Origin of the sequence: Hymenobacter psychrotolerans DSM 18569 (genome assembly GCF_900142395.1) — a bacterium.
GTDB lineage: Bacteria > Bacteroidota > Bacteroidia > Cytophagales > Hymenobacteraceae > Hymenobacter > Hymenobacter psychrotolerans.
In genome coordinates this window covers 1-57,671 of the sequence record NZ_FRAS01000017.1, presented here as the reverse complement: position 1 = coordinate 57,671, position 57,671 = coordinate 1, and the positions used below count along the sequence as shown (strand labels likewise).

Here is a 57,671-nt window from a genome sequence, read left to right as displayed (position 1 = left end):
CATCTATGAAGGCGAAGTAGGCATCTTCACCAAAGGACAATTGCTTACTTCATTCAGTAAGGGCGAGTTTTTTGGCGAACTGGCCCTACTCGATGCCGAGCCCCGCTCCGCTTCTGCGGTGGCGCTGCGCCCGGTGCAGGCCTTCCGCATCGACCAGGATGACTTCTACGATGTGACCGAGGAATGCACCGAAGTAGTACGCACCATCATGCGTGAGCTATGCCACCGGCTGCGGCATCAGAACGAGAAAATGGTCCAGAGCCAGCCCGACAACGAGTCTGTTGTGCATTCCGGGTAGCTATGCCGCCGCCGATACTATGCCGGCCGCAGCGGACGTTTCTCCAGAATCAGGTTGGTCCGGAAGGTGTTGAGGCTTTCTTCCAGCCCCACGGGGTAGGTGTGCGGGTTCAGGAAACGGCGGATGCTGGGGTCAAGGCCGAGGACTTCGCGGTGGGCGCGGGCCCGGCTTTCCTGCAGGGTAGGCAGCTGATGCACCAGCTCGCCGCGACGGAAGATGGGTTCCAGCAGTTCCCGGTAGGGGGCGTCGGGGCGCACCGGGCGGCGACGGGTGGCATCTACCGGGTCCACAATGGTGAGTTGCTCTGGCAGGGGCCCGGCGGTGTTGTAGAGCATGTCGGCGCGGGGCTGGCCTTTCTCGCTTTCGTAGCGGCGCACCTGCAGAATACCGGGGATGCTGGTTTTGGCGAGCTGCTCGGAGAGCTTGATGGTGAAGTCCCAGCCTGAGTTATCGGGTTTGCGCAGGGCGGCCATCTTGTACACGCCACCCAGGGCCGGCTGGTCGTAGGCCGTTACGAGTTGGGTGCCGATGCCCCAGGTGTCTATTTTGGCACCCTGCAGCTTGAGGCTGGTGATAAGGTTTTCCTCCAGGTCATTGCTGGCCACAATGCGCACGTTCTCGAAGCCGGCCTCGTTGAGCAGGGCCCGGGCTTCGCGGCTGAGGTAAGCTAGGTCACCGGAATCAAGGCGGATACCGCCCAGTTCGTGGCCGTTGGCGCGCATCTCGCGGGCTACCTTGATGGCGTGGCGCACGCCTTCCAGCGTGTCGTAGGTATCCACCAAGAACACCGAGTCGTCGGGGAAGGCTTTGGCATAGGCCGTGAAGGCTTTCACTTCATCATCAAAGGCCATTACCCAGCTGTGGGCGTGGGTGCCCTTCACCGGAATGTTGAAGCGCTGCCCGGCCAGTACGTTGGAGGTAGCATCAACCCCGCCCAAATACGCGGCCCGGCTGGCGCTCAGGCCCCCATCAAAGCCCTGGGCGCGGCGCAGCCCGAATTCCAGCACGGTATCGGAGCCGGCTGCTTCCCGGATGCGGGAGGCTTTGGTGGCAATCAGGGTCTGGAAGTTCACGAGCGTGAGCAGGGCAGTTTCCACCAGCTGCGCCTGCAACAGTGGCCCCTGCACCCGAATCAGGGGCTCGTTGGCGAAAACCACGGTGCCCTCGGCAATGGCATCCACATCACAGGTAAACTTCAGGTCGCGCAGGTAGTCCAGGAACTCCTGCGGGAACATGGCCGCCCCTTTGGCGCTTTTCAGGCTGCCGAGGTAGGCGAGGTCGTCTTCTGAGAAGCGCAGGTTCTCCAGGAAATCAACGGCGTAGGCCAGTCCGGCCGCTACGGCATAGCCCCCGCTAAAAGGCGGGCGGCGGAAATACAGGTGAAATACGGCCTCGCGGTCCTGCATACCCTGCTGCCAGTAGCCGTAGGCCATGGTAACCTGGTAGAGGTCGGTGAGGAGGCTGAGCGAAGGCGCGTACAGGCCGGAAAGCGGAGCAGAGTTCATGCAAAGCAACGGTTGAGACGCCGAAGCTTACGCAGAATATTTAATTCCGTCTCGTCCGGGCCTTCGTCGGTTGCTACGGGCAGCGGCTTTGTAGTAGCAAATCAGCAGTTTCCCGGCGCATTACAGGCATAGCGAGCTGGCGCCCCTACGGCGTGTATTTGCCGCTTGGCCATATTGCATCAGGCGTCCTGTGGCAGATGGCTAGGCTGCTATAGCGGTGTACGTGCGGTGCCTGCGGGTAGGCTGCGAGCGGCAATAGGAGGCTGCCTCCAGCAAGGTGGCCACTACCGGTGGCCGCTGATGCCCCGGCAAAGCCTGTACGGTGCCCTGCAACCCGTCGGCAAGGTGGCAAAGCACCAGATTTACCTGTTTGCTTTGCAGTAGTTCGTAGTAGTTGCCCAGAAGCTGCAGCACCTCAGCCGGCAGTTCCGGCAGCTGGCTACAGTCGACCCACACGCTGGCTTTGCCGCTGGAGCAGGCCCTTTGCAGTGCCCGCTGCAGCACTTTTTCGCCGGCTGCGTGGGCAGCATCAGCCAAAATCAGCAGGTAGCTGTCTGGCAGAATCTCACGGTATACGTCCATCATAAAAACTGCCTTAATGCGCTCAATCCCTCACTTACACAACTTCCCCGCAGAGTACACCGGGAAACCCCGGCCGTGGCAGGTGCATGCGCCAGCAACAAGTAAACAAACGACTTAGCACCCGGTGGCGCTGTTTGGCTACGGTACTATTCGATAGTGTAAAAGTATAACAGGGGTAAAAAATAAAAAAGTGTTAAATACTGATTTGTACAGCGTTATAAGTACGTAGTTGTGGGGGCTGCTTCCCGTAGCCCGAACTACACCAGCCCGTTGGAGACGGCGAACCTGATGAGGGCGGCGGTGTTTTTGGCCTGGGTTTTCTCGATGATGTTCTGGCGGTGGGTTTCGATGGTGCGCTTGCTGGTGAAGAGGCGGTCGGCTATTTCGGCGCTGGTCAGGCCCTCGGCAATCAGGCGCAGCACCTCCAGCTCCCGCTTCGATAAGGTGAGGGCCGGCCGTAGCGGGTCAGCCAGAGCGTCGGAGGGCTGGTGCAGCTTGCGCAACAGCTCCAGCGCAATTGTGGTGCTCAGATACGGCTGGCCCCGGGCCACCGTCGTTATGGCGTAGATGAGCTCGGCGCGGGTGGTGTTTTTCAGCGCGTAGCCCAATGCCCCGCTCCGCAGCGTCTGGGCCACATATTGCTCGTTATCGAGCATGGAAAGCACCAGAATGTTGAGGTCGGGGTACTGCTGGCGCAGCAGCGGAATGGTATCAAAGCCACTGAGGCCGGGCATGTTCAGGTCCAGCACTACCACGTCGGCCGGGGTAGTGGGCAGCAGGTTCAGAAGGGCTTGCCCGTCGCCAGCCTCGCCTACTATCGTCAGGCTGGGTTCGGTTTGAACTAAGGAACGGATACCGTCCCGGATAATCGGATGGTCGTCGGTGAGTAGTACGCGAATCATAACAGGCAATAGCAGGCCCTGAAAACCATGGGCCAGTCTGGTCCGGGGCTACACTATAATCAGGCAACACTCCGGAAGGCGAGGTCCCGAAAAACCTCTTCCCCGAAAGTATTACATAAGCTCTCCGCAGGCCAATACAGCCCGCAAAAGCCGTACTTACCCGGAGCTATTCGGGCGCGGAGCCGGCTGTATGTCCGTATAAATACGTGGGAAGCACGGGCCGGGGTATACAGAAAACGGGGTAGTGGCCGAAATAGCTGGCTTGAAATCTGCCTGTCCTGTGGTGTAAATCCGGCCTTGCGCGGCGCAACGCCGTACCGGACGAACGTACGGGAACCCGTCGCCGTTTGGTGACTACCCGGCACCTGCTTCCTGACTTGTTCCACGCCTCTTGCTACGTCTTGCTATGATACGAGTATTTTTAACCGACGACCACACGATTCTGCGGGATGGCATCCGGGCGCTGCTGAGCCTGCAACCCGACCTGGAGGTAGTAGGCGAGGCTTCCAACGGCGAAGAACTGCTCAGCCAGCTGGCCACCACTCCCGTCGATGTGGTGCTCATCGACATCAACATGCCCGTGATGGATGGCTTCACCACCATGGGCCATCTGCGGGAGTCGTATCCGGACGTGCGGGTGCTGGTGCTTTCCATGCTCGACCACGAGAGCTACGTAAACCGGATGCTGGAAGCTGGCGCCGATGGCTATGTGCTCAAAAACGCCGACATAGCGGAGATTTCGCACGCTATCCGGACGGTGGCCGGTGGGCGGCCTTTTCTGTGCACGGAAATAGGCCTCGACATGCTGCAGAAGCTGGTGCGCAACGCGCCGCCTTCCGATGGCACGCGCCCGCGGTCAGGGGATCTGTCGAAGCGGGAGCTGGAGGTGCTGCGCCTGATTGCCGAGGGCCTGACCAGCGCCGAAATAGCTGACCGCCTCTTCACCAGCAAGCGCACCATCGAAACCCACCGCCAGAACATCATCGAGAAAACCCAGGCCAAAAACACCGCCGCCCTCATCAGGTTCGCCGTCTCCAACGGCTTACTGGAGAAGCAGTAGCGCTTTAGGCCGGCTCTTCGCCAATCAGCACTTCGGTAGGCAGGCTGCCCGGCCCATATTCCAGCTGCGCGGCCAGTTGGGCCACCGCCGACAGAAACGACTGCAGGGCCGTAGGGAAGCCCGCCTGGGGCTGCTCAGGCTGCTGGTAGTCGAGAAATACGGCCGGGTTTTCTGGTACTCGGCTAACCCAGCGCCGGGCCTGCGCCTCGGAAACAGCCCGAGGAGCGCCGCGCCAGATCATCTGATAATCGGGTTGCTGGCTTAGCTCGTTGTGCTTGAAATACAGGGGGATGCCTTCGGGTAGGGCATACAGGCACAACCGGCGCCCGCGCGGCGCTGGTGACAGAAAAAGGCATTCCATTACTGATAACCAAAGGCAAGAGGTGTGTAAGCGGGGGTACTCAGAGCGTGGCCCATATACGCCGATAGCCAGCGCAATGGATTGTTGAGCTAACAGGATCACTACAAAATTGTTAATTATACCGGCAAAACCAGCTGGTTATTCCTGTTAAAATGAAAAACCCTCTCTGCGTAATGCAAAGAGGGTTTTAGTGTAGCCGCGACGGGAATCGAACCCATATCAAGCGTTTAGGAAACGCCTATTCTATCCGTTGAACTACGCAGCCGGCGGGCCGGCACAAAGGTAGTCCGAAACAAAAGACGACCCAAACCAGCCTACATCTTGTAGAGCAGCGCAATACCAAACGACAGAGCCGTCAGAATCAGGCCGACCATGAAGATGGTGTAGCTGATGCGCAGCAGCCGGTATTTGCGGGTCAGCACGTCGCCGAGGTAGTAGATGTCCGTCACCATGTTGGTGTAGAGGGCGTCTTTCTGGGCCATCAGCTGGTTCATGCCATGCTGGAAGTCGTCGAGGCTGAGCTTGTTGAAATTGCCGAAAAACAGGAGGTTGACGCGGCGGTTGGTGGCAATCTGGGGGCTGCGCTTCAGCCATTTGAAGCTCGTGACATCGGGCTGGGCACACAGAATAGCCGACACCACAGACCCCAGCGCCGTGGCCAGCAGCAGCCCAATCGGGATGGTGAGCACCGGATTGTTGACGATAGTGGGGCTGAGCACGCCGGACTTGGTACCGGCCTTGGCCCCGAGGTACGTGATGATAACCGACAGCAGAATGGCGTTGAGGCTGATCATCATGTTGGCCTTTTTATCGGCCATGTCCGAGAGCTTCATGTGGTTGCTGTACATGGTGCGAAACATCGTTTCGATGCCGCGCTTGGGCTCCGCGAATGTGCCGGTTTCTTCCTCTTCCTTCTTTTTCTTCTTCTTCTCGGTTTTTTTCAGCCGGTCGCGCTGCTCCTTGATGTTGGCTTTAAACTGCTCTTCGTAGCGGCTCGTGGCCACGTCGGTATGGAACTTGGCGCCGTGCAGAAAGTCCAGCTGCGACTCGGCCCACTCCACGTTAGAGTAGGTTTTGCCCAGCGTCGTTTCCCATTCGGCCCGCAGCAGCTCGGCATTGGCAAAAAAGTCCTCGCGGCCCATACCGCTCATGTCGGCATCGGCGAGCAGCTGCTGCAGCGGCGTTTCGCAGGGCTCGTTGCGGTGCGTGCCCCGAATGGTGTCCTTCACCAGCGCAATGCGCGCGGCCGGGTAGCCCTGCTGGCTTAGCCACTGCTCGGCCAGCTCCATGCTCCGGTACTCGTGGCCGTCGTAGGTTTCTATGTAGCCGGCATCATGAAACCAGGCCGCCAGCAGCAGCGCCTCCTGGTCGGCGGCATCGAGGCCGGCATCTTCGCCCAGCTTGCGGGCTTCCTTCACCACAGCCTTTGTATGGGCCAGGGAATGATAAACTATCTGCTTGGGAAGCTTTTCCTCAAGTAGCTGCGTGATATAGGCTTTGGCCTGCTTCAGAATCTCTGATTTTTCGGCCTGGGGGGGCTGGAGCGTTTCCGTGGGTTCCATGGAAGAAGAAAGGGTGGGGTAGTGGCGGCAGAGGCCTCCCGCCCGCCTTTCAACGCGAATCGGCGGGCGGGGTTTTTCCGGCCCGGCTCAACCGTGGCCGGTTAGTTTGCGTAGGGCAGGCACCCGGCTTCTATCTGTGCCGGGTAAGGTTAGCCGTTTGGGTAAGTTACTCGTATTTCCACGAACTGCCTGCGCGTGCTGGCTGCGACCTGACGGGGCTAGTGCCCGCTCTTTCCCTCTACTGCCTCTCTATGAAGCGCTTTTTATTGTCTTGTGGCTTGCTGCTGACAGCCTGCATGGCTCCGGCATGGGCCCAGAAGCCGACCCAGACCCCCCACACTTCCCGCCCCAACTACAACCACGGCAGCGAAAACTGGGAATCCAGAACGCCGCCCGACAGCACCCGCCTGCGTTATACCGTCTTTCTGATCGGGGACGTGGGCAAGCCCATTGAAACGGCCAAAGGAGGGGAGCCTTCCCTGAACTACCTGCGCAAGCAGATTCTCTCGGCCGGCGCCAAAAGCACCACCATCTACCTCGGCGACAATATCTACGAGTACGGCATGCCCGAAGAAGGCGCCTACGACCGTAAAGAGTCGGAGCGCCGGATTGTGGACCAGCTGAACGTGCTGCGCAACTACGCCGGCGAGAAATACATGATTCCGGGCAACCACGACTGGAAGCAGGGCAGAAAAGGCGCCGTAGACCAGGTAAACCGGCAGCAGCGCTTCGTGGAGAACTTCATGAGCAACGACTCGGCGGCCTTCTCCTACACCGGCGACTTCTTTATCCCGCGCGACGCCTGCCCCGGCCCGTTTGAGGTGCGCCTGCAGGACAATGTGGTGATGATTGCCATCAACTCGCAGTGGTTTCTGCAGGGCGAAGGCGAGCGGCCCTACGGCTCGAACAGCGGCTGCGGCGTAGCCAATGAAACCGACTTTTTCACGCAGCTCGAAGACATCATCAGCCAGAACAAGGACAAGAACATCATGGTGGTGGCCCACCATCCTATCCTGTCCGACGGCATTCACGGCGGCTTTTTCACGCTCGCCGACCACATCTTCCCGCTGTCCATCGTCTATAAGTATGCTTTTCTGCCGCTGCCGGTCATCGGCTCGGTGTACCCGTTTGCGCGCAAATACGGCGGCATCTCCCAGGACATTCCGCACCCGCTTTACCAGGCCTATAAGAAGGGGCTGGAAGACATTTTCGCCAAGCACCCCAACATTGTATATGCTGCCGGCCACGAGCACAACCTGCAGTATTTCAAGGCCGATACCTACCACCAGATTGTGAGCGGCTCGGGCTGCAAAACCCAGCACGTGCGCACCGGCCGCGACGCCGACGCCCATTTCTCGGATAAGGAGAAAGGCTTTGCCCGCGTGAATTACTACGACGATGGCCAGGCGTGGGTGGAGTTCTGGATTCCGAACGGCGCCGGCGAAACCGGCCGCCTCGTCTACCGCACGCCGCTCTATGCCCAAACGCCCGTAGCTACCGACAGCGTGGCCGTGCCGCTGGCCGGCCTGCGCCCCAATTTCCGCGACAGCACCGTGACGGTGGCCGTGAATACCCGCTACGACGACCGCAGCCGCTTCCATAAGTTCCTGTTTGGGGAGCACTACCGCCGCGAGTGGGCCACCCCCGTGACGTTCCCGGTACTGGACCTGGCAACTGAGAAAGGCGGCCTCACGCCCTACAAGATTGGGGGCGGCAAGCAGACGGCCTCGCTGAAAGTACGCAACGAAGAGGGCCGCAACTTCACCATCCGCAGCCTCAACAAAGACCCTTCGGCGGTGCTGCCGGAAGCCCTGCGCACCGGCGCCGCCGCCGATATCCTGCAGGACCAGATTTCGGCGCAGCACCCGTTCGGGGCTCTCCCGATTCCGCCCCTGGCCTCGGCAGCCGGCATTCTGCACACCAACCCCGAGCTGCGCTACATTCCGCAGGATCCGCTGCTGGGGCAGTACCTGGAGCGGTTCGGCAACACGCCCGGCGCTATCGAGGAAGACGCTAAGGACGACCAGAGCAACGTGGCCTCGCTCGGCAACGCCAAAAACCTGGTGGGCACCGACAAAGTGTTTGAGCGCATCACCGACGACAACGACAACCGCGTCAACGAGAAAGCCTTTGCCCGCTCGCGCCTCTTCGATATGTGGATCGGCGACTGGGACCGGCACGAAGACCAGTGGCGCTGGGCTGAGAAAAAGGACAAGGACGGCGACCGGAAGTTCACGGCCGTGCCCGAAGACCGGGACGTGGCTTTCTTCAAAGGCGACGGCCTGTTTCCGTACCTGGCTTCGCGCAAGTGGGCCATCCGTAACTTCCAGAACTTCGGCAAAGATTACGCAGACTGGAAAGGCCTCAACCTGACCGCCCTCAGCAACGACCGGGTGTACCTGGCCTCCGTGACCAGGGAGCAGTGGGTGCAGCAGGCCGAGGAAATGAAGGCCTCCCTGACCGATGCCGTAATCGAGCAGGCATTCCGGGAGCGGTGGCCCCAGCAGATCTACGATTTGCACGCGCAGGAAATCATCGGGAAGCTGAAAAGCCGCCGCGACCTGCTGCCCGAAGTGGCCGCCGACTACTACACCATGCTCAGCAAGGTGACGGAAGTGAAGGGCTCCAAGAAGCGCGAGAAGTTTGTGGTGGAGCGCCTGCCCGACAACAAAACCCGCGTTTCAGTCCAGAAAATCAACAAGGAGGGGGAGCTGACCAAAATGCTCTTCGACCGCACCTTCGACAACAAGGTGACCAAGGAGCTGCGCCTCTACGGCTTCGATGGCAACGACATCTATGACCTGAAGGGCGACGTGAAAAGCGGCCCGCGCATTCGGGTAATTGCCGGCACCGGCCGCGACTCCATCGTGGACCGCTCGAACGTGGCCGGTTTCCGCAACTACACGCACATCTACGACGCCGACACCGGCAACGTGATAGTGCCCGGCCGCGACACCCGCCTGCGTACCGAGCCCGGCATCGACGTGAGCCGCTACGATGTGCACAACCGCTCCGACCGCAAAGACTACACGCTCAACTACTTCGGCCCGACCCTCTATTTTGGCTATAACGTGGATGACCGGCTGTTTCTCGGGGGGGGCGCCACGTACCGCACCTACGGCTTCCGCAAGGAGCCTTACGCCTCAGAGCAAAGCCTGGCCGCCAACTATTCGCCTTCGCAGCGCGCCTACAATATCCGCTACCTGGGCCATTTCGTGGACGTAATCGGCAAGTACGACCTGCGCGTGAATGCCCAGTACTACGGCCCGCAGCTGCTCTACAACTACTTCGGCGAGGGCAACGACACGCGCAACATCCTGGCCGACGACGCCAGCACCCGCGCCCGCGACATCAACCAAACGTACCGGGTGCGCTTTTCGCGGCTCTACGTGAGCCCCGTGCTGGAGCGCGACGTGTTCAGCTTCCTGAATGTGGGCTTTGGTCCGCAGTACGACCAGTTTCAGGTGGAGCGCAACCCTATCGGCCGCGAAATTGCGGCGGGCCTCGACGAAAACAACAACGGCGTAAGCGGCGCCGCGCTGGGCATCCGCTCCTCCGACTTCCAGCTGAACCGCTACCTCGGGGGCCGCGCCTACCTGAACATCGACGCGGCTTCTTCGCCGAAAAACCCGCGGATTGGCCTGCGCTGGTACAACTCGGTGGAGTATAACTACCAGCTCAATGCCGAGAAGCTCAAGTACGGCCGCCTGGCCACCGAATTCCGGTTCTACCTGACGCCCAACTTCCCCTTCCAGCTCACCTGGGCCGGCCGCATCGGAGCCAACCGCAACATCGGCGACTACCGGTTCTACCAGGCCAACACGCTGGGCGGCACCACCAACCTGCGCGGCTACCGCCGCACGCGCTTTGCCGGCCGCTCGTCGGTGTTTGCCAACGCGGAGGTGCGCGTGCAGCTGTTCGAGTTCAACGCCTATCTGGTGCCCGGCAAGTTCGGTATCCTGGGCCTGGCCGATGCAGCCCGCGTGTACTCGCCCTACGACTCCCAGACCGGCATCAAAGCCTTCCACACGGGCGTTGGCGGCGGTGTCTGGGCCGATATTCTCAAGCAGGCCGTCATCAATGCCACATACTCGGTGGGGGAGGAAAACCTGGTTTTTGTGGGCTTCGACTTTCTGTTCTAGAGCGCCCACCACCCCACACTACTACAAGCCCGGCCGTACTGCTCGGCCGGGCTTTTTCGAAAGCACCTTCTGCTACAGTCCGGGCAAGAAATTGCGCCCGCAAACTCAGCCTTTTTACCTAAGCCTTCGTTAAGACCCAACATCCCCGCACTGTTGCCGTCTGACTGTTTTGTCTATGCTCACTACTACCAGGCTGCCCGCTCGTATGCTGCGCGCTCTTCCCTTGTTTGCGTTGTTAGGCGCTGCTGCTCCGGCGGCGGCGCAAGTGTTTCCGCCCCCCGTGCCCGCCACCGGCGATACTACCGCTACTGGCGCCATAGACCGGCAGGAGTTTGCCACGCCCTCGGTGGTAGGCATGGGCCCCAGCAAAGGGCTGGTGTTTCACTATGAGCGGATGCCCAAGTTCCGGGTTGCGTCCGATGCTAAGGTGGTGGGCCTGCAGGACTACTCCGCCGACGCCGAGAAAAACGCCCGGTTGGTCATCAAGGGCTACATTCCGATGCTCAACCGCCCGCACCTCAAGCTGATTATGGGCGTCAACTACGAGCGGGAGGAGTTCGAGTTCAAGAACGTGCCCACCCGCTACGAGCTCTACGACAACATCGAGGACAAGGCCCTGAAAACGCTGGGCGCGCAGCTGGCCGTTATCCGGCCGGTGAACACCGTCAACTGGTACATCTTCCGGATTAAGGGCGAGCTAAGCGGCGACTACACCTCGTCGGAGCTCAACGTGAGCGACTATCTGCGGGTATCATCGGAGTTTCTGTACGGCTGGAAGCGCAGCCCCACCTTTTCCTGGGGTATCGGGGCACAGCTGGGCTACACGTTTGGGCGGCAGAGCATCTACCCGGCCGTGCTCTACAACCGCACGTTCAACAACCGCTGGGGGGTAGAGGCACTGTTTCCGGCCCGCATCACGATGCGCTACAACGCCACGCCCCGCTCCCTGTTCTTCGCCGGCTACTCCGTTGATGGGTTCAACTACATCATCAAGCTGCGCAACGAGCTGAAACGCCAGAATGCCGAAGGAGACGCAATAGCCGACAAAAAGCCGCTCCGCACCCTGGAGCTGCGCGAAACGGAAGTGAAACTCCGGGGCCGCTGGGAGCGGGAAATCTACGACTTCCTCTGGTTCGGGCTGGAGGGCGGCTACCGCTACAACCACGCCTTCGACGCCTTCGACCGCACCAACGCCGACCGGGAAAAAATCATCGACAGCAAGTTTGCCGGGGCGCCTTATGCCTCAGTGGAGCTGTTTATAGTGCCGCCGCGCAAGTTTCTGAAGAAGACTACTGCCCCGCGCTAGGCCTGAGCCCTGCCAAGTCTCTCAGGCGGTCAGCCATTCCATAGTGGCTCCCTCATCCAGAAACAGGCGCAGCCGATAGGTTTGGGCCGGCGCCATGCCTTCTGCCAGCAACAGTTTTTGATCGGAGCTGCTGTCATAAACGGTGAGGCGGCCGGGCGAGCAAAGTGCGGCAATGCGCAGGGGCTGCGGCGCGAGCTGCGCGGCAGCCTGCGGGAAAAAGCTGCGCACGGTCCAGTCGGCAAATTCCGGCTGTAGCTCGTCGCGGCGGCGCACATCCAGCAGCCAGCGAGAAGTAGAGGTTTCTATAGCCAGCTGCAACAGCGCCGCAAAGTCGGCCTGCAGCTGCGCAATCGGCGCATCGGAGGGCCACCGGGCTATCAGCAGCCCTAAGTCGGGCCGGTGGGTGAAAGAGCAGGAAAGATAGGGAGCGGGCATAAGGGCGTGCCAAAAAAGCCCACTAATATACAGAACGCGCCTACACGACAACTACTCCGGCCGCACGAAGCTACGTGGGCAGAAACTACCTAAAACCGCGCTGCAACCAGCCGTCGGCTAGCTATGTGGCGGGTGCAGCCAGTTGAGAGCGGCGTGCTCATCGAGAAACACGCTGGCCTCATAAGGCTGGGCCGTTGAAAGAGCCCGCGCGACTTCGGGCGCTACCGAAGCGTCGGTGAGCATCTGGCTGTAGCGAAACGGCGAGCTGAGCACGGCCATGCGTAGCGTATAGGGCGCGAGGTGAGAAGCTGCGCGCGGAAAAAAATGGTCAGTGAGCCACAGAGTAGCTTCCAGGTCAAGCGGCCCGACACGACGGGCATCCAGCAGCCAGTAGGCGCAGTAGTGCTGGCGGGCCAGAGTCAGCAGCTGCTCGTAGCTGGTTTGCAGCTCAAGAAAACTGTTGGGACGTAGCCACCGCACCACCAGCATGTGCAGGTCGGGACGGTAGAAAAGCTCGAAGGCAACGGACTCAGGTGAGAGAGGAAGCATTGCAGGCCACACAAAGCTTAGATACTGGTCTGGCCGAATACGCCAATAAGCTGTGCCGCGCGCTTCCTGCGCAAGGGCCTGAGCAGCGCAGGTATGCCCGCCGCATCGTTCGGAGATAAAGAAGCTATAACAAAGTGGGATGGTGCAGAGGAAGCCGCGTAGGGCATGGTGGGGAAGAGCTACAGTTGAACGGCCCGCACCAAAGGCGCGGGCCGTAGATCTGAATATAGTACTTTCATTTTATTACGGGCACGCTGCTTGGGGTATTGCTTTCGATAGTGGTTAGCGGGCTCTGCGGCGGCTTAGCTTATTGAGGTACGCATAGGTGTCGAACTGAGCCCGCACCCGCCCGGCTTCGGCTGCATCCTGCCCTACGAAGTTGTTTTGCCAGTCCCTGGATTTCACATTGTCCTGGCGTTGCAGGTCCAGCAGATGGCGCACTTCGGCGCGCAGCTCGGGCTGCAGAATCGGGAAAGCCACTTCCACCCGGCGGTCCAGGTTGCGGGCCATCCAGTCGGAAGAAGCGACGTACACCTTCTCGTCGCCGCCGTTGCCGAACACGTAGATGCGGGCGTGCTCGAGGTAGCGGTCCACGATGCCACGCTGGCTGATGTTGGTGCTCTGGCCGTCGCGCCCCGGAATCAGGCAGGAAATGCCGCGTATCAGCAGCTCGATGCGCACGCCTGCCTCACTGGCCTCGTAGAGCTTCAGAATCATACGCTCATCCTGCAGCGCGTTTAGCTTAAGGATGATGTATGCGTCTTCGCCTTTCCTGGCGCGCTTGATTTCGGCATCAATCAGCGCATTCAGACGCTCGCGCAGCTCGAAAGGCGCTACCAGCAGATGCTCGAACTGGCCGGTCTTGTCGAGACGGTCCTGGAAATAGCGGAACACTTCCCCCACTTCGCCGGTCAGGCGTGGGTCGCTCGTGAACAGCCCGTGGTCGGCGTATATCCTGCTGGTTACTTCGTTGAAGTTGCCGGTGCTCAGGTAGGCGTAGAGGCGGTTGTGGCCTTCCTCGGCCCGCGTAATCAGCAGCATCTTGCTGTGCACTTTCAGCTCCGGCACGCCATAAATGACGTTGGCGCCGGCCTTCTGCAGCTTCTCGGCCCAGTACATGTTGCTTTCCTCATCAAAGCGGGCCTTCAGCTCCACCACCACCGTCACCTGCTTGCCGTGCTTCACGGCTTTCAGCAGCGCCTTGGCTACTTCGCTTTTGCTGGAAACGCGGTAGAGCGTGATGCTGATGCTGCTGACCTGTGGGTCCAGCGCAGCCTCTGTGATGAAGCGCGTGACGTAGTCGAACGACTGGTAGGGCAGGTTCAGCAGATGGTCGCGCTCAGCAATGGCGGGTATCATTTTGCCGGTGCGCGGCAGCGTGGGGTGGGGCAGGGGCGGGTGCGGCTCATACACGAGGTGCGAAAGGCCCAGATCCGGGAACCCGAAAAAGTCGCGGAAGTTGTGGTAGCGGCTGCCTTCCACCAGCTCGTCCTTGCCGATGCCGGTTTTCTGCATAATGGCCTTCAGCACCTGTTTGGGCATGGCCGGGTCGTAGAGCAGGCGGGCCGGGTAGCCGGTTTCGCGCTTCTGCAGGCTGCTCTTGATTTTGGCCATCAGGTTGCCGGACACTTCCTCCTGAATATCGAGCTCGGCGTCGCGGGAGAGCTTAATGGCGTGCACCTGCACCTTGCCAAACTTCGGAAACAGCGTGTGCGCGCAGCAGCGGATAACGTCATCGAGAAACATCACGTACCGCTCGTCGCCTTCGGCCGGCAGCTGCACAAACCGGCCGCCGTGGCGCTTGGTGGGCAGCTCCATCACCATCACCCGCTCGGTCTCGTCGTGGTGCTTTTTGCGGCTCTCGCCGGTGGGCTCCGTCAGGTAAAACGTGAGGTAGACGGCCTGGTCCTTGAGAAACAGGTGGTGCAGGTTGTCGTCGAGAATAGCGGGTGAAAGCAGGTCCTGCACGTGCTGCTCGAAATACTGCTGCACCCAGCGGCGCTGCTCCTCGCTCAGGTCGGGCTCGGCTACCAGATGGATGTGCTGGTCGCGCAGGGCGGGCAGCAGGCTGTTGCGGAACGTGTCGCCGAATTCTTCCTGCTGGCGGCCTACTTCGCTGAGCAGGTTGCTGAGCTGCTCGTTGGGGTCTTCGCCGAGCTTGGCGCGGGTTTTCTTTTTGAGCTTCACCAGCCGCCGTAGCGTAGCCACGCGCACCTTGAAGTACTCGTCGAGGTTGCTGCTGAAAATGGCCATGAATTTAAGGCGCTCCAGCAGCGGCACCTGCGGATTCTGGGCTTCCTGCAGTACGCGGCGGTTGAAAGCCAGCCAGCTCAGTTCCCGGTTTAGCAAAGCGGGCTTGGGGGCAGCAGACTTTTTTTCGGTCTTTTCCATGGGAGTGAAGTCAGGGGAATACAGCGCCATGCACTGCAAAAACGGGCCGGTAGCAGATGTGCTGGCTGGGCAGCCCGATTAAAGGAACTCGGCGGTACTGCCGGGCGCTGGCCGCTACTCGGCGTTGCGTGGGCAGTCGAAGAAGTAAAACTCGGCGTTGCTGCGGTCTACATCGGCCCAACGCTCGGTCTGGAAGTGCAGGCACACAATGGAGGCTGTGGGCATTTCTTCGCTAAGTGGGCTGGTCATCAATAGGTTGGCCAGGTCGGTGATGGTGTTGTTGTGGCCCACCAGCAGCACCGATTCAGCCTCGTCCGGCGACTCGCGCACCACCTGCAGCAGCGTCCGTACATCGGCCTGGTAGATTTCGGGGCGCACCTGAATCCGCTCGTGCGGGTAGTCTATTTCTTTGGCTACCAACGCCGCCGTGGTCAGGGAGCGGACGGCGGTAGAGGCCAGCAGCAGGTCGATACGCGCGTGGCGCCGGGCCAGGGCCTGGCCCATGCGCGGGGCGTCGTCGCGGCCCCGGTCGTTGAGGGGGCGCTGCTCATCGGAAAGGTCGTCGAAGCTCCAGCTGGATTTGGCATGGCGCATCAGATACAGGATTTTCATAAGACAGTAGGTGGGAGAAGGGAGTGGCGGGGCGCGGCAGGCCTCTTTACTACGGCCCCGGCAAAATGGTTATTCTGTGGCGCAAGCACAACGGCAAGATAACACGCCGGCCTGCTCCAGACAGGGCAAAAAGAAAGCCCGCAAGTAGCGGGCTTTCTGTAAAATCAGGCAAGGAAGGCCGGGTGCGCAGCCGAGGTATTCGCCGGTGCACCCGGCGCCAGCTACTCCTTCACGAAGCGCTGGTTCGACACCTGCTGGCCATCCGTGATGGTTACCATGTAGATGCCTTTGCTCAGGCCCGATACGTCGAGCTGGCCGGCGTCGCTGAAGCGCACCTGGCGCTGCTCGGCGCCGCGCACGTCGTACACCCGCACGCTTACGGTGCTGGCGTCACGGTCGGCCGGTACGGCAATGTGCAGCACGCTGGTAGCCGGGTTCGGATATACGCCATAGTCGGTAGAAGCAAGGCGCGCCGAGGAGCGGGCAGCTCCCCCCGTGATGTTAATGGTGTAGTCTTCGGTTTCGCCGTAGCTGTAGCTGTTGCAGCTGGTCGTGGCCGAGCCGTCGCTCATGACCACGCGCAGCCGGGTGCTGCCGCTTTTGGCCGTGGTAGGCACCGTGAACGTGCTGGTGAGCGTAGCGGTGCTGCTGGAGCTGCGGCTGGCTACCAGTTCGCCGCTGTCGGTGAAGTCGCCGTCCTGGTTGTAGTCGATGTAGATCTTCCAGTACTCGGTGTAGGCCGTGCCCGTGAAGCCGGCGCTGTAGCTGATGGTCTGCGACGAGCCAGCGGCTACGCTGGTGCTGGTAGCCGTGCCGTTGTAGTAGCCGGCGTCTTTGCTGGAGCTGCGGTTGATGCTGCCCAGGCTCACGAGGTCAATCCATTCGTAAGAGACGTTGGTGCCTTTGCTGGCGCAGTAGGTAGGCGTGGTGGGCGTAGTAGGAGGCGTGGTGCCACCGCCGGGAGCCGTGCCGCCCAGCGACGTCAGCAGCGAAGCGCGGCTGCCGCCCGAGGCGAACAAGGCATTCATGCGGGTGCTCTGGCCCGTGGAGAACATGTACATGCAGGCGTCGTCGGTGTAGTCCATGTAGTTCATGAACATGTCGCCGTTGGTGGTGTTGCCGCAGGTACGGCGCGGGAAAGAGGGGCAGCCGCCGTTGCTGGTTTGCTGGGTGGGCGTGTCGCTCACGAGGTCATTGCCGCAGTTGGCATCACCCCAGATGTGGCGCAGGTTCAGCCAGTGGCCTACTTCGTGCGTGGCCGTCCGGCCTTTGTTGAAAGGGGCCGACAGGTAGCCGGTGCGCCCGAAGTAGTTGGGCCCGATTACGACGCCATCGGTGCTGGCGGGGCCGCCCGGAAACTGCGCGTAGCCCAGAATACCGCCCCCGATGTTGCAAACCCACAGGTTGAGGTACTGGCCGGCCGGCCAGGCGTTCAGGCCGCCGGTGCTGGTGCTTTTCATGGCATCAGCAGTGCCCCAGGTAGTTTTCGTGGTCGATTTGCGCTCGATGCCCGTGGTGGCGTTGCCGTTGGGGTCGCGCTTGGCCAGCACAAATTGCAATCCTACGTCGGCAGCCAGGCCCGCGAAGGCGGCTGGCGTCTGGCTGACGTCGGCGTTGAGCTTGCGGAAGTCCTCGTTCAGCACGGCAATCTGCGAGGCAATCTGCGCATCCGAAATGTTTTCGTTGGCATTGCTGTAGAGCACGTGTACTACCACCGGAATGGTACCCGTGAGGGCCGACCCACGCTGCGCTGTGGGGTTGGCTTCAAACAGGCGGGTCTGGCCCTCAATGTTTTGCAGGCGCTGGGCCAGGCTTGGATCGGTGGCGAGCTGGCGCTCCAGTACATCCATGGAGGCGCATTGCCGCTGGGCCAGTGCCTCCGAAGTGGTACCCAGGCCGATGGTGGCCAGGGCTAATGCGTAGAAGGTTTTCTTCATGCGGGTGAAAAGTGAGTTGGTTGTGGAAAAGAGAACGGTAGGCCCAATCTATTGAAAATATTTTAGTGAAATAGATAAAAGCATGTGTGCAATTATGGCTTATTTATAAAAACACCGTTTGCGCGCTCTAATGGACGAAAAAGAACTTAGCCAGTTTCGTGAACCAATGTTTGTTATTGTATTATATTGATATGGGATAGGATGGCCGGAAAATAGAAAAGCCCGCCAAAGGGCGGGCTTTTCGTGATGGTGAGTGTGGGAAATCAGAGGGGGCAGGATGCCGGGGTGCTGCAACACGGCCCGGAATTGGCGCTAAGTAAACTATTCTTTTTGGAAAATCGGAGAATCGGCACCTGGCGCGGAAAAATCAGGGTGGCTAAAGTGCTATATTAGGCAGCGCCGGGCAGCCTGCTATTCTTCCTCCACGCTGAAGCCCGGAATGAAATTGGGGTAGCGCTGCTGGTGTATCTGGCCCACATGGCGCGTAATCAGGGCCCGCAGCTCGTCGATGTTTTCGCGCTCCTGGGCCGAGATGAAGATAACCGGGTCGTGCAGCTTGGCCATGTAGGTAGCCTGCAACTGCTCCAGCGAAGGCCGCACGGGGGCATCCTCATCGGGGTTCATGCCCTCAAACCCCGGTGAGTCGGAGGCGGGAGCGTCGGCGCGGTACTGGTCGATTTTATTGAAAACAAGCAGCATGGGCTTGTCGGCGGCCTCGATGTCCTTCAGCGTATCGTTCACCACTTCAATCTGCTCCTCAAACGTGGGGTGCGAAATATCCACCACGTGAATAAGCAAATCGGCTTCCCGGATTTCATCGAGCGTGCTTTTGAAGCTTTCAATCAGGCGGGTGGGCAGCTTGCGGATGAACCCCACCGTATCGGAAAGCAGGAACGGGACGTTGTCGAACACGATTTTACGCACCGTAGAGTCTACGGTAGCAAACAGCTTGTTCTCGGCAAACACATCGGAGCGGCTCAGCAGGTTCATGATGGTGCTTTTGCCCACGTTGGTGTAGCCCACCAGCGCCGCCCGCACCACGCCGCCGCGCGACTTACGCTGGGTGTGGCTTTGCTTGTCGAGCTCCTTGAGCTTGTCTTTCAGGAAGTCGATTCGCTCCCGCACCACGCGCCGGTCCGTCTCGATTTCCGTTTCGCCCGGACCCCGCTGGCTTACGCCACCCCCGCGCTGCTTGTCTAAGTGCGTCCAGAGGCCGGTGAGGCGAGGCAGCAGGTACTGGTACTGCGCCAGCTCTACCTGCGTGCGCGCCGTAGCCGACTTAGCGCGGCTGGCGAAGATATCGATGATGAGCAGGCTGCGGTCCACGATTTTTACCTTCAGCTCGGCCTCCAGGTTGCGCAATTGTGAAGGCGAAAGGTCATCGTCGAAGATGACCATGCTGGCGCCGGAGTGCTGCACATAGGCCTTGATTTCCTCGAGCTTGCCTTCGCCCACAAACGTGCGGATATCGGGCTTGTCGAGGCGCTGCACGAAGCGTTTCGTGACCGTGACGCCGGCTGTTTCGGCCAGGAAAGCCAGCTCGTCGAGGTATTCCTGAGTGCGGGCATCGGCCTGGCGCTTGTCGGGCACGGCTACCAGCACGGCGGTTTCGGCCTCTACGGAGGTTTCGTAGGTGGCGTCTTTGTTGCCTTTGGCCAGAATGCGGCCGGCGCGGCCCTTGGCGCTATCTACGGCGCCGGGGTGGCGGGTGCTGTTGGTGTGCTGGCGGCCGCCGGAGTTGGATTTCTTCGCCATATAGAGAAAAGAGTAGAGAGGGAGAGAGGCTATGACTTACGCAAGCCAGCGCAGACGGATGCCGTGGCCCGCCCAGCAGGCGCGCAAGGTACAGCGGCAATCGGTGCTCTGCGCAAAGCCGGGGATGCTGCTGCGTCGGGGCCGGGGTGGGCAGGAGCAGGACCTGTACCTTACCGCAGCGTGAGCGAATAGGCTACCACTTCCTGGATCTGGGCTTCCGTGAGCTGGCCTTTGAAGCCGGGCATCTTGCCCAGGCCCTGCGTTACCATGTACACCCGGCCGGCGGTGTTGAGGTTGCTTTTGGTGAGGTCGTGGGCGCCGTTGAGGCCGCGCTTGCCATCAGGGCCGTGGCATACTTCACAGTTCTGAGCAAACAGGGCCTTGCCGGCGGCCAGCACCGGTTTCGCTGACGCGGCAGCCGGAGTGGCGGTTTCGGGCGCTGGCGGCGAGGCGGCCGCAATAGTGGCGGCATCGGTGTCGGAGAGGCCGGTAGTGTGGTGGGCCGTGGTGTCCTCGATGGGCACGGCGGCATCGGGGGTGGCAGTGGTTTCGGCGAGGCCGGGCAGCGCCGCCGCGGCCGGTGCCGCAGGACGCTGCAGCGTGAGGCTGCCGGTTTCGGCCAGCCCATATACGTACAGAAAGCCCAGCAGCGTGAGCACTACGCCCGCTTTGTGCTGGCGGCGCATGGCCGCAATACCCAGCGGCAGCAGCAGCAGCACCAGGGCCAGCTTGGTCCAGAGCCAGCCCGGTGCCGTGCCCGGATATTGCGCCAGCAGCGTCCCGCCCGTCACCAGAATCAGCAGGCCCAGCAGGGAGTCGGCGAGGCGGGTGCGGGCCCGCAGGCTGCGCAGCGCCTCCGCGCGCCCCAGTAGCAGCAGCCCCGCTTTCAGGGCAAAAAACAACAGGAACGCCAGCACCACCACGAGGTGCAGGCGCAGAAGCAGGCTCGAAACAGGCATTCTTTGGGAAGAGTAAGGACGGAAAAACGTGCGGCGCCCGCCAGGCCGGCGCTACAGGCAGTACCGCAAAGGTACGGCACGCAGAAGCGCGGCTATACCATCGGGCGGCTACAAGTTTCGGCCGGGCCGTCTGCCGCGCCCTTTCCGTAGCGTACCTTTGTGCCGGCAGCTGCCCCGGTAGCCGGCCCCCTCATTTTTTCTGCCCCAGGATGCGCGTCGCCATTGTCATTAATACGAGTTGGAACATCTGGAATTTCCGCCGCAGCCTGGTGCAGGCCCTGCAGGCCGCCGGGCACGAGGTGCTGGCTATTGCGCCGCCCGATGCCTACTCTGAGCGTCTCGAAACCGAACTGGGCTGCCGCTACGTGCCCATCCCGATGGAAAATAAAGGCACCAACCCCGTCAAGGATGCTCTGCTTACGCGCCGGTTCTACGACATCTACCGCCGCGAAAAGCCCGACGTGGTGCTGCACTACACCATCAAGCCCAATATCTACGGCACCCTGGCTGCCCGGCTGGCCGGTATTCCGAGCGTAAACAACGTGAGCGGGCTGGGCACGGTGTTCATCGTGAAGAATCTGGTGAGCAAAGTGGCGCTGGGGCTCTACCGCTTCGCGTTTAAGTTTCCGCGCAAGGTATTTTTCCAGAACGACGACGACCGGCAGCTGTTTCTGCAACACGGCCTGGTGCGCCCCGCCATTACGGACCTGCTGCCCGGCTCCGGCGTCGCCACCGACAAGTTTCAACCCGCGGCCACCTTCACCCGCAACCAGCCCTTCACGTTCCTGATGATTGCGCGGGTGCTCTACGAGAAAGGGGTAGAGGAGTATTTCGAGGCCGCCCGCCTTGTGCGCGAGGCCGTGCCCGGCACGCGTATTCAGCTGCTGGGCGGCATCGATGAGAGTGGGGGAGTGGGCGTGAAGCGGGCCGTATTTGAGGAGTGGCTGACGGCTGGCCACGTAGAATACCTTGGCACCTCCGACGACGTGGCGGCTCAGATCCGGCAGGCCGACTGCGTGGTGCTGCCCAGCTACCGCGAAGGCACGCCCAAAACCCTGCTCGAAGCCGCTGCTATGGCCAAGCCCATCGTCACGACGGATGTGCCTGGCTGCCGCGAAACCGTGGTAGATGGCCAGAACGGCCTGCTGTGTGAGGTACGCAACGCGCCGGACCTGGCCGCCAAAATGCTGCAGGTGTTGCGCCTGCCGGCGGCAGAGCTGGAGCAGATGGGCCGCGCCGGCCGCCACCTCGCCGAAACCAAGTTCGACGAGCGAATCGTGCTCAACAAGTACCTGCAGGAAGTAGCCGCCGTGGCCCGCCGCTAGCGTAGACGCATGCCGGCTGCCGCCAAATCTGCCTACCTTGCGGCGCGGCAGCATCTTCCGTTCTTAGTAGAATAAGTTAAGTGCATGGAGTTTAAGTATTTCGATATTCCGGGCGTGGTAGAAGTGCTGCCGCGGGTGTTCGGGGATGCCCGCGGGGCTTTTTTTGAGTCGTTTAGTGCCCAGCGCATGCAGGAGGCCGGTATAGTTGGCGAGTGGGTACAGGACAATCAGTCGCGCTCCGACCGGGGCGTGGTGCGGGGCCTGCACTTCCAGGCGCCGCCCTACGCACAGGCCAAGCTGGTGCGCGTGGCGGCCGGCCGCGCCCTCGACGTTATTGTGGATATCCGGCGCGATTCGCCCACCTATGGCCGCCACCAGGCCGTAGTACTGGACTCCGAGCGGTACAACATGCTGTACGTGCCGGTGGGGTTTGCCCACGGCTTCACGGCGCTGGAAGACAACACGCTCTTTCTCTATAAGTGCACCAATTACTACGCCCCGCAGGCGGAAGGCGGCTTGCTCTGGAACGACCTCGCCCTCAACATCGACTGGGGCGTGCACAACCCCACCATTTCCGCCAAAGACCAGGTTCTACCCACTCTGGCTGAGTTCAACAGCCCCTTCTAATCACGGACTCCTTACGGAGTCCGTGAACAGCCCGAAAAAGGCCTGCCCCGGTCCGACGGTTACGCCGTCGGACCGGGGCAGCGGTGGTGCGGCCGTTAACCGGTCGGACGGCTTTGCCGTCGGACCGGGGCAGACGACGGAGCTACGCGGAGTGTTGCTAAGTGGTCAGGAGGCCATAATGGCCGTTACACCAGGTTCAACAGCGTTTCGAGGCCCATACCGCGGGAGCCTTTGATAAGAATCTGGCGGTCTTGCAGATGGTGATCTTGCAGCCAGGCCGCCGCCTCGCCTTTGGTAGCGAAATAGTGAAAGCCCGGGCTGACTTCGGCGGCTCGCATCATGTCGGGCCCGATAAGCACGACGGTGCCCAGCGGCAGGCTGTGCAGCAGCGTGCCCAGTGCGCGGTGCTCGGTGGCGCTGTCCTGGCCCAGCTCAAACATGTCGCCGAGGATAGCCACCTTGGCAGAATTCGGAACGCCTGGGCGCGCCGCGAAGCTGCGCAAAGCGGCCGCCATGCTGCTGGGGTTGGCATTATAGGCATCCAGCACCACTTCGTTGCGGCCGGTTTGCACCAACTGGGAGCGGTTGTTGGTAGGCGCATAGTCGGCCAGCGCCTGCGCAATGGTTTCGGCGGGCACCTCAAAGTAAGCCCCCACGGCGGCGGCGGCGGCCAGATTCGGGAAGTTGTAGTCGCCGGTGATGTGCGCTTCGGCCAGCGAGCCATCAAACAGGCGCAGCACTACCTGCGGCGCGGCGCTGATAAGGGCGGCCGGATACGTATCGGTTGGGCCGGGGTACGTGACGCGCTGCGGCACTACTTCGGCCAGGGCCGGCAGTTGCGGGTCCAGCGTATTCACGAAGGCCGTGCCGCCTACGGTAGCCAGAAACCGGAACAGCTCCGACTTGCCCCGCGCAATGCCCTCCAGGCCTCCAAAACCTTCGAGGTGGGCCTTGCCGATATTGGTGATGAGGCCGTGCGTCGGCTCGGCCAGCTGGCACAGCAACTCTATTTCGCCCTGATGGTTGGCCCCCATTTCCACAATGGCCAGCTCATGCTCGCCGGGCCGGATGCTGAGCAGCGTGAGCGGGACCCCAATATGGTTGTTGAGGTTGCCGCGCGTGTACTGCACCCGGTAGCGGCGGCTGAGCACGGCGTGCACCAGTTCCTTGGTGGTGGTTTTGCCGTTCGAGCCGGTGATGGCCAGCACCGGAATGATGAGCTGCTGGCGATGATAATGGGCCAGTTGCTGCAGCGTATGTAGCGGGTCGGCGGCGTAGGAATAGCGGTCCGGCTCACGCTGGGCCAGCGCCGCATCATCTACCACGGCGTAGCGGGCACCCTGGGCCAGCGCCTGCGGCGCAAAGTCGGCCCCGCGGAAGGTGGGCCCGTTGAGGGCAAAAAACAGCGTGTTAGCCTGTTGCTGGCGCGAATCGGTGCTGACGCTGGTGCAGGCGCGAAACCGGTCGTAGAGCGCCGCTATATCTTCCATGAGTAGTAACTTAGGGCTTGATTTTTGTGTTCGGTTGGCGTGTGCCGGGGTTCATCTGGAAAACAAGTGCTGCTTTATGATTCAACGCCTTATTCTCTCATTTTCCCTGCTGAGCGTGTTGCTGGTGGGTTTGTCAACCGAAGCCAGCGCCCAAAATACGGCTTTTGGCTTTGAATTCCGGGAGGTGGCAAAAGTAGTGCAGGCCGGTGATACGCTGCGCAGCCCCTGGGCCGGCGGCCTCGACTCGCCGCAGTTTTCCAGCATCGACCTCAACGGCGACAACCAGGACGACCTGTTCATCTTCGACCGGCGTACGCGCCGCGTACAGACCTACCTCAACGCCGCCGCGCCCGGTGGCGGCCGGCAGTGGCAGTATGCGCCCGACTACGCCATGCTGTTTCCGGCCGACCTGCAGAACTGGGCCCTGCTGCGCGACTACGACTGCGACGGACGCCCCGACCTGTTTACCACTGCCACCAACGGCGCCGACATCCGGGTGTTCAGAAACGTGGCCGGGTCGGGCGGGCTGCCGCAGTTTCAGCTGGTCACGTCCCAGATCCGGGCCGTGCTGGCTGGCTCCACCACTATCAACATCAACACCGGCGCCAATCTGCCTTCCATCAAAGACGTGGACGGGGATGGCCGCCTCGATATTCTGGTGGTGGACTGGGACAACAACCGCGTGATAACGCAGTACCAGAACACGAGTACCAGCACCTGCGGCGGCCTCGACTTTCGGCTGACCAACGAGGTGTGGGGCAATATCCGCAACTGCCTGGCCACCTGCGGCTCCTATGTGTTCAGCGCCACGCCCGTGCTGTGCCGCCCCACGCAGGTGCAGCACACCTTTGGCAGCAACCTCACGCTCATTGACCTGGACGGCGACGGCGACCAGGACGCGCTGATGGGCCGCGACTACTGCACCGAGCTGGTGTCGATGCTGAACCAGGGCACGCCGCAGCTGGCCGCCATGACCAGCGCCAATTCCAACTTCCCGACGGCAGCCACGGCCGTCCGGATTCCGTATTTCCCGGCCGCCTACAACCTGGATGTCAACTTCGATGGCCGCCCCGACTTGGTGGTGGCTTCCAGCGTCTACGACAACCTCGACACCATCGATATTCGGCAGACGGTGCGCTATTATGAGAATGCCAGCGCCACTGCCGTCCCGGATTTCCAGTTCCGGCAGAACGATTTTCTGCAGCACGACATGATTGAGGTGAGCACGCAGGCAGCGCCGGTTTTTCTGGACGTGGACGCCGATGGCCGGCTGGACCTGCTGGTGTCGGGCCTGCGCCGCGACGCGCCGGGCGGGTTTCTGGTGGCCACGCTGGCGTATTACCGCAACACCGGTACCGCCACCCGCCCCGTGTATCAGCTCATCACGAACGACTACCTGAACCTGTCGGCCAGGAAGTTCGGGAGCCTGCGCCCTACCGTGGCCGACCTCAACCGCGACGGCGCCCCGGAGCTGGTGTGCATTGGCTACTATAGCGTGGGCCGCCGCGACTTTCTGGGCTACTACCGCAACCGGGCCACGGCCGGGCAGGCCCCCGATTTCGACACATCCACGATGTACTACATCAATAATGTGCCAAACGTGAACAACGATGCCGTCACCTTCTTCGACGTGGACAACGACGGGTTTGTGGACATGCTCTACGGCACCAATTCCAACCGCTTCGATATGCCGGGCCAGTCGTTGCGCTACTACCGCAATACCGGCACCAGCCCGGTAGAAACGGCCTTTGTAGAGCAGGATGCTGACTTTGGCCGGATCCGGACATCCACCGGCGCCCGCCCCATGTACCTGTATCCGCTGGTGGCAGATTTCGATGGCGACGGCGCGCCCGACCTGCTCACCATTGATGACACCGGCTCGTTGCGGCTTTTCCCCGATCTGCGGGCGCAGACCGGCATCTTCGTCGACCGGACCAACCTGTTTTACAACAACGTACTGGGGCGCTACGATGATGGGTACCTTGGCGCACGCCAGCAGAACCACTTCGCGCTGGCGGCCGCCGACATCAACGGCGACGGCGCGCCGGAACTGCTTATCGGAACGGAAGCGGGTGGCGTGCTGGCCGCTGCTACCCGCAACCGGGTTCTGAGCACGCGCGCTGCCGCCGCGCAGGCCCTGCCGCTCACGCTCTACCCCAATCCGGCTACGGCCACGGCTACCGTGCAAGCGGCCAAGCCCGTCAGCCTCACGCTTCTCGATCTTACTGGCCGGGTGGTGCGCACGGTGGCTACCCCGGCGCGGCAGCATCAGCTGGAGCTGCGTGGCCTGGCCTCCGGCCTCTACCTGGTGCGCTGCCAGACGGCCGACGGCCAGACCGGCATGCAGCGGCTGGTAGTGAAGTAGTAGAAGTTGCTTTCAGAGAAAAGCCCCGGCCGCACCTGCGGCCGGGGCTTTTCTCTGAAAGCGGTTTGCCTGAAGCCACTTTGGCCGGTCTATTTCATAACGGCCGACTGAACGAGCTCAAACGGGTCAGCGTCCTGCAGGGCCGGAAACCGCTCCCGGAAGGCTTCCAGGTCGGCGCGGCGCAACGAGCGGGTGATGCCGGTTTCCTGATTGCCGACCTCCACCAGGTATTCGCCGCGCACATCCAGCAGGGCTGAGTCGCCGGCGTAGGCGAGGCTGTTGCCGTCAATGCCTACGCAGTTCACGCCCATCGTATAGGCCAGGTTTTCCATGGCGCGGGCACGGAGCAGCGTCATCCAGGCAGTGCGGCGCGAGGCGGGCCAGTTGGCCACGTACAGCAGCAGGTCGTAGGGCTGCTGCACCGAGTTGCGGCTCCAAACGGGAAAGCGCAGGTCGTAGCACACCAGCGGGCAAATGCGCCACCCGCGCCATTCTTCAATCAGGCGCTCGGTGCCGGCTGTGTACACGTTCTGCTCGCCGGCCATAGAAAACAGGTGGCGCTTGTTGTAGTAGCTGAGGCTGCCATCGGGCCGCACCCACAGCAGGCGGTTGTAGTAGTGGTGGTGCTCGTCGCGCACAATAATGCTGCCCGCAATAACCGCATCACGCGCGGCGGCCAGCTCCCGCATCCAGGCCACGGTGGGGCCGTCCATGGTCTCGGCCAGGTTGGCGGCGTCCATGCTGAAACCCGTCGTAAACATCTCGGGCAGTACAATCAGGTCGGTAGCAATTGATATTTCATCGATATGCCGCTGCAGCTCGGTGCGGTTGGCTGCCGGGTCGTGCCACTGTAAAGAGGCCTGCACAAAGGAAACAGTGAGGTCAGACATTGGGAAAGAAATAAGGGGGAGGGGCACCAGGCAGCAGGTAAGCTAGTGCTGCTTGGAATAGTAAAATAATTTATAAAATTATTTCTGAAAAAGAAGCCGTTATCACGTACGCTAGCACTGGCCTGCATGTATACTGCCAATGCTTACAATAAGGCTGCATAAACGCGTGAAGCAAGCGCACATCTGGTTACAAGCCTACCAGGCGTTCCGCCGCAGCCCGTAGCGTACTGTCCTGCTTGGCGAAGCAGAACCTGACGAGTCCGGTGTTGTGGCCATGATGATAGAAGGCGGAAACCGGTACTACGGCCACGCCCGCCTCACGGGTGAGGTGCCGGGCAAACGTTACGTCGTTGTCTGCCGAAATCTGGTGGTAGCGGGCCAGCTGGAAATAGCCCCCGGGCACGGGCAGCAGCTCGAACCGCGACCCGGCCAGCAGCTCCCGAAACAGGTCGCGCTTGTGCTGGTAGAACGCCGGCAGGCCTTCATCGTGCCCAGAATCGGTTTCCAGCATATCGGCCAGGGCGTGCTGGGTGGGGGTGCTCACGGCAAACGTAAGGAACTGATGCACGCGGCGCACTTCGGCGGTGAGGGCCGGCGGCGCCACGCAGTAGCCCATTTTCCAGCCCGTAGCGTGGTAGGTTTTGCCGAACGACGACAGCACGAAAGCTCGCTCGCGCAGGGCCGGATGCCGTAGCACGCTGCGGTGCGGCTCTCCATCGAATACCATGTGCTCATACACCTCGTCGCTGAGTACCAGCGTGTCGGTGCCTGCGAGCAGCGCGGCCAGCTGGTCCAGGTCTTCGGCGGTAAGCACGGCGCCGCTGGGGTTGTGGGGCGAGTTGAGCATCACGAGCCGGGTGCTTGAAGTCAGGGAAGCCCGCACCCGGTCCCAGTCGGGCCGGAAATCGGCAGCTGACAGCGGCACGTAGACGGGCACGCCGCCCTGCAGCCGGATGGCCGGGCCGTAGAGGTCGTAGGCAGGCTCCAGCACCAGCACCTCATCTCCCGGATGCACAACGGCCGCCAGCACCGCGTACAGCGCCTCGGTAGCGCCGCAGGTGACGGTAATTTCCGTCGCCGCATCAGGGGCAGGCACGCCGTAGACGCGGGCAGTTTTGCCGGCAATGGCTTCGCGCAGACGCAGCAAACCCGGCATGGGGGCATATTGGTGGTGCCCGCTGGTAGTGGCGTGGCGGGCCAGTGCCTGCTGCAGCGCCAAGGGCGGGTCGTAGTCGGGGAAGCCCTGCGCCAGATTGATGGCCCCGCACTCCTGCGCCAGTTGGGTCATGACGGCAAAAATGCTGGTGCCTACGTCGGGCAGCTTGGAAAGGAGGGTAGGAGAGGCCATGCGGAGGGGCGGGCATTCAGGATGAACGGCCAAAGTACGCAACCGCCCGCAGATGACGAACTGCTACTGCCGTGGCCTGCCGGCTAGTGTGCCGTGGCCTCGGCCGTGATGTTGCGCATGGCGCCCACCATTCTGACGGGCAGGCCGGAAGCATCATGAATTACGCAGGCGCGGTCCTGAATGGTGAGGTAGTGCCCGTCGGAGCGGCGCAGGCGAAACTCGGATTCCAGCAGCTTGGCGTTGGTCGTCAAATCGGCCTGCACGCCGTTGGTTACGCGCTCCAGGTCGTCGGGGTGAATGAGGCTGAGCCAGAAGGCCACGGTTTCGGTGTCCGGGCGCGGCGGATAGCCCACCATCTGCCAGAAGGCCTGGCTGTACCACATCCGCCCCGAGGTCATGTCCCAGTCCCACATCAGGTCGTTGGTGGCGCGGGCCATCAGCTCGAACAGCTCCCGGCCCCGGCGCTCCTGCAGCTCAGACCGTTTCTGCTCATCTATGTCAGTGGAGGTGCCCAGCCAGCCCAGCAACCGGCCTTCATCGGCGTACAGCGGCACTACCCGGTCGAGGTACCAGCGGTAGCGGCCGTCCTGGCCCAGCCAGCGCAGATGCAGCTCCATGGGCTTGCCGCTGGGCAGCTGCCGCAACTGGGCATCGGCGGCTTCGGCCCGGTCGTCGGGGTGCAGGTAGTCCACGAACCCGCCATTCGCCAGGGCCTCGGGAGGCGCGCCGGTGTAGCTATGCCAGCGTTTGTTGCAGCGGATTACGGTGCCATCGGGCGTGGAAAGCCAGGCCAGATGCGGCAGCGCATCGAGCATCGGTACCGGCTGCAGCTCCCGCATAAGGGTTTGAGCCGCTTCGGTGAAAAGAGTATCAGACCAGAGCATAGATGTGAGGTAGGCAGGCGGAGCAGAAGCGAAAGGTACTAATAGATAGAATATAGCCGCTCGTTTATGCCGGGCCGGGCGTATGTTGGTACACAAATAACCAAAACCGGCCCTGCAGAACGTGCAGGGCCGGTTTCCAGGCACTTCGGCTAACCCGTAAAGGGGGGTTAGAGCGGGCTTTTGAGCAGCTGCGGAAACGCCTTGCGGAATTTCAGCACCTTGGGCGTCGAGACAGACTGCACGTACGGGTCGGTGGGGTGCAGCCGGAAATAGCCCTGGTGGTAGTCCTCGGCGGGCCAGAAAGCGGTGAAGGGCGCTACCTGCGTGACAATAGGATTGGGGTAGTGCCGGGAAGCATTGACGCGCTTGATAGTGGCCTCGATGAGCTGCTTTTCCTGGGGAGTGCGGTAGAAGGCCACCGAGCGGTACTGGGCCCCGGCGTCCGGACCCTGGCGGTTGAGGGTGGTGGGGTCGTGGGCAGCCAGGAAAAACACGTCCAGCAGCTGCTGGTAGCTGATCTGCTTGGGGTCGTAGTACACCTGAAAGCTTTCGGCGTGGCTGGTGCTGCCGCTGCCTACCTGCTGGTAAGTTGGGTTGGCTTCCTTGCCGCCGGCATAGCCCGAAACCACATGGTGCACGCCCTTCAACTCCTCAAACACTTCTTCGGTGCACCAGAAGCAGCCGCCGGCCAGCGTAGCCACGGCCAGCCCCTTAGCCTGAGCGGCACTAGGTAACCCGCCCGCCGTAGAGCGGCTCAGGGCCTGCGCATCGGCCGACTGTTGCTGCGAGCAGGAGGCGGCCGTCAGCAGCAACAGGCCGAGCAAATACGATTTTAGCTTGATCAGGGAAATCATCAGAATAGGAAAACGGTGAAATGGAACGCGGCATGTACGGTGGAGTTCCGCACTCGGACTGCCAGCAGGCAAACAGGCAAGCCCGGTAGAGTCGTTCCGCTGTGTGTAAACCGGCCCGCGGCCTCTACGGTTTAAGGCAGCCACCGGGCGCAGCATGCGCAGGAACCAGGCAGTTCAGGATTCCGGCTATCCGAAAACTCTGGCCCGATATCCAGCGTAGCATTATTTTTTTTAATAAAATATTGAATATGTCAAATTTGAAGCCGCCGCATTTTCCGGAGCATCCATCTTCTGAAAGCCCACGGGCGCGCGAGGAACTGGCGGATCGGCTCAGAAGCTTCCATCGGGAGCAGGTGCAGCAGCTGGGGCAGAGCGAAATGCTGAAAGTGTACTGCCGCACGCTGAGCAACTGGATTCTCAACCCTACTACCAGCGCTTATCAGATTGCCATGCTGTGCGATGAGCTGAGCCTGGTAGCGCGCAGCGAGGACCGGGACGACTGGGAGCTGTAGGCTGGCATAGTGCTACGTGGGCACCCACTGTCGGCGTCACTAGCGCGGGCCAGGCGCCTAGCAACGTGGAGCACCTACCTACCCGCTGGAAATGGTGAAGGCGCTGATAAACAACAAATTTGCTCGTAACAGGCAAGTCCGTGCCGCAAGTACAACACGGCCCGGCTTCAGATTTTCAGTTTCACCGGCACTGTGCCCACCGGGTAGCCGGTGCAGGTAAGCACTAGCCCGCGGGCCAGCTCCCGGTCGGTTAGCACCTCGTTGGCCGCCATCCATACCTGCCCCTGCGAGCAGTGGGCGGCGCAGTTGCCGCAGGAGCCTGCCTCACAGCTATAGGGCAGCGCCAGGGCCTGCCGCCGCGCCGCCTGCAGAATGGTTTGTGGGTACTGCACCCGCACCTCATGCTCCTGCCCGCGCACCTCAATCCTGACAGTGTGCGGCTCCGTGTCGGGCGGGATGCTGTGCGGGACGGTGGCGGTACTGGGGCTGAACAGCTCCCGCCGGATATTGGCCAGCGGCAGGCCGGCTTCGTGCAGCCCGTAAGTACCCATGCGCATGTAGTCGAGGGGGCCGCAGAGGTAGGCGAGGGTGCGCGAAGGCGGGGCCGGCGCATAGCGGGCCACCAGCTCTTCCAGCAGCGACTTATGCAGGCGGGCACGGGCCAGATCGGGGTTTTGGCTGAAGAGCAGCTCCAGATGCAGCTGCGCCGGAAACTGCCGGGCCAGAGCCTGCAGCTCCGCCAGAAACAGGGCGCTGTCTGGCCGCCGGTTGCTGTAGATGAGCAACACGCGCGCCTGTGGCAGCGTGTGCAGCACGGTTTTGAGCAGCGAGAAAATAGGCGTGATGCCGCTACCCGCCGCCAGTAAAATCAGGTGGGTGTAGGTTTCGGCGAAGTCGGGCGGCAGGGTGAAAAAGCCCGCCGGGCCCAGTGTCCGGATTTCGTCGCCAACCTGCGCCCGGTCGATGAGGTAGCGCGACACCAGCCCGTTGTCGAGGCGCTGGACGGTGATGGTCAGCGGCTCATTGAGTGCCGGGGCCGAGCTGATGGAGTAGGAGCGGCGCACGTCGCGGCCATGCTGCGTCTGTATCAGCGTCAGATACTGGCCGGCGGTATAGGGCAGCGGCTGCCCATCGGCCGGAGCCAGCACAAACGACCGTACGCCCGGCACCTCGTCCCGGATCTGCTGAATGGTAAGCCGATGATAAGCGGAAGACATAGCGCAAAGAAAGCCTAAAAGCGCCGACGCTGGCGTAGCCCAATGCCTGCAACGGGGCCTTACCTACGATACGGAAAGCTGCGGCTGGCGGCTTTCACCAGGTCTTTGCTGAGGCGCTCCGGATTCAGAGACGCACTGCCGGCCCGCTCGTAGTCGAAGCGCCAGGTAAGCTGGCCGTTGCGGCAGTCGTGCAGCATAAGGTTGGTGGTGGCCGTGTTGGAAGGCAGCCCCGCCGCTACGCCGTCGTTGAGCAGAATGCGGGCCGCCAGGTTTACGCCGTTGGGCATAGGCTGGTACAACAGCGTCTGGCCCGACAGCAGCGCATCTACGCCCAGCGCCTGCTGTAGTTCCTGCATGGTATGGTTGGGCAGGTTTTCGTAGGTGATGCCGGCCGCCAGCAGACGCTTGTTGGTTTCTTTCACATCCTGAAACTGCACTGTGTAGCCATTGCCCGGCTGCTGGGCCAGTAGCTGAGCCAGTAGTTGCTGCTGCAACTGATAGCCCAGGTTGCGCCGCTCCAGCAGCTGCGCCGCTGTCCAGTTCTGCTGGTGCTTTTTGATGTCGTCTTCGCTCGGGCTGGGCCCGGCGTAGCTGATGTCACGCAGGCGCAGGCGGTCCTGTTCCACTTCAAACGGCATAATGGCTACTGTGCGGTGCGCCGTGAGAGCCGGTGCATCCAGCGTATTGGTGGTGTAGGCCTGGCGGGCGCAGGAGGTGGCCGCCAGCAGCCCGGCGGAAAGCAGCAAGGGGTACAAAAAGCGTGACATACAAACGTAGGGTAGGAGTGGAAGCAGGCGGTAGAGAAACAGATGCGTTGAACGCCGAGGAAGTTGTCCGGCCCGTTACCTTACGGCCGGGCTGCCTTCCGCTGCCCCGATTACAAAAAACAAACCAAACCCTATGTGGCCCTTCGCGAAGCGCCCTCCAAAGCCCTTCCTCTCCGAAAACCTGAAGTGCCTCATTGCGCAGAGCCGGGAAACAGCCATCGGCTTGCGTAACGATTTTGTGGGAGCTGAGCATCTGCTGCTGGCCATTCTGGCCACGCCCGCTACCCCGGCGGCTCAGGTAATTAGCCGGTTGCTGGTCAGCCCAGCGCTGTTTGCCGTGTGTCTGCAAACGCATGTAGCGGCTCACCAGATAGCGCCGGAAGCCCCGGAGCCCGCCGGCAGCTTGCCCCTGACCAGGGAACTGGAGCATGCCTTCAGCAGCTGCGGCCGTGTGGCCCGTGAGATGGGCACCCTCGAAGTAGAAGCCCTGCACCTGCTGCCACCGCTTCTGGCGTTGCCCCACGGCGCGGTAGCCAAGCTGAGTGCTGAGTTCGGGCTGACTTTCGAGGTGCTGCTGCCGCTGCTTCGGCCGCTGGCAGCCCGGCAAACCTGATTGGGCGTAACTCAGTATTTCTGGGTATCTTGATGGTTCCCTTTTGCTGTGGCCGGCTTTTAACAGTAGGAGTGGCACTTTTTCAGCAGAGCCGGGTGTTGGCCCTTTACTGTTTCACACGCCTATATAGTAATGCTTATGAAAATTCTGACGCTTGCTTGTGTAATGGGCGGATGCAGCCTGCTGGCTACCGCGCCGGCAGTGGCCGAAAATCCGACCGGCACTTCCTCCGTAACGGTGGTCGTATCGGCGCTGGCTTCGCCGCAGTCGGTGGTGAAACTCTACTTCTACAACCTGCGCGACAAGTTCCTCAAGCCTCAGGGCTATGCGTTCAAGAAGGTGGTGCAGCCCGGCGGCCAGCGCCAGATTACGCTGCCCGTCGACCTGCCGCACGGCGAGTGGGCCGTGGCCATCACGCAGGACATGAACAACAACGACAAGCTGGACAAGAATTTCGTGGGCATCCCGACCGAGCCGTTTGCCTTCTCCAACAACGTGCGCCCCACTCTGGCCCCGCCCGATTTCAACGAGTGCAAGTTTGTGGTGGCCGGCCCTGGCAAAGTGGTCAGCATCGTCCTGACCAAGTAAGCACTGCTACTCTTTTCGGCCGTTCCACATAAGCCAAAGCGGATTTCCGGTTTGCGGCCTGCAGTCAGGCCGGGCCGGAAATTCGCTTTGGCTTTTCCGTGCCGGTAGGGTTTCTTGCACTTCGCTCATTCTCAGTACATGCGTCAGTTCCTGTTGCCCGCCGTGGCGGTGCTGGCTTCGGCCTCGGCCAGCCAGTCCCAAAGCCTGCCCATCCTCGACCAGAACCCGCCGGCGCTGCGCTGGCAGCAGGTGCAGACGCCGCATTTTCGGGTGCTGTATCCGCAGGGGCTGGAAGAAGCCGCGCAACGCACGGCCACCCGGCTGGAGCAAGTGCACGGCCCCGGCGCGGCTACGCTCGGCGTCAGTCCGCGCCCCATTTCGGTGGTGATGCAGACCCGCACCAGCGTCTCGAACGGCTTCGTGACGTTTCTGCCGCGCCACGCCGAGTTCTTCATCACGCCGCAGCAGGGCATGGGCCTCGGCACCGTCGATTGGCTGGATGGGCTGGTGGTGCACGAGTACCGGCACGTGGGGCAGTTCGAGAAAGGGCGGCAGGGCATTGGGCGTTTGCTGAGTCCGCTGCTCGGCGACGGCGCGCTGGGCGTGGCGGCGGTGGGCGTGCCCCAGTGGTTTTTCGAAGGCGACGCCGTGGGCACCGAAACGGCCCTTACCCGCAGCGGCCGGGGCCGGATTCCGGAATTTGGTGTGGGCCTGCGCGCCAACCTGCTGGCCGGCCGCTTCTACAACTACCAGAAAGCCGCCAACGGCTCCCTGCGCGACCAGGTGCCCAACTGGTACGTGCTCGGCTACTACCTCACGTCCTACGCCAAAGCCCACTACGGCCCCAACGTCTGGGACCGGGCCCTGAGCCGCTACTACCGCTTTCCGTTCTACCCGTTTTCGTTTTCCGATGGCCTGAAGCGCACCACGGGGTTGCGCGTCGAAGACCTGTACCAGCGCACCGTGCAGGAGCTGGACTCGACGTGGCGGGCCGAGCAACGCACCCTCCGGCTGACTGAGGCGCAGGAGCTGGCCGGACAGTATCGGGGCCGGGTGTTCACCGAATACCAGTATCCGCAGTATGTGAATGACAGCATGGTGCTGACCCTGAAAAGTGGCCTCGGCGACATTGCCCAGCTGATGCTGCTGGACCGGCGCGGCGCGGAGCGCAAACTCCACGTGCCGGGCCTGCTGAATCTGCCGGAGCTGCTGAGCGTGGGCGGCGGCAAGGCCGTGTGGCCCGAATTGCAGCCCGATGCCCGCTGGGGCCAGCGCATCTACTCCGAGCTACGCGTGCTGGACCTGCAAACCGGCCGCGTAGCGCGCCTGGGCCGCCACCACCGCTACACGGCCGCCGCCCTCTCGCCCGATGGCCGCCGGCTGGTAGCCGTGGAAACCGACACGGCTTACCACCATGCGCTGCACCTGCTGGATGCCGGCACCGGCACCGTGCTCCAGACCCTGCCCAACCCGCAAAACGACCTGTACCTCCAGCCCCGCTTTCTGCCCGACGGCCAGCGCATAGCTGCGGTGGCACTGAAACCGGGCGGCAAAACCATCGAAATCCTCGACCCGGCTACCGGCACGGCGCGGCCCCTGCTGCCCCTGGCCAACGTCAACCTGACCAACCCGCAGCCCTGGGGCGACTACGTGCTCTACAATTCGCCGCAGTCGGGCATTGACAATATCTACGCCGTGCACGTCACCACGGGCCAGACGTTTCAGGTAACGTCGCGGCCGCTGGGGGCGTACCAGGCGGCCGTGTCGCCGGACGGGCGGAGCCTGGCTTTTCACGACTACCGCGCTACCGGCGCCCGCATTGTGGAGATGCCGCTGGACCCGGCCGCCTGGCTGCCGGTACCGGCCGCTCCGGCCGAAGTAGGCCAGCCCTATACGGCGAAACTGGCGGCGCAGGAGCCGGGCGCGGCGGCCGTGGTGCCGCTGCTGGGCGTGGCCTCGCGCCAGGATTCGGCAGCGCGGTATCCGGTGCGGCCGTATTCGGTGCTGCGGAATGCGTTCAACGTGTTCAGCTGGGGCGTGGTGCAAAGCCCGACCGGCAACAGCGTGAGCCTGGGCGTCCGGTCGCAGGATGTGCTGAGCACCACGCAGGCCATTGCGGGCGTCAGCTACGACCAGAACGAGCAGACGGCGGCCGTGTTCGGCGGCCTCAGCTACCAGGGCCAGTATCCGGTGCTCGATGCCGAAATCAGCCACGGCGGCCGCGATGTAACCATCCGCCGCAACGGTGCCCTGCTCCGCGACCAATGGCAGGCCACTCGCCTCACTACCGGCCTGCGCCTGCCGCTCACACTGACGCGGTCCAAAATGCTGTCGGCCCTTACGCTGAGCAGCTACTACCTGCACGAGCGGGTCAGCGGCTACGACCTGCCGGTGCGCTTCCGCTCCGAGCCCGGCCCCAACCAGCCGGTACACGCCCTCCAGACCACGCTCAGCTATGTGGCCCAACTCAAGCAAAGTGCCCGCGACGTGGCCCCACGGCTGGGTGGCACGCTGCTGCTTACCTCGCGGCTCACGCCGTTCGGGGCCGGGCTGGAGGCGCGGCAGTGGGGCGCGCAGGGCAGCGTGTTTCTGCCCGGCCTCGCCAGGCACCACGCCCTGCGCCTGCGCGCCGGCTACCAGTATCAGCAGCAGCGGCAGTATCAGTTTGCCTCGGCCGTATCGTTTCCCCGGGGCGAGGGCTACGTGAGCTTCGACCGGCTGCGGGCTGCTTCCGTGGACTACCAGCTGCCGCTGGCGTTTCCGCACTGGTCGGTGGGGCGGGTGCTGTATGTGCAGCGCCTGCGGGCGGCGGCTTTTCTGGATGTAGCGCAGGGCCGAAGCGCGGGCGTTTCGGGCGCTGCCAACTACCGCAACGCGGGCCTCGATGTGGCGGCGCTGTTCAACGTGCTGCGCCTGCGTACACCGCTGGAAGCCGGCCTGCGGCTGGTGGTCAACACCTATACCAACGAGTTGATTCTGGAGCCATTGGCCTTCAGCATTCGGCTGTAGAGTACAAAGCGGCCTTAAGAGTCGGTTTGGTAAAGCCTGCTGCCGCGCAGCTGTTATGCCTTCCTCGTACATTCGCTCCTGCACAAGAGTTCTATTAATTATTGTTCTATGAGATTCCCGCTTATTCCCGGTTGGCGGCGCGCGGCGGCCGGCGCTGCTGTTGCTTCTGTAGCCGCTCTTAGCCTGTCGTTCCAGCCCGCCCTCGACCCAGCCGAAAAGCTCGTGCAGCGCCTGCTGGCGTTTTACACCGATGCGCAGCCCGAAATCAGCTACCTGCACCTCAACCAGGCCGCCTATGCTGCCGGCGAGACGGTGTGGTTCAAGGCCTATGTAGCCGATGCCCGCTACCACCGCCTCGACTCCCTGAGCCGGGTGCTTTATGTGGATGTAGTGAGCCCCTCCGGCAAGCGGGTGCTGCTGCGCCGCACGCTGGCCCTGCGCGGCGGCCTGGCCCACGGCGACCTGGCCCTGCCCGATACCCTGGCGCAGGGCATCTACACGGTGCGGGCCTACACCAGCTGGATGCGCAACGCCGGAGAGCAGCTGTTTTTCTCGCGTCGCCTGCCCGTGTGGCAATCAGCCGGGCCGGCCCCGGCGGCTGGTGGCGCGGCGGCTGGTAAAGTAGCCGCGTCCCGTCGCAGTCAGGCGCGGGAAGCCGCCTCGCCGCGCCCCGATGTGCAGTTTTTCCCGGAAGGCGGCGACTACGTGGCCGGCCTGGCTACGGTGGTGGGCGTGAAGGCCCTCGATGCTACCGGCACGGGCCTGGCTGTGCGCGGCGAAATTCTCGATGAGCAGAACCAGGTGCAGGGCCGCTTCAGTACGCCAGCCTTGGGCATGACTGCTTTCAGCTTTACGCCTGCTTCTGGCCGCCGCTACCATGCCCGCGTAACACTGCCCTCCGGCCTCACCGCTGAGTATCCGCTGCCGGCTGCTGTGCCGGATGGCTTCGTGATGAACACGCGTGAAGTTGGCAATACACTGAAAGTATTTATCCGGTACCAGGCGGCAGCCGGCGCGCCCGCCCGCCCGGTGGGGCTGCGGCTGCTGGCACACGTGCGCGGCACGCCTGTATACGTAGGTCAGGGCCAGATTCAGGGCGACGAAACCTTCTCGGCCTCGCTGCCCAAAGACAAAATGCCGGCGGGCGTACTGCACCTCACGCTATTCGACGAGCAGCAGCGGCCCCGCGCCGAGCGGTTGGCCTTTGTGCCTGACGCCCGCCCGCTACAGGTAACCGTGCGCCCCGACAAACCCCGCTATGGCCCGCGTGAAGCCGTGACCGTGGAGGTGGAGGTGCGCACGACTGATGGAGCGCCGGCTGCCGCTGAACTGTCGCTGGCCGTGACCAATGAGGCGGGGCTACCGACTGTCGGCACCACAGATGCTACTATCGAGTCGCAGCTGCTGCTGACCTCTGAGCTGAAAGGCTACGTCGAAAACCCGGGCTACTACTTCCGCAACCCCACGCCCGAAACCCGTCTCGCCCTCGACCACCTGCTGCTCACGCAGGGCTGGAGCCGCTTTGTATGGCGCGAGCTGCTGCAGGAAGCTTCGCCGATAGCCACCTACCAGTTTCTGCCCGAGCAGAGCCTCACGCTGGGCGGCCGGCTGGTGCGCGCCAATCAGAAACCGGTGCCCAACGGTAGCGTGACGCTGCTGCAGCAGCAAAGCAAAAGCGTGAGTACCGGGCAGGCGAATGAGCAGGGGCAGTTTCTGTTTATGGGCTTCAGCGGCCGCGACTCCACGAAAGTGGTGGTGCAGGCCCGCACTGAGAAAGGCGGCAGCAACGTCCTGATTCAGCTGAACGAGCTGTGGCCGCTGCCCGCCACACCGCAGCCGCTTCCTTTGCGAGTGCCGGCAGATGCGGCCCCGGTGGTAGCGGCCTACACTCAGCGCAGCCGCCGCCAGCAGGTGCTGGAGCAGCAATACCGCCCCGATTCGAGCCGCAACATCGTGCTTCGCAACGTCACGGTGAAAGGCAGCCGCCCGGCCGAACCCGCGCGCGACCCTCGCTCCATTCATGGCCGCGCCGACAATGTGCTCAACCTGCGCGACATCCCGCAGGCCAATGCCTATACCGACATTTTTCAATTGCTGCAGGGGCGCGTGGCCGGCGTGCAGGTAACGCGCAGCGGCTCTTCCTATAAGGTGCTGATTCGGGGCATCACTAGCTTGTCGGGGCCCAGCCAGCCGTTGTTTCTGCTGGATGGAGTGCCCCTCTCAGATGCGGAGGCACTGATGGGAATTCCGCCCTCCGTGGTAGACCGGATTGAGGTGCTGAAAGGCCCTTCCGCTGCCATATATGGGATGCAGGGCGGGAGCGGGGTCATTGCCGTTTTCACCAAGACCGGCAACCCCGACTACGACTACAGCAAAGAACCCGCTGCGGGCATCGTAACGCGCCAGCTGCCGGCCTACTACCAGGCCCGTGAGTTTTATGCGCAGCGCTACGAAAAGGCCGCTGCAGCCCGTCCCGATCCACGGGCTACTGCCCTCTACTGGCTGCCACGCCTGGCCGTGCCGGCGTCGGGCACAGCCCGCTTCACGTTCTACACCGCCGACCAGGGCGGCACGTTCCGCGTCAGTACGGAAGGGGTTGGCGCTACGGGGCAGCCGGCCGTGGGCACCGCCACGCTGAGCGTGACGGCCCGCTAGCCTCACGGCTTGCGGAACGGGTGGCGGCCCAAGGCCAGCCGCTCGGCCAGCTCCACGGCGCGGCGGGCACGGGTTTCGGGCTGCCTGGCGCTGGCTATGTGCTGCGCTATGGCCCGCCGCATGGCTCCGGTGTGTGCTGTAAACCCGGTTTCAGCCTCGGGCCAGGCTTCGAAGGCTTCGGCCAGCTCAGCGGGCAGGTCCACGTGGTCGGGGTCCGGGTCGGGGGCGAGGCACACGGTGAGGTGCTGGCCCAGCTGGATACCGATGGCGCGGCACAGGTCTTTGTTGAGCATGAGGTAGCGCCCGCCGCCGGGCAGCGGCAGCAGCCCCGGCCGCACGGCGTGGCCGTTCACGGTGCCCGTCACACGCTTGGCGCTGGTGCCCAGCGCCGCTACCACCAGCGGTGGCACCACTACTATCTGGGTGGGCATGAAGCTGGGGCCGCCGGCTTGTAGCTGCGCCTGAAACGTGTGCGAGGTTTCCATGCCGTGAAAGTAGCAGGTCGTGGTTTCCCGGGTGCGGCCCCTGCTACAAAAGTTCTCGCCCCTGCTATGACTTCAGCTTCGGGCAGCCCGGCGCCGTGCGCTACAAGTAACCGCTGGCCGGGCCGCCAAGGGCCGCTCGTGGAAGGCCGGCCTCCCCCAAAACTATTCTTTCACTCCTGTATAGAAGTGTCGGCCAACTAGTCTTATCCTTGCCCTCCGTTACCGCTACCCGCTACTCTCACCGCCGCCGCCCGCACCTACCCGCTACCGCGCCGGGCGGCGCCGCTCCTACTTCGCACCTGTTGCCCCTGCTGCTCTGCCTGCCCGCTGCCCCTCTGGCCGCCGGCTGCGCCGCGCGTCCGGGGCTTTTTCGGGCTTTCCGCTTTTTTCCACCAGTTCCCGTTCCATGAAACCCCTGCTTACGCTCCTGCTGGCCCTGCCGCTGGCCCTGCCGCTGGCCCTGCCGCTGGCCGCCCCCGCCCAAACGCCCGCCGCCCCGCCCGACACGGCCCGCGCCTACCGCCACCACCTGGGCCTGACGGCCAGCCCCGTGCTCGACGGCTTCCTCCGCAACAACCGCAGCCTGCCGCTGGGCATCGTGTATAAGCGGCAACTGACCCCTAACCGGACCCTGCGCCTGCGCCTCGTGGGGCAGTACAGCCGTCAGGATACAGCCAACTACGCACAGCTAAAGGACGGAACCGGCACGCGTGAATGGCAGCTCAACGCCTACGTGGGCTACGAGTGGCAGCGGCCCATCAGCACCCGCTTTCGTTGGTTTTATGGCCTGGAGCTGGGCGGCGGTATTGGGCGGCGCAACCAGCGGGAAGTAGTGGCCTGGTCTAATGCCAATGGCCCCTACGAATACGACTCGCGCTACACCAGCAAGCGCTGGCAGCTAGAGGCCCGGCCGTTCGCGGGCCTGCAATTCTTCCTCACGCCACGCTGGAGCGTGCTGGCCGAAACGGCGGCCCCACTCACTTACCGCCGCCTTAACGACCAGTTGCTTAATACAGGTATGCAGACTTTGCCAGACGGTAGTTACGTACCTGGCTATGGGACGGCATTCTATAAAAACTCTCGCACTTCCTTCGCCTGGCGCCCCGTGCAGCTCATAGGCACCTCCTTTCACTTTTAACGCAGTGATGTAGACAGTTCTTCGCTGCGCTCTGCATGATAGTCTTTTTGGGTGCTATCCACACGTCCTAAGTCAAACAGTTTCTAAGTTCCTTCTCTTCACTCATTCACTCATTCACTCATTCACGCATGCCCACATCCTCCGACAACCTCGAAATCAAGCTCACGGACGCCGACCTGAAGAAAATCAACGACGCGCTGGATGCCCTGGACGCGGCCCTGGCCCCGGTGCTCATCACCCTCACGGGCAAGGAAATTCAGCGCCTGCCCAAAGCCTCTGACGCCTCGCTGCCCTTCATCGAGAAGGCCCTGGACCTGGCCGAGCAGCAGCCGCAGTTCGCGCCCGGCTACGTGGACATTCCCGGCCTGCGCCTCGACCTGGTGGCCTGGCAGCAGCTACAGCGCGTGGCGCGGCGCCTGCAGCCGCTGGCCTCCAACCTGGCTAGCACCAGCATCAAGCTGGGCAGCGAAAGCTACGTGACGGCCCTGGCCTACTACAGCTCGGTGCAGCAGGCCGCCAAACAGGGCGTATCGGGCGCGCAGGACGCCCGCGACACGCTCAAAACCCGCTTCGAGCAAAGCACGGCCCAGAAGGCGGCCAAGGCCACGCCCAAGCAGTAGCCGGTAGGGGGCGGGGCTGGCCCCCGCCCGCCGTTGAACGATTGATGCGGGTTTCGTGCAACGACGGGCAAGCCCCGCACCCTACAGCCGGATAAACCAGACGCGGGGCTGGATGAACTTCATCCGGCCCCGCGTCTGGTTTATCCGGCCTTCGGTGAAAATCACGCGGCCTCCCATAAAACTTACGGGAAGTCGGGTAAATTTTACCCGGCGTCGCATGAATTTTACCCGACCTCGGATAAAATGTATGCGACGCCGGGTGATTTTTCTCCGATGTCGCATGAAAATCATCGGGGCTCCCATGAAATTCAGTCGGCGTCGCATGAAATTCAGTCGGGGGGGCCTGAATCTGGCGGGAAGCCGCCTGAATTTCACCCGAAGCCGGCTGTACCCCGAAGCGGCGCTTCGGTTCGGCTGCGAGCTGCGCACAACCGCTCCACTGGGCCGAAGCGCCGCTTCGGGGTGCGGGGCAATCTTTGGATTCCGGCGGATTTGGCCCCAACTTGCCTAATCCGTGGCCGCCCCAGCGGCAATTCCCTTCGGAACCCGACTTATGCTCAAAATCAACAAACAAGACGCCCTCGACTACCACTCCCAGAGTCCTGCCGGCAAGATTGAAGTAGTACCCACCAAGCCCGTCAGCACCCAGCTGGACCTGGCGCTGGCCTACTCGCCGGGCGTGGCCGAGCCCTGCCTGGCCATTGCCCAGAATCCCGACGACGTCTATAAATACACGGCCAAGGGCAACCTGGTGGCCGTTATCAGCAATGGTACGGCCGTGCTGGGCCTCGGCAACATCGGCCCCGCCGCCTCCAAGCCCGTCATGGAAGGCAAAGGCGTGTTGTTCAAGAAATTCGCGGGCATCGACTGCTTCGACATCGAAATCGACGCCACCGACCCCGACGAGTTTATCCGCATCGTGAAGGCGCTGGAGCCCACGTTCGGCGGCATCAACCTCGAAGACATCAAGGCCCCGGAGTGCTTCCGCATCGAGACGGAGCTGCGCGAGAAGATGAACATTCCGCTCATGCACGACGACCAGCACGGCACGGCCATCATTTCGTCGGCGGCCCTGCTCAACGCGCTGGAAGTGGTGGGCAAGCGCATCGACGAAATCAAGCTGGTGGTGAGCGGCGCGGGCGCGGCGGCCATCAGCTGCCTGCGCCTGTACCTGGCGCTGGGCCTCAAGCTCGAAAACGTGGTGGTGTTCGATAAGGACGGCATCATCAATCCGCAGCGCACCGACCTGGCGCCGCTGCAGATGCAGTTTGCCACGCAGCGGCCCATCAGCACGCTGGCCGAGGCCATGGAAGGTGCCGACGTGTTCCTGGGCCTCTCGGCGGCGGGCGTGCTGCCGGCCGGGCTGCTGCTGCGCATGGCCGACAACCCCATTGTGTTTGCGCTGGCCAACCCCACCCCCGAAATCAGCTACGAGCTGGCCCTGGCTACGCGGCCCGACCTGATTATGGCCACCGGCCGCTCCGACCACCCCAACCAGGTGAACAACGTGCTGGGCTTCCCCTACATTTTCCGGGGCGCCCTGGACGTGCGGGCCACCGAAATCAACGAGGCCATGAAGCTGGCGGCCGTGCGGGCCCTTTCCGACCTGGCCAAGGAGCCCGTGCCCGATATGGTGAACCGTGCCTACGGCGACAACACGCTGGCCTTCGGCCGCACCTACCTCATCCCCAAGCCCCTCGACCCGCGCCTGATTACGACCGTGAGTCCGGCCGTGGCCAAAGCCGCTATGGAAAGCGGCTCGGCGCGCTACAACATCGAGGACTGGACGGCTTACGAGGACGAGCTGCGTGCCCGCCTCGGCGTGAACCAGAAGCTGATGAACCGCATTACGTCGGCGGCCCGCGCCAATCCCAAGCGCGTGGTGTTTGCCGAGGCCGACAACTATAAAATCCTCAAGGCCGCCCAGATTCTGTTCGATGAGGGCATTGCGCTGCCCATCCTGCTCGGCAACCGCAAAAAGCTGGAAACCATTGCCCAGGCCAACAACCTCGGCCTGGAAGGCTGCCAGATTATTGATATTCTGGAGGAAGAAGCCAAGCGCGAGGAGTACGCCAACCTGCTCTACCAGAAGCGGCAGCGCCGCGGCATCACGCTCTACGAAGGCCGCCGCCTGCTGCGCGAGCGGAACTACTACGGCTCCATGATGCTGGAAACCGGCGAAGCCGACGCCTTCATCACCGGTCTCACCAAAGACTACGGCAAGAGCATCATTCCGTCGTTGCAGGCCATTGGGGTGGAAGAGGGCGTGAAGCGCGTGGCCTCTATGTACATCATTCAGCACAAGAAAGGCCCGTTCTTCTTCGCCGATACCACCGTCAACATCGACCCCACAGCCGAGGAAATGGTGGACATCATCGGCCTCACGGCCGAAGCCGTACGCTTCTTTGATGCCGAGCCGCGGGTGGCCGTTATCAGCTACTCCAACTTCGGCTCCAACCCCGGCGAGCTGCCCGACAAGTCGCGCCGCGCTACCGAGCTGGCCAAAAAGCGCTACCCCGACCTGATTCTGGACGGCGAGATGCAGGCCAACACGGCCCTGAACCCGCAGCTGCTGCGCGAGCAGTACCCCTTCTCGGAGCTGGCCGACAAAGGCGGCGCCAACACGCTCATCTTCCCGAACGTGATTAGCGGCAACATTGCCTACAAAGTGCTCCAGGAAATCGGGGGTGCCGAGGTAATCGGGCCGGTGCTGATGGGCATGCGCAAGCCGGTGCACATTCTGCAGCTGGGCGCTTCGGTGCGCGAAATCGTGAATATGGCCTCCATTGCGGTAGTAGACGCGCAGCAAAGCCAGAACAGCCGCGGCCTGTAAAGGCGCCTGCCATTCCCGGCAGCCCGCTGGCGCTATGCGGCGGGCTGCCGGGAAATCGGGAGCTGCAAAGCCAAGTTATTTAGTTGAAAATGCCAGCCGATTTGGGATAGAAAATCCGGCGGGTGGTGTTGCCCCTTTCGCCGCTGCCTGTGCAGCCGGCCCGTTTCTTTTTTCCGCCTCCACCATCGTCCCATGATTGCCTACATCGAAGGAAAGCTCGCTTACAAAGACCACGCCCAGGCCATTCTGGATGTAGCCGGAATGGGCTACGAAGTCCGGATTTCCCTTGCCACCTTCAGCAAGCTGCCCGCCGAGGGCGAAAAAGCCAAACTCTATACATTTCAGCACATCAAGGAGGACGCGCACACGCTCTACGGCTTCCTCGACCCCAACGAAAAGGCGCTGTTCATGCAACTGATTTCGGTGTCAGGCATCGGGCCGGGCACGGGCATCGTGATGGTGAGCAGCATGGGCGTGGGCGAAATCCGCCAGGCCATCGTCAACGAGGACGTGCGCGCCATTCAGAGTATTAAGGGAGTGGGGCCCAAAACGGCGCAGCGCGTGATTCTGGAGCTGCGCGACAAGCTCCGCAAAGACGAGCTGCTGGCCAAGGCCGGCGTGGACACCGTGCCGCTGGCCCGCGCGCACAATACCAACCGCAGTGAAGCGTTGTCGGCTTTGGTAACGTTGGGCTTTGCCCGCTCCGCCGCCGAGAAAAATCTGGATCAGATTCAGCAGCGCCACGGTAATGACCTGAGCGTGGAGGAATTGATTAAGTTTGCTCTTAAGTCAAATTAGCGTTTAGCGCCACCCGCATCCTTTTTTATTTGTAGCACTTGAACTCCGGTAAGAAGTCCCTCACCGCCTCCGTTGTTGTTGTCGCGTCGTTGCTCGTTGCTTGGTGGTCGCAGGCCGAACCTGTTGGGGCATCTGCGTTTGACCTGCAGCAGCTGTGGGCCTGGCTGCCGCTGGCCGGCGAGCAGGCCCGGCTGCCGTGGCGCATGCCCGCGCCCGACACGCCGCGCACCGCGCTGCCCGACACCAGCCGCTACCGTCCCAGCCGCCGGCCCCGCGTAGACCCCGAGGACCGGGCCGGTACGCCGTTTTCGCCGCAGCGCCGCCGCTCGCCGCTGGTGCTGCCGCTGCCCGGCAACGTAAACCAGACCGTGACGCCCGACGACAGCCTGCAGTACTTCGACGTGGAGGAGCGGGTGGGGCAGGAGTTTGAGTTCCGGGACCCCAGCCGCCTGACGTTTGAAGAGTATTCGCGCTGGCAGCAACAGCAGGCTATACGAGACTATTTCCGGAATCGTTCGGCCGGTGGCGTCACCGGGCCGGCCAGCCCCGAAGTAGCGCGGCGGCTCATCCCCAAAATCTACCTCGGCCCCATGGCCGACCGGATTTTTGGCGGCTCTTACGTGGATATCCGCCCTGCCGGGGCCGTGACGCTGCGCATGGGCGCGCGCTTCAACCGCAACCAGAACCCCACGCTCACGCTGCGCCAGCAGCGCATCGGCGACTTCCAGTACGACCAGAACCTGAATCTGAACCTGACCGGGCAGATAGGAGAGAAGCTGCGCCTGAACTTCAACTACGACACCAAGGCGGCTTTCGACTTCGAAAACAACATGAAGCTCGATTACACGGGCTTCGACACGGATATTATCCGCAAGATTGAGCTGGGCAACGTGAGCCTGCCGCTCAACAACTCCCTGATTGTGGGCGGCCAGAACCTGTTCGGGGTGAAGACGCAGCTGCAGTTCGGGCGCATGAGCGTGACGGCCGTAGCCAGCACGCTGCGCGGCCAGGCCGATGAGGTGCGCGTGCAGAATGGCGGGCAGAGCCGGCAGTTCGAAATCAAGGCCAGTCAGTACGAAAAGGACCGGCACTTCTTTCTGAGCCAGTTCTTCCGCGACCGGTACGACCAGGCCCTGCGCAACCTGCCCACGGTGCAAAGCGGCGTTGAAATCCGGCGTTTGGAGGTGTACGTCACCAACGACAACCGCCAGAGCGACAACCTGCGCAACGTGGTGCCCCTCATGGACCTGGGCGAAGCCAGCCGCGTATACCGCCGCCCGCTGCTGAACCCTACCGTGCTGGACCGTACACCGGCCAACAACGCCAACAACCAGCTGGGCCAGCTGCTGACGCCCAACCCCGAAGCCCGCGGCGAGCTGACCGTGGACAACTACCTGAGCCGGGGCGCAGTGGCCAACCAGCCGCTGGTGAAGAACGTGGACTTTGAGCACGTGCGGGCCCGGAAGCTCGACCAGCGCGAATACACCTTCAATGCGCAGCTGGGCTACATTTCGCTGAACACGCAGCTCTTGCCCGAGCAGGTACTGGGCGTCAGCTACGAGTACCTCTACAACGGCAAAACCTACAAAGTGGGGGAAGTAGTGGACGACTACGGCAACCGTGGCCAGGACGAAGTGGTGTTCCTGAAGCTGCTGAAAGCTACCAACCCGGCCGTCGGTATTGCCGACCCCGGCCAGAACCCCGACAACCCCAACCTGCTGACGCGCAACCTGCCGACGTGGGACCTGATGATGAAGAACGTGTACCCGCTGAATGCCTCACAGCTCAACCGGGACAACTTCCAGCTGCAGATCATCTACAAAGACGACATTACCGGCGTCGACCTGATTTCCATCAAGGACGGCCAGCCGGGCGTCATCCAGAACATTCCGCTGATTGAGGTGCTCAACCTCGACAACGTGAACCCCAACAACGACCAGAACCCTGACGGCAACTTCGACTTCTTCCCGGGTATCACCATTGACCCGGAGCTGGGCAAAATAATCTTCCCGCTGGTCGAGCCGTTCGGCTCGTTCCTGCGCACCAAGTTCGACCCCACGGCCGAGCAGGCGCTCATCGATAAATACGTCTATCAGGAACTCTACACGCAGGTGCAGAGCGACGCGCAGCAGCGCACCGAGAAAGACAAGTTTGTGCTGCGCGGCCGGTTTCAGGCCACGGCTACCGACGAAATTACGCTGCCCGGCCTGGGCATTGCGCAGGGCTCGGTGCGGGTGCGCGCCGGCTCGGTGCTGCTGGAAGAAGGCCGCGACTACCAGGTGTTCTACGACCAGGCTAAGGTGAAAATCCTGAACCCGGCCTACCTCAACTCGGCAAATGAGCTGCGGGTGGAGTTCGAGAAGAATGCGCTGGTGCAGGTGCAGCCGCGCAAGCTGCTGGGGGCCCGCTTCGACTACCGCCTCAGCCAAGACATCAACTTCGGGGCCACGGTGCTGCACCTGCGCGAAAACCAGGCGCCCGGCATCAACCGCGTCAACATCGGCGACGAACCCGGCAACAACACGATTTACGGTTTCGACGTGAACCTGCGCCGCGACTCGCGCGCCCTCACCAAGTACCTCGACATGCTGCCCTTCATTTCGACGAAGGAGCCGTCATCGGTGGCGTTCAGCGGCGAGTTTGCGCAGCTGCTGCCCGGGCAGTCGAAGCTGGGCAACGGCGAAAACGGCGTGTCGTATCTGGATGACTTCGAGAATGCGCGCACGCCTTACACGCTGGGCGGGCTGAACTCGGCAGTGGCCTGGCGCCTGGGCTCCACGCCGCGCACCTTCCCCAATTTCGACGTCAACGACGTGACGTCGGCGTACCGCCGGGCCAAGCTGGCGTGGTACTCCATCGACCAGACCTACTACACCGACGGGCCCAACAAGCCGTCGAACATTGGGGTGGCTGATCTGGACAACCACTACACGCGCGGTATCGAGCGGATTGAGGTGTTCCCGAACCGTGACGTGGGCGCCTCCGGCAACGGCTTCGAATACTCGCTCGACCTGGCCTATTATCCGTCGGAGCGCGGGCAGTACAACTATAACCCCGGCATTGGGGCCGATGGCAAAACCCTGCCGAACCCGCAGCAGAACTTCGGCGCCATTTCGCGCGAAATCACCTTCGACACCGACTTCGACAACGCCAACGTTGAGTACCTGGAGTTCTGGATGATGGACCCGTTCCTGAAAGGCGAGCGGGGCCGCATCAACGATGGCGAGAACCCACCAGTGAACAACGAAACCGGCGGACGGCTCATCATCAACCTCGGCAACGTGAGCGAAGACGTGCTGCGCGACAACAACCAGTACGAGTTTGAAAACGGCCTGCCCGCCACCGACCCGGCCGACCCCAACGACACCCGCCGGACGGAATGGGGCCGCGTGTCGCGCCAGCAGTTCCTGACCGATGCCTTCAGCAACACGCCCGGTGGCCGCGCCCGCCAGGACATCGGCCTCGATGGCCTGAACGATACGGAGGAAGCGGCGTTCTTCAGCAAAGCCTACGCCGACCCCTCCGGCGACAATTTCCGCCACCACCTCGACCCGTTCTACGACCAGAACAACGTGGGTATTCTGGGCCGCTACAAGCAGTACAACGGCATGGAAGGCAACTCGCAGGAGAACAGCCAGCTTTCCTCCACCGCCTTCCCCGACAAGGAAGACCTGAACCGCGACAACGTTATTTCGGAGACGGAGCGCTACTACGAGTATGAGCTGGAGCTGCGCGACGGCCAGTTGGCAGTAGGCAGCAACTACGTGGTCGACAAAATCACGAACACCGTGAAGGGCGACCAGGTATCGTGGTACCAGTTCCGGATTCCGGTGCGCAGCTACAACAACGTGCGCAGCGCCGACGGGCAGGCCTTCGGCTTCAAGTCTATCCGGTTCCTGCGCATGTACCTCACCGACTGGCAGCAGCCGGTGGTGCTGCGCATGGTGCAGCCGCAGTTTATTGCCAACCAGTGGCGCCGCTACCTGAGCCCGATTTCGGAGCCCAACCAGCCCTGCCTGAACTGCGGCGAAACGGCGGCGGCCTTCAACATCAGCACGGTAAGCATCGAGGAAAACGGCCCCGGCAACAAAGGCGCCATTCCCTACGTGCTGCCGCCCAACATCCAGCGCGACAAGGAGTACGGCTCCAGCACCGTGAACCGCCAGCAGAACGAGCAGAGCCTGCGCCTGTGCGTAGAAGAGCTGCGCGACGGTTTCGGGCAGGCAGCCTACAAAAACCTGAGTCTGAGCCTGCTGCGCTACAAGCAGCTGCGCCTGTTCCTGCACGCCGAAAGTGAAAACGCCAACCTGCGCGACGGCGACGTGCAGGCCTTCATCCGCCTCGGCACCGATTACAACCAGAACTACTACGAGTACCGCCTGCCGCTGGTCGTGACCCGGCAGGGCGCTACCACGCAGGCCGAAATCTGGCCCGATGCCAACCAGATTCAGGTGGCGCTGCAGGACTTCATCGACGTGAAGGCCGAGCGCAACCTGGCCATCAGCTCGGGCGGGGCCAGCTACACCGGGCCGTACACCAAAACCTTCCCCAACGGCGCCAGCATCACGGTATTCGGCAACCCCGACCTGAGTGCGGTGCAGGGGGCCATGATTGGTATCTTCAACCCCACCAACGACGGCAACTCCAAGAGCATGTGCCTGTGGGCCGATGAGTTCCGGGTGTTCGACTTCGACAAGGAAAACGGCTGGGCCGCCACGGCGCGCTTCAACACCAAGCTGGCCGATGTAGCCAACATCACGGCCACCGGCAGCTACGTGTCGGTGGGCTTTGGCGGGCTGCAGGACAAGCTGGCCCAACGCTCGCTGGAAGACATCAAGCGCGGCGACATCAACGCCACGGTAGCGGCCGACAAGTTCTTCCCCGAGAAGCTGGGCCTGCGCGTGCCGGTTCTGATTCAGGCTGGCCACGAAAGCCGCGCCCCCGAGTACGACCCGCTCGACCCCGATACCAAGCTGGAGCAGTCGTTGCGCAAGTTCACGTCGGAAACGGATAAGGCGGCCTACCGCAAGGAAGTCATCGACCAGACCAGCAGCCGCAGTATTTCGGTGCTGAACGTGCGCAAGGAACGCACCAACACGGAGAAGAAGCCGATGCCCTACGACATCGAGAACTTCGCCGTGAGCTACTCCATCACGGAGCGCACCCACACCGATATCCGCACCGACCGGGACTACACGCGCACCTACACCGGCGCGCTGGCTTACGTGTACCAGACCACGCCCAAAGCCTACACGCCGCTGGCCAAGGTGAAGGCACTGGACAACCCGTACCTGAAGATCTTCCAGGACGTCAACTTCACGCCGCTGCCCTCGCGCTTCTCGTTCCGGGCCGACATTGACCGGCGCTATAACGAGCGGTTCCTGCAGCGCGTGCTGGAGCCCGGCACGCTGCCCACCGTGGCAGGGCCCGGCGTGTTCCAGAAGTCGTTCTTCTTCAACCGCATCTACGACATGCAGTGGGCCGTGACGAAGGCGCTGACCCTGGACTACACCGCCACCAACCGGGCCGTGGTAGATGAGGGCCGGGGCAGCTCCATTGATGACTCGCCGGAGGCACGCCGCAACCGCGAGATGCTGCGCGACAACCTGATTAAGCTGGGCCGCACCACCAACTTCAACCAGACCATTGCCCTGACCTACCGGCTGCCGCTCGACAAGTTCCCGCTCACCGACTGGCTGTCGGCGGATGCGCGCTACGCGGCCAACTACACCTGGCAGGCCGCTTCCACGGCGCTACGGGCTCCGCTAAACCCGCTCAACCCGGCCGATACTGCCACCACTGAGTTGAACCTGGGCAACACCATTCAGAACAACGGTGAGCTGAGCGCCAACGGCAAGATTGATCTGGTGAAGCTCTACAACAAGGTGCGCTTCCTCAACATCATCAACAATGCGCCCGCTGCCGGGCAGGCAGCCAAAGGCAGCCGCACGCCCGGCGCCGCCCTCGACCGGCTTGGCGCGCGCGCCGGCGAGGCCGGGGCCACACCGCCCGCCACCGATACGGCCAAAGGGCCGGAGCTGCGCTTCCTGAAAGCCGTGCTTCGGTCTCTGATGACGGCCCGTGCCATCAACTTCACCTACACGCGCTCCAACGGCACGCTGCTGCCGGGCTACCTGCCCAAAACCCGGTTCTTTGGGCTGGACAGCGACTTTGATGCGCCAGGCATTCCGTTCCTGCTGGGCAAGCAGTACGACCTGGATGCCCTGTATAACCGGGCGGCCGGCCGCGGCTGGTACACCGACCGGAGCGACTTCCTCAACACGCCGCTCAGCTCGCTGCTCACTGAAAACCTGACGGCCCGCACCACGCTCGAGCCCATCCGCGACTTCAACATACAGCTGGAGGCTCGCCGCCAGCTGGTGCGCAACCGCGAAGTGTTCTACCGTCGCGAAATCGACGAGAATACGCTGGAGCCGTATGCTGATGGCCGCCTGGCCGCACCACAGCCGCTGGGCTCCGGCTCGTTCAGCACGTCCATCGTGAGCATCCAGACGCTGTTCGGCGACCGGTCGGCGGGTGGGGAGATTTCCAGGGCCTTCAATCGGTTTGTCGAAAACCGCGGCTTCATCCAGCAACGCCTGCAGGCGGCCAATACCACCGGCACCGGAACCTACGGCTATAACTCGCAGGATGTGCTGATTCCGGCTTTCCTGGATGCGTATCAGGGCAAGTCGTCGGATGGCTACAAGGCCGAGGGCTTCAAGCCATTTGCCAAGCTGCCCATCCCGAACTGGAACGTGCAGTACAATGGCCTGGCCGAGTTGCCCTTCGTGAAGCGCTACTTCCGCTCCATTGCCCTCACGCACGCCTATAGCTCGGTGTATAACATTGCCGGCTACACCACCAACTCCAGATACCCCCGAGAGCCAGGCGACAATGAGCTGAGCTTCCTCACCAACTCCTCGGGTCAGTACATTCCGTACTACGTGGTAGGGCAGGTAAGCATTGCCGAGCGCCTCTCGCCGCTGATTGGCGTCAACTTCCAGACGCTGGAGAAGATAACCGGCCGGGTAGAGCTGCGCACCGAGCGGGCCGTGGCCCTGAACACCACCAATGCTCAGGTAACCGAGCTGCACACGCAGGAGCTGGTGATTGGCTTCGGCTACGCTACCAACCGGCTGCGCCTGCCTTTCCGCATTGGGGGCGAGCAGCGCGTGCTGCGCAATGAGCTGACTGCCCGCCTCGACCTCAGCATCCGCGACAACACCACCATTCAGCGCACGATTGAGGATGTAGTAGATGAGTCGGAAGCTACCCCGGCGGTTCCTGCCAGCATCGGGCGGGCCAAGGGCCTTACGACCAACGGCACGCGCCAGGTCCAGCTGCGCCCCACCATCGACTACGTGCTCAACCAGCGCCTGAATCTGCAGTTCTTCTTCTCGCGGACAGTCACGGACCCGCGCGTGCAGAACTCGTTCAAGAACTCTACCACCGAAGGCGGCCTGCAGCTGCGCTATAGTCTGTCGCAATAGGCCGGAGCAGAACTGGAAACCAGAAAACGGCGAGTTTGCTTTGAGGTCGTGCCACAAGTGCCGGCCAACTGGCAAACTCGCCGTTTCTGTATTTCCCCACCTCACCTTTTCCCCGTACTTTTGGCTTGCCGGCCCGCCTGGGTCCGTCACATTTCCCACTTTCCAATCCCGCACTCTATGAACCTGCCTGCTGAACTGAAGTACACGAAAGAGCACGAATGGGTACGTGTAGAAGGTGACGTTGCCTTCATCGGCATCACCGACCACGCCCAGAAGGAACTCGGCGACATCGTGTATGTAGACATCGATACGCTTGATAAAGAAATTGCGCAGAACGAAGTATTCGGTACTGTAGAAGCCGTGAAAACGGTATCTGACCTGTTCAGCCCTATTTCCGGAACGGTACTGGAAGTGAACAGCCACCTCGACGGCAACCCCGAATCGGTGAACTCGGACCCCTACGGCGACGGCTGGATGGTGAAAATGTCGATTGGCAACCCCGCCGAGCTGGAAGGTCTGCTGTCGGCTGAAGCCTACGGCGAGCTGGTAGGCGCGTAAGCGTCTTCCGCCCTAGTCACAATGACTGTCTTCGCGCCGCCCATGCTTCGTGGCCGCCCTCTGGTGGGGCTGCCGCTGGCGTGGGCGGCGCTGGTATTGGTGCTCACGCTCACGCCGGCCGAAGACATGCCGGTGGTGCCGCCCTGGGAGCTGCTTTCCTTCGATACTGCCGCTCATGCTTTTGTGTTTGTGGTGCAGGCCGCGCTGGCTGTTGTATCGGCGCGCCGCCAAACCCGCTGGCCCTGGCTGCGCCGGCACGCTTATCTGCTGCTGCTGGTTGCCTGCACAGGCTTCGGCCTGCTGATAGAAGTGCTGCAGATGACCATGAACCTGGGCCGGCACGGCGAATGGTCGGATGCCATCAGCGACGGGATGGGCGCGGCTATTGGGCTACTGCTGGCCTACGGTACCCGCCGCTGGTGGGAGTAGCAACTGTCTGAACTCAGTGCTTTTTTATGGCTCATATTGCACGAACGTGGTGGCCGGGCATAGCGCTAAGCGTGGCGCTGGGGTGGCCTCTTTCCACAGCCAGCGCTCAGGATATGCCGCGCGTACAGCGCACGGTTCAGGCTCTGTCGGCCCGGAGCATGCACGGTCGCGGCTACGCGCAGAAGGGGGAGCAAAAAGCGGCCGACTATATCCGCCAACGGTTCCGGGAGCTGGGCCTGCAGCCGCTTGCGCCCGACTATACCCAGCCGTTTGAGCTGGATGTAAACACGTTTCCGGGCGCGCTGAAACTGGAGCTGAGCTTAGGCATGCTGCGCTTTCCCGGGTTGGGTAGTTCCCGCAAGCTGCGGGTAGGAGAGGAGTTTATTGCCGCTCCGGATTCCGGCCCCGGCAAAGTCGGCGGTGCGTTTTCGGCAGTGCCCCTCGTGCGCTTCGATACGCTGGCTTTCACCGATCCGGCGGTGCAGCAGCACCTGTTGCAGCGTCGCTGGTACCAGGGCGGGCTGGTACTGCGCGCCCCCGACGAGCCGCGCCTGGCTACCTTGCCGTCGGCCCTGCGGCAGCATATTGATTCCGCGGCTATCCGCCTTACACTGGTGCCCAAGCTCACGGCCTCCCTGGCTCCGCAGCAAGCCGGGCAGATGCGCCTGGAAGTCCTGGAATCTGTCTGGAACAGTATTCCTTCTACGGCTGCCGGCCCTGTTGTGGCGCTGGCCACCGTGCGGGTAGATGCGGAGCTCAAGCGCCGGTATCCGACGCAGAATATCGTGGGTTTCGTGCCCGGCCGCCTGCAGCCCGACTCGTTTCTGGTTGTGACGGCCCACTACGACCACCTCGGCACCATGGGCCGGAAAGCCTATTTCCCCGGCGCCAACGATAATGCCAGCGGCACCGCCATGCTGCTGGAGCTGGCCGCTTATTATGCCCGCCCCGAAAACCGCCCTGCCTATTCAGTTGCGTTTCTGGCGTTTGGGGCGGAAGAAGCTGGCCTGGTGGGCTCCCGGTACTTTGTGGAGCACCCACTGGTGCCGCTCAGCCGTATCCGTTTTCTGCTGAATCTGGATCTGCTGGGCACGGGCTCTGAGGGGGCTACCGTAGTGAATGGCCGGGAGTTGCCGGCGCAATTCCAGCTGCTGCAGCGCCTCAACAACGCAAACCAGGCGCTGCCCAGCCTGGCCGCTCGGGGCCGGGCCGCCAACTCCGACCATTTTCCCTTTTCCGAGCGGGGCGTACCGGCATTTTTCCTGTATACGCGCGGCGGCTCCACTGCCTACCACGACGTACATGACCGGGCCGAAACGCTGCCGCTTACGGCCTTCTCCAGCGTCTTCGGCCTCCTGCGTAGCTTCCTGGATGCACTTGGAGCCAGCAGTACCTGGTAGCAAGTAGGGTAAAGCAAAAGCCCCGCAACTACCGGCACAAGGGCCAGTGGCTGCGGGGCTGCTTATGTTTTGGGCGTCCGGGCTTAGCCGTTTGCCTTAATCGAGTTCATGATCTGCTTGGCTACGGCTTCCCACTCCGGCTTCTGACGGTCGGCGCAAGTGAAGGTGCACATCAGCAGCTTGCCCTCCACGTCCGTGAAGAAAATCAACTGATATACCTCGTGGCCAAGCTCGGGCTTCATCAACTCAAGGTAGCCTACTTTGCGGCCCGCAATTTCCTTGATACCGTTGCCAAACCACTTGGCCTCCTTAAATTGCTTCGAGTAGGTCTTGTAGAAGTTGCCGGCGTACATGTCAATCATGTCCTGGTCGGCGGTATTGTCGGTGTAGGTGAAGGAAATGCTGGCTTCCTTGCTGTTGGTGTAAATAACGCTCGGGCGGCTTTGGGCTTTGGCATAGTTAAAGTCCATCTGCTGCTCGCTCATCACCTCGAAGCCCTTAGGAATCAGGATTTCAACCCGCTCACTAAGCACACGCTTCTTGATCAATTCAATTTCTGCAGCCGGCCGGAAGGCTGTCATCAACAGCATCAGGCAGAAGGCAACTGGGAAGAGTACTACTTTTTTCATAGTCTAAGGCTGAAAAAAGATGAATGACAAAGCAATTTTTACCGAAGACCACACAAAGGCCAGTCTGTTCGGATAACACAATTTACGTAAGAAACCCAGATCTGCAAGCCCCAAGCGAAAAAAAATAATTTGCGTTTGAAAGCCAAATCGGGAGGAAATCTTCATCAGGAGACCATATACGGGGGTTTCATGGATGCAGCAGGGCGAGCGGGTGTAATCCGGTATTCAGCAGATTATGATAAAATGCCAACAGTTTATAGCTAAAGGCCTATTCTATAATTTACCAGCAAAATACAATACGAGGGTGGCGGAGTATTGGTTTGGACTTAGAGAATGTTATTGATCTGTTCCTTGATTTTTTCCAGTTCTTCCTTCATGCCTACTACTAAGTGCTGTACTACTGAGTCGTTGGCCTTGGAGCCTATCGTGTTGATTTCCCGTCCAATTTCCTGCGAAATAAACGCTAATTTCTTTCCGGTGGGTTCTGGCAGATATACCGTTTCGGTGAAATAGTGTAAATGGCTGACTAACCTCACTTTTTCCTCGGCGATATCCAGCTTCTCGATATAGTAAATCAGTTCCTGCTCAAACCGGGACGCGTTGAACTGGTCACTGGTGGCCAGGTCGGCGAGGTGGTAGCGGAGCCGCTCACGCACATTGTCGACGCGGGTTGGGTCATGGCGCTCTATCTCGGCCAGCTGGATCCGGATGCTGTCGAGGTAAGTCAGGATTTCGGTGGTGAGCGTCTGGCCCTCAGTGCGCCGGAACTCGTTTGTGCGGTCCAGCGCTTCCTGCACCAGCGGCAGCAGCTCGTCCCAGGTTATTTCTTCCTCTTCTTCGGTCGTCATCGGCAGCTCGGCGGGCAGCCGCAGCGCGCCCGGCAGGGCTTTGGCAATGGCTGTCAGTTGCTCCAGCGAAGCGCCGGTGCGGGCACTCAGCGCCATCAGCTCGTGGTAGGCAGTGGCCAGCATGGCCTGGTTGACTACGCTTGCCTGCGCCGCCGCGCCCCGGGCCCGGACAAAATCGAAGTTGAAATTGACTTTGCCCCGCACTAGGCTCCTGGTTACCAGATTCCGGATTTCCAGCTCGCGCTCCTGCAGAAAGCGGGGCAGGCGCAGCGTAAGGTCCATGGATTTGGAGTTGAGAGACTTTACCTCAACGGTAGCGGAATAACGGTCGGTGTCGCGGTGGGCAACGCCGTAGCCGGTCATGGATTGAAGCATGGTGGGGATACGAAGTAATGAGACGTCAAAAATAACAGCTAGTTGTATAGTGCCAGCGTGAGGTGGGTCGGGTCCTGGTTAAAGTTAACGGGATTTTTCTGCCACTGGGCGCAGACGAATTCATGCGGTGTCAGGCCGCGCAAGGTCTTGAGTCGTTTGGCGTGGTTATAGGCCAGCAGAAAGGTCTGCAGGTGCTCGTTCAATTCGTGGGTTGTCTGGTAATGGTAGCGTTGGACCGTCGCTTCTTTAATCGTGCGGTTCATGCGTTCGACCTGGCCATTGGTCCAGGGATGACCGGGCTTAGTGAAGCGGTGCTCGATGCCGTGCTCGGTGCAGACGCGGTCAAACAGGTGGGGCAACGCCCAGGGCTGGTGGCGCATGTTGCCAAATTGGATGCCGTTGTCGGTCAGCACCGTGTGCACCCGGTACGGCAGCTTGGCCAAGACCCGGCGCAGAAACTCCGCCGCGGCGAGCTTGGTGGCCTGGGGCTGCAACTCGGCAAAGGCGACTTTGCTGGTACGGTCAATGGCCACAAACAACTACTGGCGGCCTTCTTCGGTCTGCA

Annotated in this window: 42 protein-coding genes, 1 tRNA gene and 1 pseudogene (1 of these 44 running past the window's edge); 20 read left to right on the top strand and 24 right to left on the bottom strand. The window is 62.1% G+C overall.

Translation table 11 applies throughout. The features are described from left to right. Positions 1 to 298 carry the 3' end of a cyclic nucleotide-binding domain-containing protein gene (locus BUE15_RS15080; protein WP_139252326.1) on the top strand. It extends 2,834 nt beyond the left edge of the window, so only the last 298 of its 3,132 coding nucleotides appear in the window; the start codon falls outside the window, past its left edge; the stop codon is at positions 296 to 298. 17 nt (positions 299 to 315) lie between these two features. On the opposite strand, the gene BUE15_RS15075 is transcribed toward BUE15_RS15080, so the two are convergent. From BUE15_RS15075 to BUE15_RS15065, 3 genes are all read right to left on the bottom strand, one after another. Further along, a complete protein-coding gene (locus tag BUE15_RS15075; RefSeq protein WP_073286832.1) occupies positions 316 to 1,803 on the bottom strand; it encodes a nicotinate phosphoribosyltransferase in 1,488 nt (495 codons plus the stop codon). A gap of 201 nt (positions 1,804 to 2,004) precedes the next feature. Continuing rightward, positions 2,005 to 2,388 (bottom strand): hypothetical protein, encoded by a 384-nt coding sequence (locus tag BUE15_RS15070; RefSeq protein ID WP_139252325.1) that lies wholly within the window; start codon positions 2,386 to 2,388, stop codon positions 2,005 to 2,007. A gap of 254 nt (positions 2,389 to 2,642) precedes the next feature. Then, positions 2,643 to 3,287, bottom strand: a complete 645-nt coding sequence (locus BUE15_RS15065; protein WP_073286826.1) for a response regulator — start codon at positions 3,285 to 3,287, stop codon at positions 2,643 to 2,645. Between the two features lie 406 nt (positions 3,288 to 3,693). Here BUE15_RS15065 and BUE15_RS15060 point away from each other — a divergent pair, with 406 nt between their 5' ends. After that, positions 3,694 to 4,347, top strand: coding sequence for a response regulator transcription factor (locus BUE15_RS15060; protein ID WP_073286823.1), 654 nt, complete (start codon positions 3,694 to 3,696; stop codon positions 4,345 to 4,347). A 4-nt stretch (positions 4,348 to 4,351) separates the two neighbouring features. Here BUE15_RS15060 and BUE15_RS15055 read toward each other — a convergent pair whose 3' ends face one another. The 3 genes from BUE15_RS15055 to BUE15_RS15045 all read right to left on the bottom strand — a co-directional run bounded on the left by BUE15_RS15055 (position 4,352) and on the right by BUE15_RS15045 (position 6,270). After that, positions 4,352 to 4,708, bottom strand: a complete 357-nt coding sequence (locus BUE15_RS15055) for a hypothetical protein (RefSeq protein WP_139252324.1) — start codon at positions 4,706 to 4,708, stop codon at positions 4,352 to 4,354. A 193-nt stretch (positions 4,709 to 4,901) separates the two neighbouring features. Then, positions 4,902 to 4,973 (bottom strand) — tRNA-Arg (locus BUE15_RS15050). A 49-nt stretch (positions 4,974 to 5,022) separates the two neighbouring features. Then, complete coding sequence (locus BUE15_RS15045; RefSeq protein WP_073286818.1) at positions 5,023 to 6,270, bottom strand: Pycsar system effector family protein; 1,248 nt, start codon at positions 6,268 to 6,270, stop codon at positions 5,023 to 5,025. A gap of 251 nt (positions 6,271 to 6,521) precedes the next feature. On the opposite strand from BUE15_RS15045, the gene BUE15_RS15040 reads away from it, so the two are divergent. Then, entirely contained in the window at positions 6,522 to 10,412 is a 3,891-nt protein-coding gene (locus BUE15_RS15040) for a metallophosphoesterase (protein WP_244535958.1), read from the top strand. 175 nt (positions 10,413 to 10,587) lie between these two features. Further along, on the top strand, positions 10,588 to 11,718 hold the full coding sequence (locus tag BUE15_RS15035) for a DUF6268 family outer membrane beta-barrel protein (protein ID WP_211617672.1): 1,131 nt from the start codon (positions 10,588 to 10,590) through the stop codon (positions 11,716 to 11,718). 21 nt (positions 11,719 to 11,739) lie between these two features. On the opposite strand, the gene BUE15_RS15030 is transcribed toward BUE15_RS15035, so the two are convergent. The 7 genes from BUE15_RS15030 to BUE15_RS21350 form a co-directional block, all read right to left on the bottom strand. Continuing rightward, entirely contained in the window at positions 11,740 to 12,153 is a 414-nt protein-coding gene (locus BUE15_RS15030) for a hypothetical protein (RefSeq protein ID WP_073286808.1), read from the bottom strand. Positions 12,154 to 12,270: 117 nt separating this feature from the next. Further along, positions 12,271 to 12,702: a hypothetical protein gene (locus tag BUE15_RS15025; protein ID WP_139252322.1), complete on the bottom strand. Its 432-nt coding sequence runs from the start codon at positions 12,700 to 12,702 to the stop codon at positions 12,271 to 12,273. Positions 12,703 to 12,984: 282 nt separating this feature from the next. Next, positions 12,985 to 15,093, bottom strand: a complete 2,109-nt coding sequence (gene ppk1 / locus BUE15_RS15020) for a polyphosphate kinase 1 (protein WP_073286954.1) — start codon at positions 15,091 to 15,093, stop codon at positions 12,985 to 12,987. Positions 15,094 to 15,207: 114 nt separating this feature from the next. After that, a complete protein-coding gene (locus BUE15_RS15015; RefSeq protein WP_073286802.1) occupies positions 15,208 to 15,705 on the bottom strand; it encodes a SixA phosphatase family protein in 498 nt (165 codons plus the stop codon). A 221-nt stretch (positions 15,706 to 15,926) separates the two neighbouring features. After that, on the bottom strand, positions 15,927 to 17,642 hold the full coding sequence (locus tag BUE15_RS22005) for a GEVED domain-containing protein (protein WP_073286799.1): 1,716 nt from the start codon (positions 17,640 to 17,642) through the stop codon (positions 15,927 to 15,929). A gap of 411 nt (positions 17,643 to 18,053) precedes the next feature. Next, on the bottom strand, positions 18,054 to 19,397 hold the full coding sequence (gene hflX, locus BUE15_RS15005) for a GTPase HflX (protein WP_084549087.1): 1,344 nt from the start codon (positions 19,395 to 19,397) through the stop codon (positions 18,054 to 18,056). 170 nt (positions 19,398 to 19,567) lie between these two features. Continuing rightward, a complete protein-coding gene (locus BUE15_RS21350) occupies positions 19,568 to 20,356 on the bottom strand; it encodes a c-type cytochrome (protein WP_139252321.1) in 789 nt (262 codons plus the stop codon). A 209-nt stretch (positions 20,357 to 20,565) separates the two neighbouring features. Here BUE15_RS21350 and BUE15_RS14995 point away from each other — a divergent pair, with 209 nt between their 5' ends. Both BUE15_RS14995 and rfbC read left to right on the top strand, forming a co-directional pair. Continuing rightward, positions 20,566 to 21,681, top strand: a complete 1,116-nt coding sequence (locus BUE15_RS14995) for a glycosyltransferase family 4 protein (RefSeq protein ID WP_073286796.1) — start codon at positions 20,566 to 20,568, stop codon at positions 21,679 to 21,681. 84 nt (positions 21,682 to 21,765) lie between these two features. After that, positions 21,766 to 22,308 (top strand): dTDP-4-dehydrorhamnose 3,5-epimerase, encoded by a 543-nt coding sequence (gene rfbC, locus BUE15_RS14990; RefSeq protein ID WP_073286793.1) that lies wholly within the window; start codon positions 21,766 to 21,768, stop codon positions 22,306 to 22,308. A gap of 185 nt (positions 22,309 to 22,493) precedes the next feature. Here rfbC and BUE15_RS14985 read toward each other — a convergent pair whose 3' ends face one another. Continuing rightward, positions 22,494 to 23,798: a UDP-N-acetylmuramoyl-tripeptide--D-alanyl-D-alanine ligase gene (locus BUE15_RS14985; protein ID WP_073286790.1), complete on the bottom strand. Its 1,305-nt coding sequence runs from the start codon at positions 23,796 to 23,798 to the stop codon at positions 22,494 to 22,496. Positions 23,799 to 23,874: 76 nt separating this feature from the next. Between BUE15_RS14985 and BUE15_RS14980 the strand changes: the two genes are divergently transcribed. After that, positions 23,875 to 26,163, top strand: a complete 2,289-nt coding sequence (locus tag BUE15_RS14980; protein ID WP_073286787.1) for a T9SS type A sorting domain-containing protein — start codon at positions 23,875 to 23,877, stop codon at positions 26,161 to 26,163. An 89-nt stretch (positions 26,164 to 26,252) separates the two neighbouring features. Here BUE15_RS14980 and BUE15_RS14975 read toward each other — a convergent pair whose 3' ends face one another. The 4 genes from BUE15_RS14975 to msrA all read right to left on the bottom strand — a co-directional run bounded on the left by BUE15_RS14975 (position 26,253) and on the right by msrA (position 30,139). Further along, positions 26,253 to 27,053 carry an amidohydrolase gene (locus tag BUE15_RS14975; RefSeq protein WP_073286785.1) on the bottom strand — a complete coding sequence of 267 codons (801 nt, stop codon included), beginning with the start codon at positions 27,051 to 27,053 and terminating at the stop codon, positions 26,253 to 26,255. Between the two features lie 187 nt (positions 27,054 to 27,240). Next, the gene (locus tag BUE15_RS14970; RefSeq protein WP_073286782.1) at positions 27,241 to 28,401 is read right to left on the bottom strand and encodes a methionine aminotransferase; all 1,161 of its coding nucleotides are present in this window, start codon (positions 28,399 to 28,401) and stop codon (positions 27,241 to 27,243) included. An 83-nt stretch (positions 28,402 to 28,484) separates the two neighbouring features. Further along, the gene (locus BUE15_RS14965) at positions 28,485 to 29,285 is read right to left on the bottom strand and encodes a PAS domain-containing protein (protein ID WP_084549085.1); all 801 of its coding nucleotides are present in this window, start codon (positions 29,283 to 29,285) and stop codon (positions 28,485 to 28,487) included. A gap of 167 nt (positions 29,286 to 29,452) precedes the next feature. Then, positions 29,453 to 30,139: a peptide-methionine (S)-S-oxide reductase MsrA gene (msrA, locus tag BUE15_RS14960; protein WP_073286777.1), complete on the bottom strand. Its 687-nt coding sequence runs from the start codon at positions 30,137 to 30,139 to the stop codon at positions 29,453 to 29,455. A 248-nt stretch (positions 30,140 to 30,387) separates the two neighbouring features. Here msrA and BUE15_RS21660 point away from each other — a divergent pair, with 248 nt between their 5' ends. After that, entirely contained in the window at positions 30,388 to 30,651 is a 264-nt protein-coding gene (locus BUE15_RS21660; RefSeq protein WP_139252320.1) for a hypothetical protein, read from the top strand. A 167-nt stretch (positions 30,652 to 30,818) separates the two neighbouring features. Here the strand turns inward: BUE15_RS21660 and BUE15_RS14955 are convergent, their stop codons facing one another. Both BUE15_RS14955 and BUE15_RS14950 read right to left on the bottom strand, forming a co-directional pair. After that, positions 30,819 to 31,868, bottom strand: coding sequence for a ferredoxin--NADP reductase (locus tag BUE15_RS14955; protein ID WP_073286774.1), 1,050 nt, complete (start codon positions 31,866 to 31,868; stop codon positions 30,819 to 30,821). Positions 31,869 to 31,927: 59 nt separating this feature from the next. Continuing rightward, the gene (locus tag BUE15_RS14950) at positions 31,928 to 32,635 is read right to left on the bottom strand and encodes a hypothetical protein (RefSeq protein ID WP_073286771.1); all 708 of its coding nucleotides are present in this window, start codon (positions 32,633 to 32,635) and stop codon (positions 31,928 to 31,930) included. A gap of 133 nt (positions 32,636 to 32,768) precedes the next feature. On the opposite strand from BUE15_RS14950, the gene BUE15_RS14945 reads away from it, so the two are divergent. The 4 genes from BUE15_RS14945 (at position 32,769) to BUE15_RS14930 (ending at position 39,500) form a co-directional block, all read left to right on the top strand. Beyond that, the gene (locus BUE15_RS14945; protein WP_073286768.1) at positions 32,769 to 33,248 is read left to right on the top strand and encodes a Clp protease N-terminal domain-containing protein; all 480 of its coding nucleotides are present in this window, start codon (positions 32,769 to 32,771) and stop codon (positions 33,246 to 33,248) included. Between the two features lie 138 nt (positions 33,249 to 33,386). After that, on the top strand, positions 33,387 to 33,836 hold the full coding sequence (locus BUE15_RS14940; protein WP_170865276.1) for a DUF2141 domain-containing protein: 450 nt from the start codon (positions 33,387 to 33,389) through the stop codon (positions 33,834 to 33,836). Positions 33,837 to 33,974: 138 nt separating this feature from the next. Continuing rightward, on the top strand, positions 33,975 to 36,845 hold the full coding sequence (locus BUE15_RS14935) for a TolB family protein (protein ID WP_073286765.1): 2,871 nt from the start codon (positions 33,975 to 33,977) through the stop codon (positions 36,843 to 36,845). A gap of 108 nt (positions 36,846 to 36,953) precedes the next feature. Continuing rightward, entirely contained in the window at positions 36,954 to 39,500 is a 2,547-nt protein-coding gene (locus BUE15_RS14930; RefSeq protein ID WP_073286762.1) for a TonB-dependent receptor plug domain-containing protein, read from the top strand. Between the two features lie 2 nt (positions 39,501 to 39,502). Here BUE15_RS14930 and BUE15_RS14925 read toward each other — a convergent pair whose 3' ends face one another. Next, positions 39,503 to 39,985 carry a YdeI/OmpD-associated family protein gene (locus tag BUE15_RS14925; protein WP_073286759.1) on the bottom strand — a complete coding sequence of 161 codons (483 nt, stop codon included), beginning with the start codon at positions 39,983 to 39,985 and terminating at the stop codon, positions 39,503 to 39,505. A gap of 406 nt (positions 39,986 to 40,391) precedes the next feature. Between BUE15_RS14925 and BUE15_RS14920 the strand changes: the two genes are divergently transcribed. From BUE15_RS14920 to BUE15_RS14880, 8 genes are all read left to right on the top strand, one after another. Continuing rightward, the gene (locus BUE15_RS14920) at positions 40,392 to 41,123 is read left to right on the top strand and encodes a hypothetical protein (protein ID WP_073286757.1); all 732 of its coding nucleotides are present in this window, start codon (positions 40,392 to 40,394) and stop codon (positions 41,121 to 41,123) included. 128 nt (positions 41,124 to 41,251) lie between these two features. Next, on the top strand, positions 41,252 to 41,743 hold the full coding sequence (locus BUE15_RS14915; RefSeq protein WP_073286754.1) for a hypothetical protein: 492 nt from the start codon (positions 41,252 to 41,254) through the stop codon (positions 41,741 to 41,743). Between the two features lie 553 nt (positions 41,744 to 42,296). Then, the gene (locus tag BUE15_RS14905) at positions 42,297 to 44,576 is read left to right on the top strand and encodes an NADP-dependent malic enzyme (RefSeq protein ID WP_073286749.1); all 2,280 of its coding nucleotides are present in this window, start codon (positions 42,297 to 42,299) and stop codon (positions 44,574 to 44,576) included. A 192-nt stretch (positions 44,577 to 44,768) separates the two neighbouring features. Further along, complete coding sequence (gene ruvA, locus BUE15_RS14900) at positions 44,769 to 45,374, top strand: Holliday junction branch migration protein RuvA (RefSeq protein WP_073286747.1); 606 nt, start codon at positions 44,769 to 44,771, stop codon at positions 45,372 to 45,374. Between the two features lie 38 nt (positions 45,375 to 45,412). Beyond that, a complete protein-coding gene (gene sov, locus BUE15_RS14895) occupies positions 45,413 to 52,867 on the top strand; it encodes a T9SS outer membrane translocon Sov/SprA (RefSeq protein WP_244535957.1) in 7,455 nt (2,484 codons plus the stop codon). A 177-nt stretch (positions 52,868 to 53,044) separates the two neighbouring features. Next, on the top strand, positions 53,045 to 53,425 hold the full coding sequence (gene gcvH, locus BUE15_RS14890; RefSeq protein WP_073286741.1) for a glycine cleavage system protein GcvH: 381 nt from the start codon (positions 53,045 to 53,047) through the stop codon (positions 53,423 to 53,425). Between the two features lie 21 nt (positions 53,426 to 53,446). After that, positions 53,447 to 53,854 (top strand): VanZ family protein, encoded by a 408-nt coding sequence (locus BUE15_RS14885; RefSeq protein WP_084549083.1) that lies wholly within the window; start codon positions 53,447 to 53,449, stop codon positions 53,852 to 53,854. A 113-nt stretch (positions 53,855 to 53,967) separates the two neighbouring features. Beyond that, on the top strand, positions 53,968 to 55,254 hold the full coding sequence (locus tag BUE15_RS14880) for a M28 family metallopeptidase (RefSeq protein WP_170865275.1): 1,287 nt from the start codon (positions 53,968 to 53,970) through the stop codon (positions 55,252 to 55,254). Between the two features lie 83 nt (positions 55,255 to 55,337). Here BUE15_RS14880 and BUE15_RS14875 read toward each other — a convergent pair whose 3' ends face one another. The 3 genes and pseudogenes from BUE15_RS14875 to BUE15_RS14865 form a co-directional block, all read right to left on the bottom strand. After that, a complete protein-coding gene (locus BUE15_RS14875; protein WP_073286735.1) occupies positions 55,338 to 55,883 on the bottom strand; it encodes a hypothetical protein in 546 nt (181 codons plus the stop codon). A gap of 326 nt (positions 55,884 to 56,209) precedes the next feature. Continuing rightward, positions 56,210 to 57,106 carry a YicC/YloC family endoribonuclease gene (locus tag BUE15_RS14870; RefSeq protein ID WP_073286733.1) on the bottom strand — a complete coding sequence of 299 codons (897 nt, stop codon included), beginning with the start codon at positions 57,104 to 57,106 and terminating at the stop codon, positions 56,210 to 56,212. A 38-nt stretch (positions 57,107 to 57,144) separates the two neighbouring features. Beyond that, positions 57,145 to 57,645, bottom strand: a pseudogene (locus BUE15_RS14865) (integrase core domain-containing protein); the annotation flags it as partial. Positions 57,646 to 57,671 lie beyond the last annotated feature (26 nt).

Excerpts from the sequence above, each read along its gene's own strand:
- BUE15_RS15075 (WP_073286832.1), bottom strand. The coding sequence starts at position 1,803 with ATGAACTCTGCTCCGCTTTCCGGCCTGTACGCGCCTTCGCTCAGCCTC.
- BUE15_RS15070 (WP_139252325.1), bottom strand. The coding sequence starts at position 2,388 with ATGATGGACGTATACCGTGAGATTCTGCCAGACAGCTACCTGCTGATT.
- BUE15_RS15065 (WP_073286826.1), bottom strand. The coding sequence starts at position 3,287 with ATGATTCGCGTACTACTCACCGACGACCATCCGATTATCCGGGACGGT.
- BUE15_RS15060 (WP_073286823.1), top strand. The coding sequence starts at position 3,694 with ATGATACGAGTATTTTTAACCGACGACCACACGATTCTGCGGGATGGC.
- BUE15_RS15055 (WP_139252324.1), bottom strand. The coding sequence starts at position 4,708 with ATGGAATGCCTTTTTCTGTCACCAGCGCCGCGCGGGCGCCGGTTGTGC.
- BUE15_RS15045 (WP_073286818.1), bottom strand. The coding sequence starts at position 6,270 with ATGGAACCCACGGAAACGCTCCAGCCCCCCCAGGCCGAAAAATCAGAG.
- BUE15_RS15040 (WP_244535958.1), top strand. The coding sequence starts at position 6,522 with ATGAAGCGCTTTTTATTGTCTTGTGGCTTGCTGCTGACAGCCTGCATG.
- BUE15_RS15035 (WP_211617672.1), top strand. The coding sequence starts at position 10,588 with ATGCTCACTACTACCAGGCTGCCCGCTCGTATGCTGCGCGCTCTTCCC.
- BUE15_RS15030 (WP_073286808.1), bottom strand. The coding sequence starts at position 12,153 with ATGCCCGCTCCCTATCTTTCCTGCTCTTTCACCCACCGGCCCGACTTA.
- BUE15_RS15025 (WP_139252322.1), bottom strand. The coding sequence starts at position 12,702 with ATGCTTCCTCTCTCACCTGAGTCCGTTGCCTTCGAGCTTTTCTACCGT.
- ppk1 (WP_073286954.1), bottom strand. The coding sequence starts at position 15,093 with ATGGAAAAGACCGAAAAAAAGTCTGCTGCCCCCAAGCCCGCTTTGCTA.
- BUE15_RS15015 (WP_073286802.1), bottom strand. The coding sequence starts at position 15,705 with ATGAAAATCCTGTATCTGATGCGCCATGCCAAATCCAGCTGGAGCTTC.
- BUE15_RS22005 (WP_073286799.1), bottom strand. The coding sequence starts at position 17,642 with ATGAAGAAAACCTTCTACGCATTAGCCCTGGCCACCATCGGCCTGGGT.
- hflX (WP_084549087.1), bottom strand. The coding sequence starts at position 19,397 with ATGGCGAAGAAATCCAACTCCGGCGGCCGCCAGCACACCAACAGCACC.
- BUE15_RS21350 (WP_139252321.1), bottom strand. The coding sequence starts at position 20,356 with ATGCCTGTTTCGAGCCTGCTTCTGCGCCTGCACCTCGTGGTGGTGCTG.
- BUE15_RS14995 (WP_073286796.1), top strand. The coding sequence starts at position 20,566 with ATGCGCGTCGCCATTGTCATTAATACGAGTTGGAACATCTGGAATTTC.
- rfbC (WP_073286793.1), top strand. The coding sequence starts at position 21,766 with ATGGAGTTTAAGTATTTCGATATTCCGGGCGTGGTAGAAGTGCTGCCG.
- BUE15_RS14985 (WP_073286790.1), bottom strand. The coding sequence starts at position 23,798 with ATGGAAGATATAGCGGCGCTCTACGACCGGTTTCGCGCCTGCACCAGC.
- BUE15_RS14980 (WP_073286787.1), top strand. The coding sequence starts at position 23,875 with ATGATTCAACGCCTTATTCTCTCATTTTCCCTGCTGAGCGTGTTGCTG.
- BUE15_RS14975 (WP_073286785.1), bottom strand. The coding sequence starts at position 27,053 with ATGTCTGACCTCACTGTTTCCTTTGTGCAGGCCTCTTTACAGTGGCAC.
- BUE15_RS14970 (WP_073286782.1), bottom strand. The coding sequence starts at position 28,401 with ATGGCCTCTCCTACCCTCCTTTCCAAGCTGCCCGACGTAGGCACCAGC.
- BUE15_RS14965 (WP_084549085.1), bottom strand. The coding sequence starts at position 29,285 with ATGCTCTGGTCTGATACTCTTTTCACCGAAGCGGCTCAAACCCTTATG.
- msrA (WP_073286777.1), bottom strand. The coding sequence starts at position 30,139 with ATGATTTCCCTGATCAAGCTAAAATCGTATTTGCTCGGCCTGTTGCTG.
- BUE15_RS21660 (WP_139252320.1), top strand. The coding sequence starts at position 30,388 with ATGTCAAATTTGAAGCCGCCGCATTTTCCGGAGCATCCATCTTCTGAA.
- BUE15_RS14955 (WP_073286774.1), bottom strand. The coding sequence starts at position 31,868 with ATGTCTTCCGCTTATCATCGGCTTACCATTCAGCAGATCCGGGACGAG.
- BUE15_RS14950 (WP_073286771.1), bottom strand. The coding sequence starts at position 32,635 with ATGTCACGCTTTTTGTACCCCTTGCTGCTTTCCGCCGGGCTGCTGGCG.
- BUE15_RS14945 (WP_073286768.1), top strand. The coding sequence starts at position 32,769 with ATGTGGCCCTTCGCGAAGCGCCCTCCAAAGCCCTTCCTCTCCGAAAAC.
- BUE15_RS14940 (WP_170865276.1), top strand. The coding sequence starts at position 33,387 with ATGAAAATTCTGACGCTTGCTTGTGTAATGGGCGGATGCAGCCTGCTG.
- BUE15_RS14935 (WP_073286765.1), top strand. The coding sequence starts at position 33,975 with ATGCGTCAGTTCCTGTTGCCCGCCGTGGCGGTGCTGGCTTCGGCCTCG.
- BUE15_RS14930 (WP_073286762.1), top strand. The coding sequence starts at position 36,954 with ATGAGATTCCCGCTTATTCCCGGTTGGCGGCGCGCGGCGGCCGGCGCT.
- BUE15_RS14925 (WP_073286759.1), bottom strand. The coding sequence starts at position 39,985 with ATGGAAACCTCGCACACGTTTCAGGCGCAGCTACAAGCCGGCGGCCCC.
- BUE15_RS14920 (WP_073286757.1), top strand. The coding sequence starts at position 40,392 with ATGAAACCCCTGCTTACGCTCCTGCTGGCCCTGCCGCTGGCCCTGCCG.
- BUE15_RS14915 (WP_073286754.1), top strand. The coding sequence starts at position 41,252 with ATGCCCACATCCTCCGACAACCTCGAAATCAAGCTCACGGACGCCGAC.
- BUE15_RS14905 (WP_073286749.1), top strand. The coding sequence starts at position 42,297 with ATGCTCAAAATCAACAAACAAGACGCCCTCGACTACCACTCCCAGAGT.
- ruvA (WP_073286747.1), top strand. The coding sequence starts at position 44,769 with ATGATTGCCTACATCGAAGGAAAGCTCGCTTACAAAGACCACGCCCAG.
- gcvH (WP_073286741.1), top strand. The coding sequence starts at position 53,045 with ATGAACCTGCCTGCTGAACTGAAGTACACGAAAGAGCACGAATGGGTA.
- BUE15_RS14885 (WP_084549083.1), top strand. The coding sequence starts at position 53,447 with ATGACTGTCTTCGCGCCGCCCATGCTTCGTGGCCGCCCTCTGGTGGGG.
- BUE15_RS14880 (WP_170865275.1), top strand. The coding sequence starts at position 53,968 with ATGCCGCGCGTACAGCGCACGGTTCAGGCTCTGTCGGCCCGGAGCATG.
- BUE15_RS14875 (WP_073286735.1), bottom strand. The coding sequence starts at position 55,883 with ATGAAAAAAGTAGTACTCTTCCCAGTTGCCTTCTGCCTGATGCTGTTG.
- BUE15_RS14870 (WP_073286733.1), bottom strand. The coding sequence starts at position 57,106 with ATGCTTCAATCCATGACCGGCTACGGCGTTGCCCACCGCGACACCGAC.